Origin of the sequence: Nocardia sp. CNY236, assembly GCF_000482385.1 — a bacterium.
Taxonomy (GTDB): domain Bacteria; phylum Actinomycetota; class Actinomycetes; order Mycobacteriales; family Mycobacteriaceae; genus Nocardia.
This window is the reverse complement of sequence record NZ_AXVD01000027.1, coordinates 1-57408: the sequence shown is the minus strand read 5'-3', so window position 1 is coordinate 57408 and position 57408 is coordinate 1. Positions and strand designations below refer to the sequence as shown.

General features: G+C 65.4%; 59 protein-coding genes and 1 pseudogene (1 of these 60 only partly in view). 29 read left to right on the top strand and 31 right to left on the bottom strand.

The window, feature by feature from the left end; genetic code table 11:
- A protein-coding gene (urtA, locus tag K940_RS0115310) for an urea ABC transporter substrate-binding protein (protein ID WP_036528724.1) crosses the window boundary here: on the bottom strand, positions 1-854 show its 5' portion. 421 nt of this gene lie to the left of the window's left edge; 854 of the gene's 1275 nt are visible here — the first part of the coding sequence; its start codon is at positions 852-854; its stop codon lies off the left edge, out of view.
- Positions 855-1221: 367 nt separating this feature from the next.
- Between urtA and K940_RS0115305 the strand changes: the two genes are divergently transcribed.
- Positions 1222-3051, top strand: a complete 1830-nt coding sequence (locus K940_RS0115305; RefSeq protein ID WP_028478263.1) for an acyl-CoA dehydrogenase — start codon at positions 1222-1224, stop codon at positions 3049-3051.
- A gap of 49 nt (positions 3052-3100) precedes the next feature.
- Here the strand turns inward: K940_RS0115305 and ramB are convergent, their stop codons facing one another.
- Positions 3101-4507 (bottom strand): acetate metabolism transcriptional regulator RamB, encoded by a 1407-nt coding sequence (gene ramB / locus K940_RS0115300; protein WP_028478262.1) that lies wholly within the window; start codon positions 4505-4507, stop codon positions 3101-3103.
- 95 nt (positions 4508-4602) lie between these two features.
- Between ramB and K940_RS0115295 the strand changes: the two genes are divergently transcribed.
- Positions 4603-6114, top strand: a complete 1512-nt coding sequence (locus K940_RS0115295; RefSeq protein WP_028478261.1) for an ATP-dependent DNA ligase — start codon at positions 4603-4605, stop codon at positions 6112-6114.
- Positions 6115-6257: 143 nt separating this feature from the next.
- Entirely contained in the window at positions 6258-7526 is a 1269-nt protein-coding gene (locus K940_RS28480) for an inorganic phosphate transporter (protein WP_081706386.1), read from the top strand.
- A 37-nt stretch (positions 7527-7563) separates the two neighbouring features.
- On the opposite strand, the gene K940_RS0115280 is transcribed toward K940_RS28480, so the two are convergent.
- Genes K940_RS0115280 through K940_RS0115265 form a run of 4 tightly spaced genes read right to left on the bottom strand, consistent with a single transcriptional unit; the run spans position 7564 to position 11439 of the window.
- Positions 7564-8508 (bottom strand): hexose kinase, encoded by a 945-nt coding sequence (locus K940_RS0115280; RefSeq protein WP_231390394.1) that lies wholly within the window; start codon positions 8506-8508, stop codon positions 7564-7566.
- A complete protein-coding gene (locus K940_RS0115275) occupies positions 8502-9740 on the bottom strand; it encodes an N-acetylglucosamine-6-phosphate deacetylase (protein ID WP_231390393.1) in 1239 nt (412 codons plus the stop codon). Before K940_RS0115275 ends, K940_RS0115280 begins: the two co-directional genes overlap by 7 nt.
- 48 nt (positions 9741-9788) lie before the next feature.
- Positions 9789-10829, bottom strand: a complete 1041-nt coding sequence (locus tag K940_RS28475) for an XdhC family protein (RefSeq protein ID WP_036528723.1) — start codon at positions 10827-10829, stop codon at positions 9789-9791.
- A 13-nt stretch (positions 10830-10842) separates the two neighbouring features.
- Positions 10843-11439 (bottom strand): NTP transferase domain-containing protein, encoded by a 597-nt coding sequence (locus K940_RS0115265; protein ID WP_051407222.1) that lies wholly within the window; start codon positions 11437-11439, stop codon positions 10843-10845.
- A gap of 261 nt (positions 11440-11700) precedes the next feature.
- On the opposite strand from K940_RS0115265, the gene uraH reads away from it, so the two are divergent.
- From uraH to K940_RS0115200, 9 genes are all read left to right on the top strand, one after another.
- A complete protein-coding gene (uraH, locus tag K940_RS0115255; RefSeq protein ID WP_028478257.1) occupies positions 11701-12018 on the top strand; it encodes a hydroxyisourate hydrolase in 318 nt (105 codons plus the stop codon).
- A gap of 7 nt (positions 12019-12025) precedes the next feature.
- A complete protein-coding gene (pucL, locus tag K940_RS0115250; protein WP_028478256.1) occupies positions 12026-12931 on the top strand; it encodes a factor-independent urate hydroxylase in 906 nt (301 codons plus the stop codon).
- On the top strand, positions 12919-14280 hold the full coding sequence (locus K940_RS0115245; protein ID WP_028478255.1) for an 8-oxoguanine deaminase: 1362 nt from the start codon (positions 12919-12921) through the stop codon (positions 14278-14280). The genes pucL and K940_RS0115245 overlap by 13 nt, the downstream gene beginning before the upstream one ends.
- Positions 14281-14402: 122 nt before the next feature.
- A complete protein-coding gene (locus K940_RS0115235) occupies positions 14403-15245 on the top strand; it encodes a xanthine dehydrogenase family protein subunit M (RefSeq protein WP_028478254.1) in 843 nt (280 codons plus the stop codon).
- The gene (locus K940_RS0115230; protein WP_028478253.1) at positions 15245-18085 is read left to right on the top strand and encodes a molybdopterin cofactor-binding domain-containing protein; all 2841 of its coding nucleotides are present in this window, start codon (positions 15245-15247) and stop codon (positions 18083-18085) included. Before K940_RS0115235 ends, K940_RS0115230 begins: the two co-directional genes overlap by 1 nt.
- Positions 18086-18470: 385 nt before the next feature.
- Positions 18471-19757: an isocitrate lyase gene (gene aceA / locus K940_RS0115225; RefSeq protein WP_028478252.1), complete on the top strand. Its 1287-nt coding sequence runs from the start codon at positions 18471-18473 to the stop codon at positions 19755-19757.
- 259 nt (positions 19758-20016) lie between these two features.
- On the top strand, positions 20017-20886 hold the full coding sequence (locus K940_RS0115220; protein ID WP_028478251.1) for a 3-hydroxybutyryl-CoA dehydrogenase: 870 nt from the start codon (positions 20017-20019) through the stop codon (positions 20884-20886).
- 135 nt (positions 20887-21021) lie between these two features.
- Positions 21022-23328, top strand: a complete 2307-nt coding sequence (gene metE, locus K940_RS0115215) for a 5-methyltetrahydropteroyltriglutamate--homocysteine S-methyltransferase (protein WP_028478250.1) — start codon at positions 21022-21024, stop codon at positions 23326-23328.
- A gap of 521 nt (positions 23329-23849) precedes the next feature.
- The gene (locus tag K940_RS0115200; RefSeq protein WP_036528722.1) at positions 23850-24953 is read left to right on the top strand and encodes a winged helix DNA-binding domain-containing protein; all 1104 of its coding nucleotides are present in this window, start codon (positions 23850-23852) and stop codon (positions 24951-24953) included.
- 26 nt (positions 24954-24979) lie between these two features.
- Here the strand turns inward: K940_RS0115200 and K940_RS31680 are convergent.
- Positions 24980-25141, bottom strand: a pseudogene (locus K940_RS31680) (Hsp70 family protein); the annotation flags it as partial.
- A 164-nt stretch (positions 25142-25305) separates the two neighbouring features.
- Here K940_RS31680 and K940_RS0115195 point away from each other — a divergent pair.
- Positions 25306-25728, top strand: coding sequence for a VOC family protein (locus K940_RS0115195; protein WP_036528721.1), 423 nt, complete (start codon positions 25306-25308; stop codon positions 25726-25728).
- A gap of 575 nt (positions 25729-26303) precedes the next feature.
- Here K940_RS0115195 and K940_RS31670 read toward each other — a convergent pair.
- Positions 26304-26516, bottom strand: a complete 213-nt coding sequence (locus K940_RS31670; RefSeq protein WP_081706384.1) for a DUF397 domain-containing protein — start codon at positions 26514-26516, stop codon at positions 26304-26306.
- Positions 26506-27375: a helix-turn-helix transcriptional regulator gene (locus tag K940_RS0115185; RefSeq protein WP_231390392.1), complete on the bottom strand. Its 870-nt coding sequence runs from the start codon at positions 27373-27375 to the stop codon at positions 26506-26508. Before K940_RS0115185 ends, K940_RS31670 begins: the two co-directional genes overlap by 11 nt.
- A 751-nt stretch (positions 27376-28126) precedes the next feature.
- Between K940_RS0115185 and K940_RS0115175 the strand changes: the two genes are divergently transcribed.
- Entirely contained in the window at positions 28127-28384 is a 258-nt protein-coding gene (locus tag K940_RS0115175) for a hypothetical protein (RefSeq protein ID WP_028478244.1), read from the top strand.
- Between the two features lie 66 nt (positions 28385-28450).
- Complete coding sequence (locus tag K940_RS0115170; RefSeq protein WP_028478243.1) at positions 28451-28774, top strand: hypothetical protein; 324 nt, start codon at positions 28451-28453, stop codon at positions 28772-28774.
- A gap of 360 nt (positions 28775-29134) precedes the next feature.
- Here the strand turns inward: K940_RS0115170 and K940_RS0115165 are convergent, their stop codons facing one another.
- The gene (locus K940_RS0115165; protein WP_028478242.1) at positions 29135-29473 is read right to left on the bottom strand and encodes a hypothetical protein; all 339 of its coding nucleotides are present in this window, start codon (positions 29471-29473) and stop codon (positions 29135-29137) included.
- Between K940_RS0115165 and K940_RS0115160 the strand changes: the two genes are divergently transcribed.
- From K940_RS0115160 to K940_RS0115145, 4 genes are all read left to right on the top strand, one after another.
- Complete coding sequence (locus K940_RS0115160) at positions 29463-29645, top strand: hypothetical protein (RefSeq protein WP_155980888.1); 183 nt, start codon at positions 29463-29465, stop codon at positions 29643-29645. The genes K940_RS0115165 and K940_RS0115160 overlap by 11 nt on opposite strands.
- A 37-nt stretch (positions 29646-29682) precedes the next feature.
- Positions 29683-30018 (top strand): hypothetical protein, encoded by a 336-nt coding sequence (locus K940_RS33025; protein WP_196812212.1) that lies wholly within the window; start codon positions 29683-29685, stop codon positions 30016-30018.
- A 217-nt stretch (positions 30019-30235) separates the two neighbouring features.
- Complete coding sequence (locus K940_RS0115150; protein WP_196812211.1) at positions 30236-30910, top strand: helix-turn-helix domain-containing protein; 675 nt, start codon at positions 30236-30238, stop codon at positions 30908-30910.
- Between the two features lie 45 nt (positions 30911-30955).
- On the top strand, positions 30956-31315 hold the full coding sequence (locus tag K940_RS0115145) for a hypothetical protein (protein WP_196812210.1): 360 nt from the start codon (positions 30956-30958) through the stop codon (positions 31313-31315).
- 19 nt (positions 31316-31334) lie between these two features.
- Here K940_RS0115145 and K940_RS0115140 read toward each other — a convergent pair whose 3' ends face one another.
- The 6 genes from K940_RS0115140 to K940_RS28460 form a co-directional block, all read right to left on the bottom strand.
- On the bottom strand, positions 31335-32702 hold the full coding sequence (locus K940_RS0115140) for a cytochrome P450 (protein ID WP_051407221.1): 1368 nt from the start codon (positions 32700-32702) through the stop codon (positions 31335-31337).
- Between the two features lie 33 nt (positions 32703-32735).
- Positions 32736-33863: a DUF6545 domain-containing protein gene (locus K940_RS0115135; RefSeq protein ID WP_028478236.1), complete on the bottom strand. Its 1128-nt coding sequence runs from the start codon at positions 33861-33863 to the stop codon at positions 32736-32738.
- Positions 33860-34348, bottom strand: coding sequence for an ImmA/IrrE family metallo-endopeptidase (locus K940_RS0115130; RefSeq protein ID WP_036528749.1), 489 nt, complete (start codon positions 34346-34348; stop codon positions 33860-33862). Before K940_RS0115130 ends, K940_RS0115135 begins: the two co-directional genes overlap by 4 nt.
- Positions 34349-34386: 38 nt before the next feature.
- On the bottom strand, positions 34387-34998 hold the full coding sequence (locus K940_RS28465; protein WP_231390391.1) for a transposase: 612 nt from the start codon (positions 34996-34998) through the stop codon (positions 34387-34389).
- A gap of 54 nt (positions 34999-35052) precedes the next feature.
- Positions 35053-35223, bottom strand: coding sequence for a transposase (locus K940_RS31665; protein WP_081706381.1), 171 nt, complete (start codon positions 35221-35223; stop codon positions 35053-35055).
- Between the two features lie 403 nt (positions 35224-35626).
- A complete protein-coding gene (locus K940_RS28460) occupies positions 35627-36319 on the bottom strand; it encodes a class I SAM-dependent methyltransferase (RefSeq protein ID WP_051407220.1) in 693 nt (230 codons plus the stop codon).
- Positions 36320-36569: 250 nt separating this feature from the next.
- Here K940_RS28460 and K940_RS32345 point away from each other — a divergent pair, with 250 nt between their 5' ends.
- Together K940_RS32345 and K940_RS0115110 are read left to right on the top strand one after the other, a co-directional pair.
- Complete coding sequence (locus K940_RS32345) at positions 36570-36737, top strand: DUF6374 family protein (protein ID WP_155980886.1); 168 nt, start codon at positions 36570-36572, stop codon at positions 36735-36737.
- Positions 36738-36902: 165 nt separating this feature from the next.
- Entirely contained in the window at positions 36903-37265 is a 363-nt protein-coding gene (locus tag K940_RS0115110; protein WP_231390390.1) for a hypothetical protein, read from the top strand.
- Positions 37266-37267: 2 nt separating this feature from the next.
- Here K940_RS0115110 and K940_RS28455 read toward each other — a convergent pair whose 3' ends face one another.
- Complete coding sequence (locus K940_RS28455; RefSeq protein ID WP_051407226.1) at positions 37268-38377, bottom strand: AI-2E family transporter; 1110 nt, start codon at positions 38375-38377, stop codon at positions 37268-37270.
- Between the two features lie 73 nt (positions 38378-38450).
- Entirely contained in the window at positions 38451-39503 is a 1053-nt protein-coding gene (locus tag K940_RS0115100; RefSeq protein ID WP_028478233.1) for an NAD(P)-dependent alcohol dehydrogenase, read from the bottom strand.
- Positions 39504-39665: 162 nt separating this feature from the next.
- On the opposite strand from K940_RS0115100, the gene K940_RS0115095 reads away from it, so the two are divergent.
- Positions 39666-40784 carry a S1C family serine protease gene (locus K940_RS0115095; RefSeq protein WP_028478232.1) on the top strand — a complete coding sequence of 373 codons (1119 nt, stop codon included), beginning with the start codon at positions 39666-39668 and terminating at the stop codon, positions 40782-40784.
- 10 nt (positions 40785-40794) lie between these two features.
- On the opposite strand, the gene K940_RS0115090 is transcribed toward K940_RS0115095, so the two are convergent.
- The gene (locus K940_RS0115090; protein ID WP_028478231.1) at positions 40795-41361 is read right to left on the bottom strand and encodes a vitamin K epoxide reductase family protein; all 567 of its coding nucleotides are present in this window, start codon (positions 41359-41361) and stop codon (positions 40795-40797) included.
- Positions 41358-42122 carry a thioredoxin domain-containing protein gene (locus tag K940_RS0115085; RefSeq protein ID WP_028478230.1) on the bottom strand — a complete coding sequence of 255 codons (765 nt, stop codon included), beginning with the start codon at positions 42120-42122 and terminating at the stop codon, positions 41358-41360. The genes K940_RS0115090 and K940_RS0115085 overlap by 4 nt, the downstream gene beginning before the upstream one ends.
- Before the next feature lie 208 nt (positions 42123-42330).
- Here K940_RS0115085 and K940_RS0115080 point away from each other — a divergent pair, with 208 nt between their 5' ends.
- Both K940_RS0115080 and yidC read left to right on the top strand, forming a co-directional pair.
- Positions 42331-42651: a DUF6412 domain-containing protein gene (locus tag K940_RS0115080; RefSeq protein WP_051407219.1), complete on the top strand. Its 321-nt coding sequence runs from the start codon at positions 42331-42333 to the stop codon at positions 42649-42651.
- A gap of 123 nt (positions 42652-42774) precedes the next feature.
- Positions 42775-43722, top strand: a complete 948-nt coding sequence (gene yidC / locus K940_RS28450) for a membrane protein insertase YidC (protein ID WP_051407218.1) — start codon at positions 42775-42777, stop codon at positions 43720-43722.
- Positions 43723-44031: 309 nt separating this feature from the next.
- Here the strand turns inward: yidC and K940_RS0115070 are convergent, their stop codons facing one another.
- The gene (locus tag K940_RS0115070) at positions 44032-44502 is read right to left on the bottom strand and encodes a DIP1984 family protein (protein WP_028478228.1); all 471 of its coding nucleotides are present in this window, start codon (positions 44500-44502) and stop codon (positions 44032-44034) included.
- Positions 44503-44629: 127 nt separating this feature from the next.
- Entirely contained in the window at positions 44630-45229 is a 600-nt protein-coding gene (locus tag K940_RS28445; protein ID WP_051407217.1) for a DUF1697 domain-containing protein, read from the bottom strand.
- Positions 45230-45451: 222 nt separating this feature from the next.
- Between K940_RS28445 and K940_RS28440 the strand changes: the two genes are divergently transcribed.
- Both K940_RS28440 and K940_RS0115050 read left to right on the top strand, forming a co-directional pair.
- Complete coding sequence (locus tag K940_RS28440; protein ID WP_051407216.1) at positions 45452-46582, top strand: DNA cytosine methyltransferase; 1131 nt, start codon at positions 45452-45454, stop codon at positions 46580-46582.
- On the top strand, positions 46579-47901 hold the full coding sequence (locus K940_RS0115050) for a hypothetical protein (protein ID WP_196812209.1): 1323 nt from the start codon (positions 46579-46581) through the stop codon (positions 47899-47901). Before K940_RS28440 ends, K940_RS0115050 begins: the two co-directional genes overlap by 4 nt.
- Positions 47902-47964: 63 nt before the next feature.
- Here K940_RS0115050 and K940_RS31655 read toward each other — a convergent pair whose 3' ends face one another.
- Both K940_RS31655 and K940_RS0115040 read right to left on the bottom strand, forming a co-directional pair.
- On the bottom strand, positions 47965-48474 hold the full coding sequence (locus K940_RS31655; protein WP_081706379.1) for a very short patch repair endonuclease: 510 nt from the start codon (positions 48472-48474) through the stop codon (positions 47965-47967).
- Positions 48475-48672: 198 nt separating this feature from the next.
- A complete protein-coding gene (locus tag K940_RS0115040) occupies positions 48673-49425 on the bottom strand; it encodes a hypothetical protein (RefSeq protein ID WP_028478226.1) in 753 nt (250 codons plus the stop codon).
- 127 nt (positions 49426-49552) lie between these two features.
- Here K940_RS0115040 and K940_RS0115035 point away from each other — a divergent pair, with 127 nt between their 5' ends.
- Positions 49553-50104 (top strand): TetR family transcriptional regulator, encoded by a 552-nt coding sequence (locus K940_RS0115035; protein ID WP_028478225.1) that lies wholly within the window; start codon positions 49553-49555, stop codon positions 50102-50104.
- On the opposite strand, the gene K940_RS28435 is transcribed toward K940_RS0115035, so the two are convergent.
- Both K940_RS28435 and K940_RS28430 read right to left on the bottom strand, forming a co-directional pair.
- Entirely contained in the window at positions 50083-50682 is a 600-nt protein-coding gene (locus K940_RS28435; protein ID WP_231390388.1) for an NADAR family protein, read from the bottom strand. The two genes, K940_RS0115035 and K940_RS28435, sit on opposite strands and share 22 nt — an antisense overlap.
- A gap of 71 nt (positions 50683-50753) precedes the next feature.
- Complete coding sequence (locus tag K940_RS28430) at positions 50754-51914, bottom strand: PEP/pyruvate-binding domain-containing protein (protein ID WP_051407215.1); 1161 nt, start codon at positions 51912-51914, stop codon at positions 50754-50756.
- A gap of 118 nt (positions 51915-52032) precedes the next feature.
- On the opposite strand from K940_RS28430, the gene K940_RS0115020 reads away from it, so the two are divergent.
- Positions 52033-52677, top strand: a complete 645-nt coding sequence (locus K940_RS0115020) for a transcriptional regulator (protein WP_028478224.1) — start codon at positions 52033-52035, stop codon at positions 52675-52677.
- 8 nt (positions 52678-52685) lie between these two features.
- Positions 52686-53288, top strand: a complete 603-nt coding sequence (locus K940_RS0115015) for a histidine phosphatase family protein (protein ID WP_028478223.1) — start codon at positions 52686-52688, stop codon at positions 53286-53288.
- Positions 53289-53320: 32 nt separating this feature from the next.
- On the opposite strand, the gene K940_RS0115010 is transcribed toward K940_RS0115015, so the two are convergent.
- From K940_RS0115010 to K940_RS0114990, 5 genes are all read right to left on the bottom strand, one after another.
- Positions 53321-54169, bottom strand: a complete 849-nt coding sequence (locus K940_RS0115010) for a polyphosphate kinase 2 family protein (RefSeq protein ID WP_028478222.1) — start codon at positions 54167-54169, stop codon at positions 53321-53323.
- 35 nt (positions 54170-54204) lie between these two features.
- The gene (locus K940_RS0115005; RefSeq protein ID WP_231390387.1) at positions 54205-54921 is read right to left on the bottom strand and encodes an ESX secretion-associated protein EspG; all 717 of its coding nucleotides are present in this window, start codon (positions 54919-54921) and stop codon (positions 54205-54207) included.
- Positions 54922-54926: 5 nt separating this feature from the next.
- Positions 54927-55592 (bottom strand): hypothetical protein, encoded by a 666-nt coding sequence (locus K940_RS28425; RefSeq protein ID WP_051407214.1) that lies wholly within the window; start codon positions 55590-55592, stop codon positions 54927-54929.
- Positions 55593-55600: 8 nt separating this feature from the next.
- Entirely contained in the window at positions 55601-55990 is a 390-nt protein-coding gene (locus tag K940_RS0114995; protein WP_028478220.1) for a hypothetical protein, read from the bottom strand.
- A 175-nt stretch (positions 55991-56165) separates the two neighbouring features.
- On the bottom strand, positions 56166-57408 hold a 1243-nt coding region (locus tag K940_RS0114990; RefSeq protein ID WP_028478219.1), incomplete at its 5' end, for a trans-acting enoyl reductase family protein.

The window sequence follows — 57408 nt, the reverse complement described above, 5'->3', positions numbered from 1 at the left end:
TCTTCCTCGGCAATGGACACCGAGATCACGGGCATCTCGTCGGCTTTCAAACCGGCGTTGGCGTATTCGCGGAAGAACGCGACGTTGGAATCGCCGTTGAGCGTGTTGAACACCGCGTCCGCGTTCGCGGTCCGGATCTTGTTCACGATGGTGGAGAAGTCGGTCGAGCCGAGTGGCGTGTAGTCCTCACCCTTGATCTCGATACCATTGGCCGCAGCGTAGGCCTTGATCTCGCGATTGGCGGTCTGCGGGAAGACGTAGTCGCTACCGACCAGGTAGAGCGAGGTCGCACCTTGCTCCTTGAGGTAGTCCAGCGCCGGGATGATCTGTTGATTGGTGGTCGCGCCGGTGTAGAAGATGTTCTTGCTATCTTCCAGGCCCTCGTACTGCACCGGGTAGTAGAGCAGGGAGTTCAGGTTTTCGAACTTCGGCTTCATCGCTTTGCGACTCGAGGAGGTCCAGCCGCCGAAAACCGCTGCGACGCAGTCGGAGCTGATCAGTTTCTCCGCTTTCTCCGCGAAGGTCTTGGGGTCCGATGCGCCGTCTTCGAGTACCAGTTCGATCTGTTTGCCGAGCACTCCCCCCGCGGCGTTGATCTGGTCGACGGCCAACCTGGTCGAGTTGGCGACTGTGACCTCCGATATCGCCATCGTGCCGGACAGCGAGTGCAGCGAACCGACCTTGATCGTGTCCTGTGACGTGTCGACGCAGGACACGCTATCCGATCCGCTAGCCGACACATCGTCTCGAGCGCCGCACGCGGTCAGCAACAAGCCGGCGACCGCGACAGCGGTTGGTACCGCCAGTGTTTTGACCACGCGCCCAGCGCGCGGAATGGTACGGAAATCTGGCATGGGCGGACCCTCTCCTCATCAGGCGGTGCGGCGGCACTGGGTCGCGCCGCCGCGAACACCGCCGCTGCTGGGCCGGTCACAGCTGTAGACCGGGTTGTATACAGCGGCTGTATTCGTGATGCGAACGGTAACCAGCGGTTGTTGCGCCGGTATATCGGCTGATAACAACTCCGTTTCGACTGTTTCGTTTATGTGACGGTTTGTGGTTATCGCTCGGCGAATAGTTGTGAGGTTTGGGTGAACCCGCTGGTTGGAGAGGGTCCGGCTACGCTTGCGTAGCGTGTTGTGATGCGGCACTCTTCGGTTGGTACGGCTTTCGAACCGTCCGGTCTCGACCGGGCTGTGGAATCGAGTCGAGGAGGACCAGGTGGGCCACTACAAGGCGAACCTGCGGGATGTGGAATTCAACCTGTTCGATGTGCTCGTGCTGGACAAGCTCCTCGACACCGGAGCATATGGCGAGCTGGATTCCGAGACCGTCCGGCAGATCCTGTCGGAGGTGAAGCGACTGGCCGAAGGGCCGGTCGCCGAGTCCTTCGCGGCGGCCGATCGCGACCCGGTGGTGTATGACCCCCGAACGTTTTCGATCTGCGTCCCGCAGCCTCTGCGCGCGACGATCGCCGCCGTGCGAGACGCGGGTTGGAGTCGCCTCGGCATCCCCGAAGCCATGGGCGGCACCCCGGCGCCGGCCGCGCTGGTGTGGGCGATCGCCGAGATGATCACCTGCGCCAACCCTGCGGCATCGTTCTTCAATATGGGACCGTTCCTCTCGGCCGTGCTGTTCAACGTCGGCACTGCGCAGCAGCAGCACTGGGCGGCGCTCGGTTTCCAGAAGGGCTGGCAGGGAACCATGGTGCTGACCGAGCCGGACGCTGGTTCGGACGTCGGCGCCGGTCGCACCAAGGCGATCCAGCAGGAGGACGGCAGCTGGCACATCGAGGGTGTCAAACGCTTCATCTCCGGCGCCGAGGTCGGTGACACCGCCGAGAACGTCTTCCATCTGGTGTTGGCTCGCCCCGAGGGCGCCGGCCCGGGCACCAAGGGGCTGTCGCTGTTCTTCGTGCCCAAGTTCCACTTCGACCACCAGACGCTGGAGCTCGGTGACCGCAACGGTGTGTTCGTCACCAACGTCGAACACAAGATGGGTCTGAAATCCTCGCCCACCTGTGAGGTGGCCTTCGGCGGGCACGGCATCCCGGCCAAGGGATGGCTGGTCGGCGAGGTGCACAACGGTATCGCCCAGATGTTCGAAGTCCTCGAACACGCCCGCATGATGGTCGGCATCAAGTCGTCGGGGACTCTGTCGACCGGGTATCTGAATGCGCTGGAGTTCGCCAAGCAGCGGGTCCAAGGTGCGGATCTGACCCAGATGACCGACAAGTCCGCGCCGCGGGTGACGATCACTCATCATCCGGATGTGCGCCGGTCCTTGGCGATGCAGAAGGCCTACGCCGAAGGGCTGCGTGCGGTGTACCTCTACACCGCGGCGCACCAGAACGCAGATGTCGCCGAGCACGTCTCCGGTGCGGATGCCGAGCTCGCGGCGCGGGTCAACGATCTGCTGTTGCCGATCGTGAAAGGTGTGGGTTCGGAGCGGGCCTATCAGTACCTGACCGAATCGTTACAGACGTTGGGTGGTTCGGGGTTTTTGCAGGATTATCCGATCGAGCAGTACATCCGGGATGCCAAGATCGACTCGCTGTACGAGGGCACGACCGCGATCCAGGCGCAGGACTTCTTCTTCCGCAAGATCGCCCGTGATCGTGGCGTGGCATTCGATCACGTCACCGCGCAGATCGCCACGTTCCTGGAGGCCGAGTCGGGCCGGTTCGAGCGCGAGCGTGAGCTCTTGGCGACGGCCGCAGCGGATGTGCAGGCCATGGTGGGCGCGCTCACCGGATTTCTGTTGGCCGCGCAGCAGGAGCCGGCGCACCTGTACAAGGTGGGTCTCGGATCGGTGCGCTTGCTCCTCGCGTTCGGTGACCTGCTGATCGGGTGGCGGCTGCTGGTGCAGGCGGAGATCGCCGCTGCCGCGGCGGTCACCGTCACCGCGGCGGACGATCGCGCGTTCTACGCCGGAAAAGTAACCGTCGCCAGCTTCTTCGCCAAGAACGCACTACCGCATCTCACGGCGGAACGCGCCATCATCGCCGCTCTCGACGACGACATCATGACGGTGGACGAGACCGCGTTCTAGTCGGGCCAGGGCCGCACCGGACTTCTCTCCCGGGCACGTTCGAGCGGGACTACTTGAGTACATACGGCGAAACCGAACTGCGGTGCTCGCTGATGTCGAGCACCTTGCCCAGTGGGGGGAACGCGCGCTGCGGGCAGTTGGCGCGCTCACAGACCCGGCATCCCGCGCCGATCGGTGTCGGCTGTACCTCGTCCAGATCGATGCCATCGGCATAGATCACCCGGCCCGCATGCCGCAGTTCGCACCCCAGACCGATGGCAAAGGTCTTGCTCGGCTCCCCGTAGCGCGTGGCCCGGCGTTCCACCGTGCGTGCCACCCAGAGGTATTTGCGGCCGTCGGGCATCTGCGCGATCTGAGTCATGATCTTGCCGGGATAGGCGAAGGTCTCATAGACATTCCACAGCGGACAGGTTCCGCCGCTGGCGGAGAAGTGGAAACCGGTAGCGGACTGTCGCTTCGACATATTGCCGGCCCGGTCGACGCGCACGAACGAGAACGGAACCCCGCGCAGCCATGGTCGCTGCAGTGTGGACAGCCGATGGCAGATGGTCTCGTAGCTCTGGCCGAAGAAGGCCGACAGCCGTTCGATGTCGTAGCGAAAGTCCTCGGCGATTTCGTGGAAATGCGTGTACGGCAGGACAGTCGCCGCCGCGAAGTAGTTCGCCAAGCCGAGCATGGCCAGCTTACGGGTGTCGTCGGAGGCGAAATTACCTTCGTCGACCAGCTTTTCGAGCAGTTCGCCACATTCGAAGTAGGCCAGCTCGGCGGCGAGCTTGAAGCTGCGTTGTCCACCGGACAGATGTGGCGCGATTTCCAGGTTTCTGGTCCGCGGGTCGTAGCGGTGCAACACCCCTTCGCCGAGGTCGATGCGCTCGGTGATCCGTACGTCGTGACCGCGCAGCAGCTTGGCGATCTCGGTGTTCACGTCGCCGCCATGAAAGCGGATGCGCACCGTGAGGTCTTCGGCTGCCGCATCCAATGCGTGAATGTAGTTCTGGCGCTGATAGAAGTAGTCGCGCACTTCCTCGTGCGGCTTGCTGATCGTCGCGCTGCCCGCGCCGTCGGCGAAGCGGTCTTCGGTGGCGGCGGCGAGTTGGGCGGAGGTGTTTCGGTAGCGGTTGTGCATGTTGACCAGCGCGCGGGCCATGCTCGGATGTGCCGAGACCATGTCGGCGATCTCTCGGGGGTCGGCCTCGATACCCAACTCCTGATCCATCACGACCTCTTGCAGTTCCGCGATGAGCCGGGTGTCGTCTCGGGTCGAGAAGAACGTGGCGTCGACGCCGAATACGTCGCCGATCTTCGACAACACCGGCACGGTGAGCGGTCGCACGTCGTGTTCGATCTGGTTGAGGTAGCTCGGGGAGATGTCCAGCTTCTGCGCGAGCGAAACTTGGCTGAGCCCGCGTTCGGTCCGTAGCTGCCGCAACCGAGCGCCGACATAGGTTTTGGCCATGCGCCCAGCCTATGAGCGCTTTCACACCAGTGCCAACGCCCCGATCGGCAGTGCGTTTCCCGGTGATGTCATCGTCGGCGACTACCGTCGGAGCAGTGTTGTTCCGCGAGGTCGTCCAGGCATCGGAGAACGTTGGCGCGACCAGGTCGCGCAAGACGAAGATCGCGACCCTGGCGCAGGTGCTGACCTCGGCCGCCCCCGAGGAACGCGCGGCGGTTGTCGCCTGGGTCTCCGGTGAGCTGTTGCAAGGCCGGATCGGGACGGGTTGGCGCACCCTCACGGGCATCGATCGCGATGCTGCGCCAGCGGCCGAGGCCACGCTCACGGTTTCGCAGGTGCATGCCATGCTGGGCGACCTCGCCGAGACCACCGGTCCCGGCTCCACCGCACGCCGCAGGCGGCTGCTCGTGGCGTTGTGGTCGCGCGCGACGCGCGCCGAACAAAGTTTCCTGCTGCGACTACTCACCGGAGAGTTGCGCCACGGCGCGCTCACCGGCGTCGTAGCCGAAGCGGTGGCAGTCGCCGCCGACGTGTCGCCCCAGGCGGTGCGTCGGGCGTCCATGCTGGCGGGGCAACTACCGGTCGTCGCTGTCGCTGCGCTCACTGGCGGTGCTCGAGCACTGGCGGAGTTTCGGCTCGAGATCGGGCGTGCGATTCAACCTATGCTCGCCACGCCCGGCGCGAGTCTGGACGAGGCGCTGGAGGAATTCGCAGGAGAGGTGAGCGTCGAGCACAAACTGGACGGCGCCCGCATTCAGGTGCACCGAAACGGTGACCGAGTGCGGGTGTTCACCAGAACGCTGCGCGAAATCACAACCAGCGTGCCGGAATTGGTGGACCTGGTTGCGAGCCTGAACTGCACCAGTGTCGTACTGGACGGCGAGACGCTGGCCCTCACCGACTCCGGACGGCCACGACCGTTCCAAGAAACCATGAGCCGCTTTGCCGAAGCGAGTTCGCCGAGCGAACTGCTGCACCCCTATTTCTTCGACTGCCTGCACGTGGACGGTCGAGACCTGCTCGACGCTCCGTTGGTCGAGCGGCGCGCCGCGCTGACTGCGGTAGCGGGGTCGCAGGCCCTTCCCGCGCTGCTGCGCCCCGACGCCGCCGCGGCCGCGCAATACTTCGACGATGCGATCGCGGCGGGCCACGAGGGCGTCATGATCAAGTCGTTGACCGCGCCCTACGCCGCCGGCCGCCGCGGTCGCTCCTGGCAGAAGATCAAGCTCACCCATACCCTCGACCTGATCGTGCTCGGTGCGGAATGGGGATATGGCCGACGCACCGGCTACTTGTCGAATCTGCATCTGGGGGCGCGTGACCCGAACACCGGGGACCCGGTCATGGTGGGTAAGACGTTCAAGGGTCTCACCGATGCACTGTTGCGGTGGCAAACCGCCGAGTTTCCGCGCCACGAGCGATCCCGCGACCAGCACACGGTCTATCTGTGGCCGGCCTTGGTGGTCGAGATCGCGCTGGACGGGGTCCAGAGCAGCCCGCGCTACCCCGGTGCCGTCGCACTGCGGTTCGCTCGCGTCGTGCGGTATCGGCCGGACAAAGATCCTGCTCAGGCGGACACCATCGACGCCGTGCGCGCCCTGCTGTGACGGTGGTCTCGACCGGTTCGCGCCGGTCGCCGATGCGAGTTCGGCGCCTCGCCGAGGAAGGTCGAATCGGCTGGCAGATCCACCGCCGATGAGGTGCAGCAACCCCATAGCAATGGGAGTTGTCGATGCTTCACACTGAAGACGTGACTGCCGAATTCGTGGTTCTGTCGATCGTGATCGCCACGGCACTCGCCTTCGATTTCACCAATGGATTCCACGACACCGCCAATGCCATGGCGACCTCGATCGCCACCAGGGCGCTCGAGCCGCGCGCCGCCGTTGCGCTGTCGGCGGTGCTGAATCTGGTGGGCGCCTTCCTGTCGGTCGCGGTCGCGGCGACGGTGGCCAAGGGCATCGTCCGGCTCGAGGCGGCATCGGGCCACAATCTGCTCGTCATCGTCTTCGCCGGCCTGGTGGGCGGAATCCTGTGGAATCTGCTCACCTGGTTGCTCGGGTTGCCGTCGAGCTCCTCACACGCGCTGTTCGGCGGTCTGATCGGCGCGACGATCGCCGCGCTCGGCTGGGAGGGGGTGATCTGGGCGTCCGGTTCGGAGGGCGTTCTCGTCGACATCGTGCTCCCGGCTGCGTTGGCCCCATTCGTCGCCGGCACGGTCTCCGCGATCGGAACCTGGGCGGTGTACCGAATCACCAGGAACCTCGACCGAGACAAGGTGGTCCAGGGTTTCCGCTGGGGGCAGATCGGCTCCGCCTCGCTGGTCTCCCTGTCGCACGGCACCAACGACGCACAGAAAACTATGGGCGTCGTGTTCCTTGCTCTCGTGGCCCACGGCACGGTCGGCGCCGACGACGACATGCCGATGTGGGTGATCGCCGCCTGCGCCGTGGCCATTGCGGCGGGCACGTATGTCGGCGGCTGGCGAATCATCCGCACCTTGGGCAAAGGCCTGGTCGAGATCGATTCGCCGCAGGGATTCGCGGCCGAATCCGCATCGGCGGCGATCATTCTCACCTCCTCGCACTTCGGGCTGCCGGTGTCGACCACACACACCGTGACCGGCTCCATCCTCGGCGCGGGACTGGGCAAGGGCGCCGCGGTGGGGTGGGGTGTGATGCGACGGATGGCCCTCGGCTGGGTGCTGACGCTGCCCATGGCCGCAATCGTGGGAATGATCTGCTGGTTGCTCGCGCACACCCTCGGCGGGCTGCCCGGAATGCTCGTGGTGTTCGGTCTTCTGCTCGGCCTGACCCTGCTGATCTACCTGCGCTCCCGACGAGATCGCGTGCACCGAGGCAATGTCAACGCGCCGCTGACGCGGGGCTCGAGTGCCGGCGTTTCCCCCGGCGCGCCTGTTCGAAGCAGTCGGACGGATGCGGTGGAATCCGACCGGGTTGCCCCAGCGCAGGAGGAGCGAGCGTGCGCACTCGGCATCCACGTGTTCGGCCAGGAATGACCGCAGGCGCCCCTGGTTCGCCGCACCGCAGAGACCGTTACGGGGATTTCGACAGATCCAGCCGGGCGAGCCGAACGGTCGGGGCCAGTCGGGCGCGCAAGCCCCGGTCGATCTCGCCGGCCACCGGGACGACCACCGCCGCCGCGGCGGTGGCCACCGCGTCGCCGAGCACGGCAGGCCAGTCGGGACTCGATGTGGTCGACAGCGCGGCGATCACCGCGGCCACCGCCGCATCCTCGGCCCCGGTCGATGCACCGGCGACCGGCTCGGCCAGCGTGGCCGACCACATGCCCTCGGCGGTGACGACAGCCATCCCGTCCAGGCCTGGGGCAGTGATCACCGCGCGCACGCCGCGCTCGACCAGCGGCGCAGCGGCGGCTACGACCGCTTCGATCGTGTCGGGGCGAGCGCTGGTGAGACGCTGTAGCTCGGCCTGGCTCGGCATGAGGACGACATCGGGTACCCGAGCGGCCAGGCGCAGCGCCTCACCCTCGATGTCACAGATGGTCGGCACGTTGTCGCCGATTGCGGTACGCGCGATCTCGGCGGGCAGGGCGGGATCGATGCCGCCGGGCAGTGGACCGGAGATCACCAGCCCGGCGATATCGGGCAGTAGTCCCGCCACCCGGACGGCCAACTGCTCGCTGGCATGCGGGTCGGTGACTCGAGCGCCCGGTTCCTGCAGGGAGGTGGCAGTGCCATCCTCGCATTCGCTGACCACCACGGTGCGGCGCACCCACGGCAATGCGTGGACGAAGTCGACCGGCATCTCCAATTCGGCGGCAGCCGCGAACGCGTGGTCGGAGAAGCCGGTGGCACGGGCATACGTGCCGAGCTGATTGAGCACCCGGGTCACATTGACGCCCTTGCCGCCGATACGCTGCTCCACCGCGTACACGCGGTGAGCCCGTCCGCGTTCGAAGCGTTCGACGCGATAGGTCATGTCGTACGCGGGATTCATGGTCACGGTGAGGATCACCACAACCACTGTCCTCGTCTGAGTACCCGGCGCAACCGGAGATCGTCATCGGCTATCACCAGATCGGCGAACCCACCCGGTCGCAGGTCACCGACATCGGCGAGCCCGAGTGCTTCGGCCGGCGTCGCGGTGGCCGCGAGCACCGCCTCCCGCTCCGAGATACCGCATTCGCTCACCAGCCACCGCACGCACTGCAGCAGCGTGTACGTCCCGCCCGCGATGGTCCCGTCGGCGGTTCGCGCGACGCCGTCGCGCACCGTGACCGGCCGCGCGCCGAGCTGGTAGGTGCCGTCCTCGCGTCCTACCGCGGCGATCGCGTCACTGACCAGTGCTACCCGGCCCGGGGCGGTGGCGAACACCAGCGCGGCGAAGCCCGGGTCGATGTGGACGCCGTCACCGATCAGCTCCACGACCATCGCACCCGCCGCCGCTGCGACCAGGGCCGCCGCGACCGGACCCGGGGCCCGATGATGCAGCGGCGGCATGCCGTTCGCCAGATGGGTGACCAGGGTGCCGCGACCGTTGGGCGGCGCCGCATCGCGGAATCCGGAATAGTCGGCGTCGGTGTGTCCGAGCGCCACCACCACACCGTGGTCGGCCAGTCGCGCAGCGACGGCGCTCGCGCCGGGGCGTTCCGGCGCGAGCGTCATCACCCGCAGGTGTGCGCCGCCCGCGTCCAGTATGCGGTCGGTCGACGCACGATCGGGGTCGCACAGAAATCGGGGATCCTGCGCCCCGCACCGGGCCGCCGACAGAAACGGTCCTTCTGCGTGGATGCCACCCAGCACGCCCTCCTCGGCGAGTTCGCGCAGCACCGCGATCTGCGCCGCCATCGTGGCCACCGGTCCGGCGACCACACTCGCCACCACGGTGGTCGAGCCACTCGCATGGTGGGATTCGGCGGCGGTGCGCGCGTGCGCACCGTCCACGGTGTCGAATCGACAACCGAACCCGCCGTGATTGTGGATGTCCACCAGCCCCGGCAGGATCGTCCCGGAAAACGGCGGCGCCGCGAGTTCGGGATGGGCGGCGCGCCAGTGTACGAATGGTTGCACCGTTTCGATCCGGTGCCCGCGAATCGTGATCGCCGCGTCGTCCACAGCGGTGCTCGCGGCAATGACCTTTCCCCGGATCACTTGGTCGAGATGCCTGGTCATGGCGTCGTTGCCGGCCGAGCGGACTCGGCGCGCTCGAACGTCGGGGCGAGGATGGTCGCCGAGTGCCGGGGTGAGCACTGCCCGGTGGTCGTCGGGCCGGTGGAGCGTGCGCGATTCATCTCGCGGCTAGATCCCCAGCCGCAGCGCCGACTTCGACGGTGTAGTGCGCGGACGACGGTCGGTGGCGGTCGTGTGCGCGGTGGCCACGGCCAGGAGTTCGGCCGCGATCGCCACCGCCAGCTCCGGGGCGGTTCGTGCGCCGATGTCGAGCCCCGCCGGTGAACGCAGCCGAGCGAGTGTCTCGTCATTGAAACCGCCTGCGCGCAGGTCGGTGATGCGTCGGGTGTGCGTTCGGCGCGAGCCCATGGCCCCGAGATAGCCGAGTTCGGGCAATTGCAGCGCCACGGTCAGCAATGGAATCTCGAAGGCGGGATCCTGCGAGGCGATGACGATTGCGGTGCTGCGGTGGATTTCCCCGGCGGAAGACAGCGTATTGAGGTAGCGGTGCGGCCAATCGACCACGACCTCTGCGCCGGGAAACATCTCCGATGTGGCGAATGCCGGGCGCGAATCGCACACGGTCACCCGGTAGCCGAGCAAACCGGCCTGCTCGGAGAGTGCTGCGGCGAAGGAATTGGCGCCGAAGATGATCAGCCGCGGCGGCGGTGCGAACGAGGCGACGAATACATCCGAATCCGCGAGCGAGACCAATTCGGTGGCGTGCTTCTTGTTGGTGACCAGATGCTGGCCGATCAGATCGGTGTCGGGATTCCAAACCACGGTGAAGACCGTGACCCGGCGATGCGCGACGATCTCCGCGGCGACAGCCGGAAATTCTGGGAAGTGCGTGCGGGAGAAGGGTTCGGTGAACACATCCACCAGCGCCTCTGCGCCCGCCTCTGCGCCTTCTGCGTTCCCGCTCATGCCGGCCACGTCCAGGCGGTGGATGCGACGCCGGCCGGTGCGCGCGGCGCGCAGCGTCTCTTCGTAGGCGACCTCGCCGAGTTCCTCCGCGGCGAGCGATCCGGACACGCCGCCCTCTGCGTCGACCAGCAGCGTCGAGCCCACCGGCACGGATGCAGGTCCCTCGGTGCGCACCACGGTGGCCAGCCCACCGGCCCGGTTCGAATGCCACACCCGTAAGAGGTCGTCGATGATGTCGCGCATAAGCCAGCTCCGATCATCGTGCGGTTGTGGCCGGGAAGTCGCGATCGACACCTGTCGCCAAGTCGTCGCACGTGACGCACACCATATCGTCTCTTTCGAGCAAATAGGTGCGTGCGCCGGAATCTCCTGTCGCACTCTGGTATACCGCGCCCCAGTGCTCGCGGGCGAGCACGACCGGGTGTCCCGGCGCGCCCTGGAATACCGCGCGAGCGAGTCCACTCGACGCCGCGAGCGCGGTGGTGCGCACCCGGGTGACCACATCGGCGCCGACATCGGGGGTGTCCACCGGCATGATCGCGGCGTACTGCGCAGGGGTGCGCGCCACCGCGCCGAGTCCGGCCCGCAATGAGGCACTGAGACCGGTGGCCCAGTCGGGCGCCCACACGTGCCGAACGCCCGGTGGCAGAGCGACGATCTGCGGCGTCGGGCCGGTCGCACCCAGCACGACCATCACCGCAGCACATCCCCCGTCTTCGAGCGCACGCACCGTTGCTCGCAGCCAGGCGCCGTCGTCGGCGAGCACCTTGGGTCGCCCGTAGCGTGTCCCGGCGCCGGCAGCGAGCACAATGCCCGCGCACGATGCGCCGGCCCGGTCGGCGGGGGCGGCCATGATGCCACGGTAGTACCGGGTGCTTCGGTACCGGGTGCCCAGGGGCGCACGTCGTCACGCCCGCGGGATTCTCCGGCCGCCGATAGGTCACGGCGGCCGTGCCCGGTGACACAGGATGTTCGCCGTAATGGTGGCAACCTGCGCGAACCTGTTCGATCCTGGATTTATGACCGATCAGCTATCGAACGCCACGCCCATGGGTGCGCTGTCCGACGGCGGGATGATTCCCGTCCGCTCGTTCGGTCTGCCAGGGTGGCGGCGGTGAGCACACTCAGCACGCATGTGCTCGACGTGGTGCGAGGCATCCCCGCCGCGGGCATGCAGGTGACATTGTCTCGGCAGGCGGTGCGCCTCGGCGGGGGCGAAACCGATACCGACGGCCGGATCAGGGCCTTGGGCGACGAGCTCGCACCGGGAAGTTATCGCCTGGTGTTCGACACCGGCGGCTATTTCGCCCACACCGAGGTCGAAACCTTCTATCCCGAGGTCGTGATCGCCTTCGGCATCACCGATGAGCGGCATTACCACGTCCCGTTGGTGTTGTCGCCGTTCGCGTATTCGACGTATCGAGGGAGCTGATCCGAGAATGGAGCTGACCGGCCCGATCGTTTTGTCGGACCATCGCTACGGTAAGGCCGAGAATCGGATCGTCCGCATCTATCGGGAAACCACGCGGCACGAGATCCGGGATCTGAATGTCTCTACCGTGCTGCGGGGCGATTTCGACACCGCCTACACCGCCGGAGAACCGGGCAACGTGCTGCCCACCGACACCCAGAAGCAGACCGCCTATGCATTCGCGAAAACGCCGACGCTGCGCGCGATCGAAGATTACGCGCTCGCGTTGGCGGAGCATTTCGTGACCGAGATCGAGCCGGTGACCAGCGCGCGGGTCGAAGTCGACGAATACGGGTGGCGCCGCGTCCGGGTCGGCGGCGCGGAGCACGACCACACCTGGGTCCGTGGCGGGGCCGAGGTGCGCACGGCAGCGGCCACGGTGGCCGAGGTGGGCGCACAGCAACAGGCATGGGTCGTCGGCGGGGTGAAGGACCTGACCATCCTCAAGTCGACCGGCTCGGAGTTCACCGACTTCCTGATCGACGACTTCACCGTGCTCGCCCCGACGGACGATCGGATCTTGGCCACCTCGCTCGTGGCCCAGTGGCGCTTCGCGTCTTCTGTGGGCGTCGCGTGGGACGAGGTCTTCGCCGGGGTGCGCACCCGGTTGGTGGAGACCTTCGCGACCCTGCATTCGAAGGCGTTGCAGCAGACGCTGTTCGAAATGGGCAAAGCAGCACTGCAGGCATACCCTACGCTGGCCGAGATTCGTCTCACCGCGCCGAACAAGCACCATATCGACTACGACTTGGCTCGATTCGGCATCGAGAACCGCGGCGAGGTCTTGTATGCCGACGACCGCCCCTACGGCATGATCCACGCCACCGTGGCTCGCGCCGACGCCCCCGAGGCGGGTTTCGCATGGATCAGGTGACCGTCATTTCCGGCTGCGCCGTCGCGACCGTCGACGCCCGCGGGACCGAGTATCCGACCGGTTACGTCGTCGTCCGGGGCAACCGAATCGACGCTGTGGGCGCGGGCAAGCCGCCCGAATTCGATGGCGACCCCGTCCGCATCGATGGGCGCGGGTGCTTGTTGACTCCTGGTCTGGTGAACACCCACAACCATCTGTTCCAGTGGATAACCCGGGGCTTGGCGGTGGACAGCACCTTGTTCGAGTGGCTCACCCGGCTGTATCCGCTCTGGATGGGGCTCGACGAAGAGGCGGTGCGGATCGCGGCCACCGCCGCGCTCGCCACACTGGCGCGCACCGGATGCACCACCACCACAGATCACCACTACATGTTTCCCCCCGACGGCGGTGATCTGCTCGGGGCCGAGATCGCTGCAGCGGCCGAGGCGGGTCTGCGGTTCCACCCCTGCCGCGGCTCGATGGACCTGGCGGCCGCTGCAGGCGGGTTGCCGCCCGACCACGACGTCGAACGGTTGGACGCCATCCTCGCCGCGAGTGCCGACGCAGTGGCGCGCTGGCACGACCCGTCGTTCGACTCCATGGTGCGCATCGCGTTGGCTCCGTGCTCGCTGTTCTCCTCGACGCCGGACCTGTGGCGCGAGTCCGCGGCACTGGCGCGGGGAGTCGGTGTTCGATTGCACACCCATCTCGCCGAGACCATCGACGAACAGGATTACTGCCTGCGGGTATTCGGTTGTACGCCCGCCCAGCACCTGGAACGTCACGACTGGCTCGGTCCCGACGTCTGGTACGCCCACGCGATCCACCTCGACGACGACGCCATCGACGCCATGGCGCGAACCGACACCGGGGTAGCGCATTGCCCCACTTCGAACGCCAGGCTGGGCGCGGGTGTCGCGCGGGTCGCCGACCTGCTGCGCGCTGGGGTCCCGGTCGGTCTGGGCGTGGACGGAGCGGCGAGCAACGAAGCGGGATCGCTGATCGAGCAACCACGGGCGGCGCTGTTGGCGGCCCGCAGCCGGAACGGTCCGCACGCCATGACTCCGCGTGTCGCGCTGGAACTGGCCACCATCGGCGGCGCACGGGTGCTCGGTCGCGCAGCCGAGATCGGCACCCTCGAGGTGGGCAAACTGGCGGACCTGGCGTTGTGGCGGCTGGACACCGCTGCGCACGCCGGGATCGAGGACCCAGTGGTCGCCTTGGTGCTCGGCGCGCCGCCGCCATTGGCTGCGCTGCTGGTCAACGGCCGGGTAGTGGTGCGGGACGATGAGGTGCGCACGGTCGCCATGGACCGGGTGGCCGTCGAGGTGACGCGAGCCCAGGCCATGCTACGGGCGAAAGCGGAATGACGAAAGCGGGCGCATCGGCCCACGGTAGCTACGAAACCGCAATCATCAATCCGGCAACTGTCGCCGCCGAGCGCGCGATACTGATAGCCAGCGAGTGACTCGAGCTAGAGACGAGGTGACGCATGGACCTGCACACGATCACCGACGTCGTCGTCGCTCGCCAGCGCGCGGACCTGACGTCGCTCGGCTCGTCGACGGCGGTCCTCGCCGGCGGAACCTTCTTGTTCTCCGAGCCGCAGGATCAGCTGATCCGCTTGGTGGACATCACCGCGTTGGAGTGGCCGGCGTTCGAAATCGTGGACGACGGCCTGGAGATCGCGGCGACCTGCACGTTGGCCGAATTCGCGGGAGCGGCGCCGGGGCACGAGCTGGGGAAGCCCACGATGCGCGACCAGTGGCCGGCAACTGCGCTGTTCGCCCAGTCCTGCCGGGCGCTGCTGGCCTCCCACAAGATCTGGGATACCGCCACCGTCGGAGGCAACGTGTGTTTGGCGCTGCCGGTCGGCGCGGTACTCGGTGCGTTGGTCGCGCTCGACGGGGTAGCGCTGGTATGGGCAGCCGACGGCGCCGATCGGTGTGTTGCGCTGCGCGACTTCGTCGTCGGTCCCAGGCGCACAGTGCTGCGGCCCGACGAGATCGTGCGCTCCATTCGCGTGCCATGGTCGAGCATGACGGCGCACACCAGTTTCCGGAAGATCGGGCTGACTGCGCTGGGCCGATCCGGTGCGGTGGTGATGGGTCGGCGCGACCGAGACGATCGCACCGCGATCACCGTCACCGCCGCCACCACCACGCCGGTGGTGGTGGATTTCGACCTGCCGCCGAGCGAGCGCCGGATACGGCGCGCGCTCGATGAGCTCGATCCCGCCTGTTGGCTCGACGACCCTCATGGGTCGCCGCAATGGCGGCGCCACGTCGCCGGCGTACTCGCCGGTCAGGTGGCCGCAGAACTGCGAGGATCGTGATGCGGCTCGAGGTGGACGGTGCCCCGGTCACGATCGAGGCGCAGCCGGGACAATGCCTGCGCAGCGCGCTGCGGGCGAGCGGTCATCTGGCGGTGAAGACCGGATGTGACACCGGCGATTGCGGCGCCTGCACCGTCCTGGTCGACGGAACGGCGGTGCACTCGTGTGTATTTCCGGCATTCCGCGCTGCCGGACGTCGCGTCACCACGGCCTTCGGTATCGGGACCCCGCAGCGGCTGCATCCGGTGCAACGCAGCTTCGTCGACGCCGCCGGGTTCCAATGCGGCTTCTGCACCGCGGGCATGGTCGTCACCGCCGCCGCCCTCGGTGACGGCCTCGCCGACCGCAGTGGGGCCGGACCCGAACTCGCCGAATTGATGAAGGGGAACTTGTGCCGTTGCACCGGATATCGCGCGATCCGGTCGGCGCTGGGCGAACCGGAGGATCCGGTCTGCGCGCGACACGAGCCGACCTCGTCGGAGCCCGCCGGCTGCGCCGGCGCCGAGGTCGGCGACCTCGGCGGAGCCCGCATCGTCACCGGCACCGAGCCGTTCACCTTCGACCTTGCGCCCCACGAGATCGATGGTGCGTCTGCTGTCACGGCCGACGTCTCGGGCGGGCCGGGACCGTCGGACCTCGAATCCGAGCCACCGACCGCTGTGCTGCATATCGCGGTGTTGCGGAGTCCGCACCCGCACGCGCGCATCCGATCGATCCACACCGCGGCCGCCGAGGCATTGCCCGGAGTACACGCGGTGCTCACCCACGCCGATGCGCCGCAGGTGGCGTTCTCGACCGCCTGCCAAGAAATGCGGACCGACAGTCCGGACGATACCTATGTGCTCGACCGAACGGTCCGCTTCGTCGGGCAGCGGGTGGCCGCGGTCGTGGCCGAGAGTCCGGGGATCGCGCATGCCGCGCTGGGGCTGCTGGAGGTCGACTACGAGGTCCGGCCGGCGGTGTTCGAGCCGCACGAGGCGCTGCGTGCCGGCGCTGTGCTGTTGCACGGGGACAAGCCGGCCTCGGCGCGGATCGCTGATCCCGGCCGAAATCTCGTGGCCGAAGTGCACGGTGAGGTGGGCGATATGGCTTCGGGCTTGGCGGCTGCGGCGCACGTGGTGCGGGGAACATGGCAGTCGCCGCGCGTCCAGCATGTTCATCTGGAGCCGCATGGCGGTCTCGGGTGGCTGGATGCCGCCGGCAGACTCGTCATTCGGTGCAGCATCCAATCGCCGTACCTGGTGCGGGACGAACTGTGTCGGGTGTTCGGATTGCAGACCGCACAGGTGCGGGTGTTCGCGGCCAGGGTCGGCGGCGGGTTCGGCGGGAAGCAAGAGGTGCTGGCCGAGGATCTGATCGCATTGGCGGTCCTGCGGACCGGCAGGCCGGTGCGCTACGAGTTCACTCGGGCGGAGGAGTTCACCGCCGCCACCTGTCGTCACCCCATGCGCATCGCGGTGACGGTCGGCGCGGACGCGCGCGGAACACTGACCGCGCTGTCGGTCGATTCTCTCGTCGATGCCGGGGCCTACGGCAATCACAGTCCGGATGTCATGTTCCACAGCGTCACCGAGTCGGTCGGCCTCTACCGCTGCGCCAACAAGAAGATCGACGCACGCGCGGCGTATACCAACAACGTTCCTTCCGGAGCGTTCCGCGGCTACGGTCTCGGACAGCTGGACTGGGCGCTGGAGTCGGCATTGGACGACCTAGCGCACGAGCTCGGCATGGACCCCTTCGAATTCCGCCGCCGCAATGTGGTGGCGCCCGGCGATCCGATCGTCGGCTTTTCCGGGGTCCAAACCGACATGGTGTTCGGCAGCTATGGCTTGGACCAGTGTTTGGATCTCGCCGAGCGGGCATTGCTGCGCGGCAACGAGGTGGCGCCGCCCGATCCGTCCTGGCGCGTCGGTACCGGAATGGCTGCTGCGATGATCGCGACGCTTCCACCGCACGGGCACTACTCGTCCTCGACCGCGTCGCTGCTGCCCGATGGTCGTTACGAGATCCTGGTCGGCACGGTGGAAATGGGCAGCGGTGTAGCGACGGCGCATGCGCAGATCGCGGCCACCGCGCTGGCCACGGATATCTCTCGCATCGTCATCCGGAATGCCGATACCGACCTGGTCGACTACGACACCGGAACGTATGGTTCCACCGGTCTCGCGGTCGCCGGCAAAGCCGTCTATGCCGCCGCGTGCGCCTTGCGTGACGTGTTGGTGGCCAGGGCGGCCGAATTGTCGGGTATTCCGGAGCGCGACTGTGTGTTGGAATCCGCGGGTGTGCGCTGTGGTGACCGGTCGCTGGACGCAGCCGCGTTGTCGGCAGGCGGTGATCTCAGCGCACGCGTCGACCATGGCGAAAGCGTCAGGTCGGTGACCTTCAATGTGCAGGCATTCCGCGTCGCCGTGCATCCCGACACCGGCTCGATCCGCATTCTGCAGTCGGTCCATGCCGCCGACGCGGGTACGGTGCTCAATCCCGTGCAGTGCCGTGGACAGGTGGAAGGCGGCGTAGCCCTGGCGATCGGCTCGGCGTTGTACGAGGACATGGCCAGCGACCGGGGAGCGGTACGCGCGGGGACGTTGCGGGACTACCACGTGCCCCAGTTCATCGATATTCCTCGGACCGAGGTGTACTTCGCTCGCACGGCCGATGCGTTGGGACCGCTGGGTGCGAAATCGTTGGGCGAGTCGCCGTACAACCCGGTTGCTCCGGCGCTGGCCAATGCTATTCGAGCTGCGGTCGGCGTCCGTCTGGACCGACTGCCGATGACCGCCGACCGCGTGTGGGCCGCGCTGCGGGAGCATGGGGTGGCAACGACCGAAGCGGCGCACTAGTCCGATTCCATCTCCGCACCTCGAGTGTCCCGCGACACAGTCGAGTTGTGAAAGTACTCACACTGTGATGTCGGCGCGCGTGTCGCGGCGGGGTGGCCGGGCGATAGCTAGCAGTACGAGCGTTACGCTGAAATTGCACGTCAGGGCTACCGGCCGGTAGATCGCACTCTTGCAATTCTGAGGCAAATTTCGCAAACTTAGCAAAACGGCGAGAAAACCTAGCTGCGATTCACAGTAGTGACAGGTAGACGCCTATTTCTTCGTGTGCCATCGTGTTGAAGTACACCCCATGGGCCTAGCAAGACTGCAAAATGTCGCTCCAGCAGTTCGAGTAGTCGTTAGCTCGACCGGGCGACATGGACCGAAGAAAGAAGTGGAGTCACAGATGTCGACCACCGGCACCCCGAAGACCGCCGCGGAGATTCAGCACGATTGGGACACCAACCCGCGGTGGAAGGGCCTCACCCGTAACTACACCGCGGAGCAGGTGTCGAAGCTTCAGGGCACCGTCGTCGAGGAGGCCACGCTCGCTCGCCGCGGCTCGGAGATCCTGTGGGATCTGGTCAACAACGAGGATTACATCAACTCCCTCGGCGCCCTGACCGGCAATATGGCCGTGCAGCAGGTTCGCGCCGGCCTCAAGGCCATCTACCTGTCGGGCTGGCAGGTCGCCGGTGATGCGAACCTGTCCGGTCACACCTACCCCGACCAGTCGCTGTACCCGGCCAACTCGGTGCCGGCCGTGGTTCGTCGGATCAACAACGCGCTGCTGCGCGCCGACGAGATCGCCAAGGCCGAGGGCGACACCGCGGTCTCCAACTGGCTCGCGCCGATCGTCGCCGACGCCGAAGCCGGCTTCGGTGGCGCGCTGAACGCCTACGAGCTGCAGAAGGCCATGATCAACGCGGGCGCCGCCGGCGTGCACTGGGAAGACCAGCTCGCCTCCGAGAAGAAGTGTGGCCACCTGGGCGGCAAGGTGCTGATCCCGACCCAGCAGCACATCCGCACCCTGACCTCCGCGCGTCTGGCCGCCGACGTCGCCGACGTGCCGTCGGTGATCATCGCCCGCACCGATGCCGAGGCCGCCACCCTGATCACCTCCGACGTGGACGAGCGCGACCGTCAGTTCCTGGACGGCACCCGCACCGCCGAGGGCTTCTACGGCGTGCGCAACGGCATCGATCCGTGCATCGCCCGCGCCAAGGCCTACGCCCCGTACGCCGACCTGATCTGGATGGAGACCGGCACCCCGGACCTTGAGCTGGCCAAGAAGTTCTCCGAGGCCGTGCGCAGCGAATTCCCCGACCAGCTGCTGGCCTACAACTGCTCGCCGTCGTTCAACTGGAAAGCGCACCTGGACGACGCGACCATCGCGAAGTTCCAGAAGGAGCTGGGCGCGATGGGCTTCAAGTTCCAGTTCATCACCCTGGCCGGTTTCCACTCGCTCAACTACGGCATGTTCGACCTGGCCTACGGCTACGCCCGCGAGGGCATGACCGCCTACGTCGACCTGCAGGAGCGCGAGTTCGCTGCCGAGGAGCGCGGCTACACCGCCACCAAGCACCAGCGTGAGGTCGGCGCCGGCTACTTCGACCTGATCGCGACCACCGTCGATCCGAACACCTCGACTGCCGCGCTCAAGGGTTCCACCGAAGAGGGCCAGTTCCACTGAGCAACGCCTGAGGTTTTCACATCGGTCTCACGCCGCCGGCGATTGGCGGCCGCCCTCGGTGGTAACCGAGGGGAGTGAGGTTCTCGACGTGAAAGCCGACATTCCTCTACTCCGGTAGGGGTGTACTGCCCTCCCCGCCGAACAGCCCCGGCGGGGAGGGCATCCCTATACCTTGGACCCTCGAAGGGCGCGCTCGTACCGGAGCGGCGCCGTTCGGAAACAGCCACCCCACAGCCAGACAACCCAGCAGGAGCGGGACGTGAGCAGCGAAAAGATCCAACGCGTCGGTGTCATCGGCGCCGGCCAGATGGGCGCCGGAATCGCGGAGGTGTGCGCCAGGGCGCACGTCGACGTGTTGGTGTACGAGCAGACCCGGGAACTGGCCGCGGCGGGTCGCGCCCGCATCCTGCGGTCGCTCGATCGGGGCGTGAGCAGCGGCAAGATCACCGAGCGCGAACGCGAACAGGCTGCCTGGCGGCTGCGGTTCACCTCCGACATCGGCGACTTCGCCGACCGCCAGCTGGTGGTCGAGGCGGTACTCGAAGACGAGAAGGTGAAGACGAGCATCTTCACCGAACTCGACAAGGTGGTCACCGACCCGAATGCCGTGCTGGCGTCGAACACCTCGTCCATTCCGATCATGAAGATCGCCGTCGCCACGGCCAACCCCGAGCGCGTGGTCGGCATGCACTTCTTCAACCCGGTTCCGGTGTTGCCGCTTGTCGAATTGGTCACCACGCTCAAGACCAGCGAATCGGTTGCCGCACGGGCGGATGCCTTCGCCAGCGAGGTGCTCGGCAAGCAGGTCGTGCGCTCGGCCGATCGCTCCGGTTTCGTGGTCAATGCCCTGCTGGTGCCATATCTGTTGTCGGCCATTCGCATGGTCGAATCCGGTTTCGCCACCAAGGAAGATGTCGACAAGGCGATGGTGCTCGGCTGTGCCCACCCGATGGGCCCGCTGGCGCTCACCGACCTGGTCGGCCTCGACACCGTGAAGTCCATCGCCGACTCGATGTACAGCGAGTTCAAAGAGCCGTTGTATTCGGCTCCGCCGCTGCTCATGCGGATGGTGGAGGCCGGTTTGTTGGGCAAGAAGACCGGGGCTGGTTTCTACCAGTACCGGTCGTGATGCGCACCACTCACAGCGCCCACCGCGTTTCGGGCGCACGACCTGGCCGAAGACCGCCATCGGCTTAAGCTGCAAGGGCGCCGACCGGTTCGCGGTGGGCGCCCTTGCAGGTGATCGAAAGGGAGTATCCCGCTCATGGTGAACGTGACCGACGGCTACGGGTCGAGCATCCTCGGCTATCCCAGAATCGGGCCGCACCGCGAGCTCAAGCGGGCGCTGGAAGGATATTGGCGCGGCACGCTCGGCCGCGACGAGTTGGAAGCGGTCGGCCGCGACATCCAGGACGCGCAGTTCAGTGAACTGGCCGCCACCGGCCTGACCCAGGTGCCCGGCAACACCTTCTCCTTCTACGATCACGTGCTGGACAACGCGCTGCTGTTCGGCGCGGTGCCGAAACGGTTTGCGCCGTTCCAGGAGGGCATGCACCCCCTGGACTTCTACTTCCTGATGGCACGCGGCCGCCCGGATCTCCCTCCGCTGGAGCTGGTCCGGTTCTTCGGCACCAACTATCACTACCGCCAGCCCGAGTTGTCCGCCGACACCGAGTTCGCCCTGCGACCAGACGCGCTGCTCGACGAATTCGACCGTGCGAAGGAGCAGGGCATCGAGCTGCGGCCGGTGGTCCTCGGTCCGGTGTCGCTGCTGCTGTTGTCCAAGGCCGGGCACGTTCCCGGCGAGTCCGGCGGCTTCGACACGCTCAGCTTGCTGGAAGCGTTGCTGCCGGTCTACGAGGAGCTGTTCGAGATCCTCGCCAAGCGCGGCGCCACCTGCGTGCAGCTGGACGAACCGGCATTCACCAGTGAGCGCACCCCGGCCGAGCTGGCCGCGTTCGAGGCCGCCTACCAGCGGCTGGGCACCGCGCCGCTGCGCCCGCGGATGTTGGTCACCGGTCAGTACGGCGATTTCGGTGAGGCGTTGACCATCTTGGCCGACACTGCCGTCGAGGCGATCGGCCTGGATCTGGCCAGCCACCGAATCCGACCGGAGGACCTGGCGAAGATCCCGGGCATTCGGCGCAAGCGGCTGTACGCGGGCGTGATCAGCGGTCGCAATGTGTGGCGCGCGGACCGTTACGTGACGTTGGAGTACCTGCACGAGCTGGCTCAGGTGTGCCCGGATCTGGTGGTCTCCACGGGGACGACGCTGCTGCACGTGCCCTACGACGTCCTCGCCGAATACGACATCGAGGGCCATGTCGCCGACCGGCTCGCTTTCGCCAAACAAAAGGTGGGCGAGGTGGTTTCGCTGGCGAAGGCGCTCACCGAGGGGCCGTCGGAGAAATGGCGCAAACGGCCGACCGAGGTGCACTTCAAGCAGAAGCATGCGGTGCGGCAGCGGGTCTACGCCGTCACCCCGGATATGCGCGCACGCGAGTCCTACGAGGTGCGCCGGGAAGCGCAGCAGCGCAGGCTGAATCTTCCTCCCGTCCCGGCGACCACGCTGGGGTCCTTCCCGCAGACCACACCCATCCGGCGCGCGCGCCACGACCTCGGTGAAGGGCGACTGTCCTACGACGAGTACCGCAAGCGGATCGAGGCCGAGATCGAGTCGACGATCCGGCTGCAGGAAGACATCGGTCTGGATGTGTTGGTGCACGGCGAACACGAGCGCAACGACATGATCCAGTACTTCGCGGAGTTGCTCGACGGTTTCGCGACCACCCATTTCGGCTGGGTGCAGGTGTACGGGTCGCGCTGTGTGCGACCGCCGATCCTGTACGGCGACGTCTCACGCCCGGCGCCGATGTCGGTGGAATGGATCAGCTACGCCCAGTCGCTCACCGACAAGCCGGTCAAAGGCATGGTGAGCGGACCGGTCACCATGGTCGCGCGGTCGTTCGTCCGCCAGGACCAGCCACTGCACGAAACCGCCGACCAGGTGGCGTTGGCCATCCGCGACGAGGTGGTGGATCTGGAGAAGGCGGGTATCGCGATCATCCAGGTCGACGAGCCCGCGATCCGGGAGATGCTGCCGCTGCGACCGGAGGGCAGGGCGGAATACCTGCGGTGGGCGGTCGGTGCATTCCGGTTGGCGACCTCGGGTGTGCGAGCCGAGACGCAGATCCACACGCATATCGGCTATTCCGGCCGCGCCGAAGTGGTCGAGGCGATCGAGGAACTCGACGCGGATGTCACTGCGATCGTGGCCACCCGCTCCATCGAGTGGGTGCTGCGCGCGTTGAACGAGGACGGCGCTTCCGGGTATGGGCTCAGTCATGGCGTCGGCCCCGGGGTGTACGAGAGCCGTTCCGCACGCATCCCCGATATCGACGAGTTGGACGAATTGTTGACCGCGGCAGCGGAAGCGGTGACTCCACAGCGGTTGTGGGCGAATCCGGATGGTGGTTTGAAGACCCGGCACTATTGGCAACTCGAGCCGTCGCTGCGCAATATGGTGGCCGCGGCCCGGCGTATCCGTAGGCGACTCGAAGCCGGCGGGTGAGGTAGCACCGACGTGTTATCCGCTGCGGCGCCTGGTCGAACTGTAGGGTTCGGCCATGGAAATCGACAGCGGCTGGCCGGATTCGCCGAGCTCCGAAAACATGCTGGTGCTGTATTTTCGACAGTCAGGCGCACATGGATGTAGTGGCTCGAAGCCTACGTGAATTCGGTGTCGAGCCCGTGCCTGCAGAAAATCCGTTCTGGGCGGACAATGGCGGTGTGCTCTTCCCCGACCCGGACTGGTGGCGGGTCGCACTGATGCCACGCCCGGTCTACTGACAACCAGTTGTTCGCAGGTCATCTCACCGATCTATCACTTGTCGGTGATGTGGGAAGTCGTGTCCCCGGATACCGTCATGTCTCCTCGCTGGTTGCATCCAACCGTTCGGCCACCACGCGCGGCAGCAGACGCCGTGACCAGGTATACCCGGAGCTCACGGCAACCACGTCGCGCCGGCAGCCGGTGGCTGCTGTGGCCGCATTACATGTGCAGTAGGTTGCAGTTGTGTTGGGATCAGGCATATGACTCGGGCACCTTTGACAGCCGACCGCGCGCAGGTCATCGCGTATCGGATCCTCGCGCAGCAGATGGACCGGCCAGTGGTCGAGCCTTCCCGGTTGGCCGTGCTGGAACTCGGTGTCCAGGACACCCCGTACGGCACGGCACGGCAGGCGCTTGCCGTCCGGGCGGGTCGGGTGGTCGACGACGAGTCGCTGCGGCTGGCGTGGTCACTGCGCGGAGCGCCGCACCTGCACCGTGCCGCCGACCTGCCGGCGCTGGCGGAGGCGCTCTGGCCGCTGAGCGAGGCCGACGCCACGATCCGGATCAGCAACCCGCAGATCAAGGCGGGGGCGAAGCTCGGTATCGCGGCCTTCACCCAGACCGCGGCGGCCTTTCGCAAGGTGGTCACCGGTCCTATGCGCAAGGGCGAGGTCAGCGCTGCGGTCAGCGCCCGGATCGACCAGTCCCTCACCTACGACTGCCGCTCCTGCCAGGCGCGCCACGTCTCCGGCGGGCTCTTCCAGCAGGCGGGACTCGCCGGCGGTGTCGGTGTGCGGGTGGACGGTTCAGCCACCGTGATCGAACCGCTGAATCCGCCGGTCCCCCCCGCGAGCGTGGCCGTAGGAACGTCACGGCTCATCGCCGACTATCTGCGACTGCTCGGCCCGGCCGGACCAGCGGAGGTGGCGAAGTTCCTCGGCACCACGCAGAAGCACCTGCGCCCGATCTGGCCCGACGATCTGGTCGAGGTGCACGTCGACGGAGAACGGACCTGGCTCACCTCGGATCGGGTGGACCAGTTCCAGAACGCGGCGATGCCGGATCTGACCCGGCTCCTGCCACCGTCCGACCCGTACCTGCAGGCCCGAGATCGGGCCCTGATCGTGCCGGACAAGGCTCGTCAGGCACAGGTCTGGAAGATTCTCGGAAGCCCCGGGGCGGTCCTGTCCGGAGGTGAGGTCGTCGGGGTGTGGCGGGCGCGGATGGCGGGTAAGCGCCTCGCTGTCACGGTCACGGAGTTCGAGCGGCTGCCGGCCACCGCGAAGGCCGAGATGACGGCCGAGGCAGAGCTTCTGCGTGCTGTGCGTGGTGCTGCCGACGTCGAGGTACGGGTCGAATCCTGAGTGGTCCGCTCCGGATCGAGTCCTGCCCGCCGGGCCTTGTCCTCGGCGGCGTGCGCCTCGGCATCCTTGACCATCCGGTCGATCTCCTCCTTGGACAGACCGGAGCCGTCCTGGATCTTGATCGTGTTCTCCTTGCCGGTGCCCTTGTCCTTCGCGGTCACGTGCACGATGCCGTTGGCAGCGATATCGACACTTCGAACTCCGATAGCAGTGGTTTCACGATGTCCCACAACGCATCCGGCACCAATCTTCGAGCAGGCCTGTCGACCACGGATCACACTATGCCCGACAACGAATTACACCCACGACGTGTTTTCCGCTGCGGCGCCTGGTCGAACTGTAGGGTTCGGCCATGGAAATCGACAGCGGCTGGCCGGATTCGCTTCGAGTCGCGCAGGTTCGGATTGCTCGTCCGACCGACCGGCTCGATGCAGTGGTGCGGTTCTATGTCGATGGTCTGGGGCTTCGCGAGCTGGACAGATTCGTAGACCATGCCGGGTATGACGGCGTCATGGTCGGCTTGCCCGGGACTGGATACCACCTGGAATTCACCACCCACGTGGACGGCAGCCCAGGAGATGCGCCGAGCTCCGAAAACGTGCTGGTGCTGTATTTCGACAGTCAGGCGAGCATGGATGTAGTGGCTCGACGCCTGCGTGAATTCGGTGTCGAGCCCGTGCCTGCAGAAAATCCGTTCTGGGCGGACAATGGCGGTGTGCTCTTCCCCGACCCGGATGGTTGGCGGGTCGCACTGATGCCACGCCCGGTCTACTGACAACCAGTTTTTCGCAGGTCATCTCACCGATCAACACTTGTCGGCACCGACTGCGTACATGGCTACGATGACCTCCAATATTACTTTCTCCGATTCAACGGTCCGAAGGTATTTCAAATCGGTACGTCATGGTGACCACCGATCCGGCGACGTCGGTGATGATGCGGACCGCGCCGGCGCCGGAGGAGCCATGGAGTGAACCGCGGGTGTTGGTGGAGAATCCGTCTGGTAACACGAACCCGGATGCCAATACTCGAATCGTGCTCTGCAGCAAATTTGCTGATATACAGTTCTTTTCGAGTGCATTCACGGCAGGTGGTGGATCACGATTCTCGGGTTCGGGTCGTGCTCTGTAGCGGTGGGTCTTGCGGTCGCGGTCGATGCTCCAGGATTCGGGCGGATACATCTGTCGATCGACGGCTCGTGCCCGTACGGCGATGGACCCGCACGGCGATGGATAAGCCAGGAACACTTCGATCCGGCGGCTCTCGGTGCACGGGCTGGGCCGGAGTACTGGCGTTGTACCCCGGCCGAGCGGACAGGTATTGACGGGCCGTTTTCCGGTGCGCCATCGGCTAGCTTTCGGGGCTGTTGAACTCGCCGTCAGTTATGCCAGCGGTGAATGCGTCCCACTCACCGGGGCTGAACACGAGCGTTGGCCCGCTCGGATTTTTGGAGTCACGTACGCCGACCATGCCCCTATCAAGATGCGCCACCTCTACACACTCCCGACCGGCTTGGCTACGGCTGCTTTTGAACCATTTCGCCCCGGATAGGTCACCGTTCACGGTCGTACTCCCTTGCTATCGTTCGCAGCAGGCTCCTGCTCAGGTCCGCATCCAGGGCGGCATTCCTGATGCTCTTGCATCGCTGCATGTAAAAGTCCACGTCAGCGGAATTTTCAAGATACAGAGTACCCACCGCACCCTCGAGGTAGATCACTGGTGGCTCGGACTGGCCAGCCGAGGAAGTGGCCTCACCAAACTCCAGAATTACGAACGGCGGCATGGCTATTCCATCCGGAAACCCGGCGGCGAAAGGGAGTACGCGAAGTGTAACGTTGTCACGGGTGGACATGTCCGCCATGTGGCGGAGTTGCGTAGTCATGACCTTGCGATCACCACAGACACGTCGTAGTGCAGCCTCACCGATGGTCACGTCGAAGGCTACTGGACGCCGATTGCGAGTGAGGATGTGTTGCCGCTGCGCTTTGATCTGGACTCGTTGCTCCCACTGCTCTGGCGTCTCCTGTGGCCACGCCAACGATACGAGCGCTCGGTCGTACTCGGCAGTCTGGAGTAGCCCAGGAATCAAGTCTGGCTGGTAAGAGGTCAGTTCTACCGCTGCCGACTCGAGGCCTACATACACGTCGAAGTTCTTGGGGATGAGTTCTCCGTATTGGTGCCACCAGTTCTTTACGTTTGCCTGTTTCGAGAGCCCGACGAGGGCGGTCGTCAGGTCTTCTGGCATCCCATACAGGTCGCAGGCTGCTCGGATGTCACGTGATCGAATCCGAGAGTTCATTCCCTTCTCGAGTCGCTGGAGGCTGCTTGTCCCAATCTCCAAGAGTTCGGCGGCCCGTACTTGCGTGAGCCCAGCGCGGGTACGCCACTCCGTGAGATGTCGGCCTAGCTGCCGGCGCGGCACTGTAGATCCTGTCTCCACAAGTCTCCCCTGTTTCCAACCCCGTTACGGGTGAACAAAATTACCCGTCTCGGGTACATCATGACACTGAACACGGGTTGAACGCTGGTATTTCGTGGACGTTTGTTGATTGCCGTCATTTCAACGCACCCGAGTCGGCGTCACCGCTTTCATGGTGGTGCGTCCGGCCGGCAAGTGCGGAACCCATAACCGCTCCACGAGGAGCGCTACCGTTCCCGGTGCGTAGGTCAAGGGAGTGCTGGGGCCGGGCGTACTACCAGTCATTCAACACAAGCAGAGGTGAAACCCTTGGTACACAAATGTTTTGGTACGCAGGCTCGGGCGTGCTGTGGTTCGGCGTTTGACGTGCCTGAAGTCAGCGAGTTATGGACCATCGCCGTACCCGTCGTCATCGCACGGCGGGTCAAGGCTCGGATGCTCGACCGTGGCGTGTTCGGACAGACGTACTCGCCGCCACGCTCGAGTGCAGACACCACGCGCACATGGGTATTCGTCGTGCGGCCCGCGATATTGACGAATGGGTTGATCGCGCAGGTGCGGCGCTTGGGAGTGCGCATCAGCCGCCACGCATCGAACACGCGCGTGCGCCACACCAAGTTGAACGCCCGACCTCGCCCATCCGCACGCGAGCTATTGGATGTGATTTGCGATGTCACTGTCCCGGCTATCCACGGAGGGCAGACACGTGCATGCGCATGAAACGACTGGACCCGACTCGTCACGTGACTTCGGGATGAGCGCCGCTGATCTCGCTTCTGTGGCTGGGGCGCTCCGGGCAACCTCGGACGACTACACGCAGGCGCCGGCCGACGAGCCCGTGGCGTGGATGCGGCGCAGTGACGGCACATGGTGTCCGGTGTATGCCGACGGGTGGGTGGGTCCAGGGTTCTCCTGGGCGCAAATGCTCGCTGCACGTGGTGAAGACCTCGGTGATGTGCTCGTGTCGCTGGTCGAGGCCGGGTTGCTCGGTCAGCGCGATCGGAAGAGTTGATATGGCCGTCGATATCGCCGAAAGATCGGTGCTCGGCGCTCTGTACGTGCAACGTGAGACGCGACGATGATCAAACCTACGGCTATCGGCTATCTACGCCGCGATATCTCCGGAATCAGCCAACCCTGGCACGAAATTCAGATCCGCAGTCTTGCGAAACGACTCGGCTACAACCTGGCCAAGACGATCGTGTTCACCGCCAACACCGGTGCGCCGATCCCGCTGCTGATCGATGCGGTCGAGGCAGCTGGTGCGGAGGCAGTGTTCGTGCCCAACCTCTGGCACTTCGACTCGCACTTACCGGCCGAACTCGTGAAGTCCGCTGACGTGATCACCCTGACTCCACCGCGCCTCTATCAACGGAAGCCACCGAACCTGTCCGGAGCGTGAGACGTTCATCGCCAACTGCAAAAGCCTTTCGGGCTTCACGGGCCACGGGCGGGATCAGGCCCTGCTTTGTCAGAGCCATTGTTCGGGAACACCTTTGCTCACCTCCTATGCGAGCTGCGTTGTGTAAGGTGTGCGGGATACAGGAGGCAGAAACCGGGGCTGCGAAAGCTGCCACCGGTTTCTGCCTCGGAATCGGTCCGCCCATTCCCCTCCAGCGGGCGGACCGACGTCACCACGCCGAAGGTGTCGGCGTATCAGTTGGGTTGAGCTGCAACGTCCACGGTGTATGCGATGCGGAGGGTGCAGCCGGACCCGTGGTCGCACTGCGCCGCCCGCCACGGCACACCAGGCGTTCGCCGCTCACGCCCGCGCCCGGTTCTGCGCGGCGTGAATGCCCGCCAGGAACTCGGTCTTGCCGACGCCGGACCCGGCGATCACCTGCATACGTTGCTGACCGACCGTGGCCGGGACTAGCAGCAGATCGCAGTTCGGCGCGGTGAGCTGGGCCGACCGGCGGCGGTCGGTCATGGAATCGTCGGGCATGAGGATGCCGATGCCGTAGCGAACGTCCTGGTCTACCTCGACGGGGATCGGCGCGGTCATCACGCGGGCCGCATCGACCACCGACAGACCTACGGTGTCCTCGTCCAACGACACTTCGACCGATCGCGCTACCTGTTCGTCGTCGGTGGTGGTCATCGCGGGTGCGGCCTTCGAGCAGTTCGCGGCGCAGCAGGCGGCGGCCTATGAGGAACCGCCCGGCGATCCGGTGGTGCCCGCGGCCAGCGACGCGACCAGCCAGGGCCACAGCTGGCCCCGATCCGGCCCCATCGGACACTCGGATCATGGCGGCGACCACCAGCGCGAATGATAGCGCGGCCCCGGCCATCAGCGGCCAGCGTTCCGGGGTGAGCCACAGCCAGAACCGTTGGTGTTTGGACGCGGCATATCCGCGGTTGCCGATGCCGAACCCGATTCCCAGCGGAACCAGACCCGGCGCGGCGACAACGCCGAAGACCAGGCCGATGGCGGCTATGGCGATGGCGGCCGACGGTTCGCTGCCTCTGTTGCCGGCCTGGTTGGCCCCGGGGGCGGCGGTGAGTGGGTTGGTCACGCTGAGCCTTCCTTCGGTTTCCTGTGCGTTCTCCGGGCGGTGGTGCCGCCGCGGCGACACCTCTGCAATGGCGTTGGAAACGGAAGGTGCCCCCTGGGCTGTCACACTGGGACGGCGCGACAGCCTGTAGCTACAACCGCCGATTGTACTCAGTTAACCGCTTACTTTCAACAGTATCGATGCTTACTTTAGTTATCAAAGATAGTTATTGTCTGATCGGATCCGAGTCGATGGCGTTGGAAACTAAAGGTTGCGTTGCCGGTAACTGCTTGATGCAATCGGGTAGTATCGGCGAAAATGTGGACGTAGCAGCCTTGCTGCGCGCGTTTCTACGTAGAGTCGAGGCGATGACTACACAACACCCCGAGTATTTGGGCCAGGTAGCGCTTGCACGGCGTGAGGCCCTGGGTCTGACCAAGCAGGCGGTTCACGCAACCGTCGGGCTGAACCCGTTGACGATCAGCAAGATCGAGAACGGCGAGGCCGGGCGCATCCGCAAGGACACGCTGACCAGGTTGGACAAGGTGTTGAAGTGGAGGGACCGCTCGGCCGAGTTCGCGTTCACGATGCGGCGGCCGCCGGTGGAGATCGACGCGGATTCCCTGGAGGAACCCATACCGAGCGTGCTCTACATCCCGTTTCCGCCCGAGCTGATCCAGACCACCGTGAAGATGGCCGAGCAGGTGGCCGACACCGCCGGCAGTGATGAGCGGTTGGCCTCGATCGTGAACAGCATGGACATTGTTGCCGACCGCATCCTGCGCGCCTGGACCATCGCTGATGTAGAACGGCAGCGGTTCGAGGGCACGCTGAGTTCAGCGACGATAGAGATGCTGCTTGGTCACTACATGCGCCGGACTCCGCAGGCCCCCACTGGCCAGGATCAGGACGAACTCATGTATCTGCGTTGGCTGCTGGGCCGCCTCCCGGATAACGTGCCCGCCGAGCAGGAAGAACGTTTTGTGCAGCGGTGGGCGCGGGTGCAGCAGATATTTGCCGCGCCCCGCAGGATCAACGAATGAGGAACAACCTGAATGTCAGTCCCGTTGTCCAACAAAATCGAACATATGATCGAGTATGCGCATCGCTGGAATGAACCCGCGCTGAGTAATGAACAGATAGCCACCGAACTCACGAAACAGCTGGGCCGCACCATCGAGCCCGCGTACATCGAGAACCTGCGCAACGGGACCACCGTTGTGATTCCCCGCGACATCGCCGAAACGCTGTGCGCGTTGTGCGGTGTGACAGATGTGGCCTACCTGCTGCCTCACGGCGACGAAGATGTCGACCTCGATCTGCGGGTGCAGCTGTGGACCTTGGCGCGTGACCGCGGAGTTCAGCACGTCGCGGCGCGTGCCATAACACGCGACAAGCTCGGGGAGCTGATCGCCGACCTACAGGCGCTACCTGCCCGCACCCGGTAATCAGCCCCCGGGCCGCGGCTCACTTGATCCTGCGGAACTCGACTTCCAGGTTGGACGGCCGCAGCGTCAAATTCTCTTCTACGTCCAGTTCGCTCCTGCCGTCCAAGTCGAAGTCACGCACCAACGAGGCGATGATCAACTTGGCCTCGTGCAGTGCGAATGCTTGACCGATGCAGGAACGCGGACCCGTGCCGAAGGGCCGGTAGGTCCACGGCTTGGGTCGGAATCCGTTCTCGAGCCACCGATCCGGCCGGAATTCCTCGGCGTCAGGGCCCCATACGCTCGTATCGCGGTGTACCGCCAACAGCAGCACAAACACCCACTCACCTGCGGAGATGTCGTATCCGCCGAGCGTGGTGTCTTCGCGTGCGGCCCGGAAGAATCCGGGTGCGGTGGGCCACAGTCGCAGTGTTTCGGAGATCACCGCATCGGTGACCTTCAGCTTGGCCACATCCTCGTATGCGATCCGGCCATCGGTGGTCACCGCAGTGGCCTCGGCTCGAACACGGGCCGCGAGTTCGGGGTTCCGTGCCAGGAAGTATGTAGCGAACGCGAGTAGGTTGCCGGTGGTTTCGTGCCCCGCGACGAACATTGTCAGCACTTGGTCGGCAATGTTGTCATCCGGCAACGGCAACCCGTTCTCAGGGTGCAACATTCGATCGAGCAGGTCGGGGCACCGCTGGCCGGTGCCCCGGCGGGTCTCGATGACCTCGATCACCGTTTGTTTCATGAGTGCGATGTCCTCGGCGTGTTGGCGGGCCCGTTTGCCGCCGATCAGCTTGCCTACCATCGGAATCGCCGACTCCTGGACGTGGGAGAACACTCGGGTCAGCGCGGCGGCGAACGGGGCTCGGCCCGCCGCGCGAGCGTCGAACGCGCCGACCGAGTACCCGAAGCCGGCCCGGCCGATGATCTCGAGGGCGGTGTCGCCCATCATCGCTGCGGTGTCGGTGACGTTCCTGGCATCGCCGAGCCACTGCGCGGTCAGGTCCGCCACGCTCAGCATCGTGTCGTGATAGTCCGCCATCGCGCCGGGGACGAACCCATGAATGAGCACCTCGTGTCCGCGTTTCCACTCCGGAGAATCGTTGGCGGCGGTGAACAGGCCGTCACCGGCGATCTCGCGTAGCTTTTCATACGGGCGGCCGAAATGCCGTTGCCAGACCTTCTCGTCGATGATCTCCCGCATGAGGTCCGCCGAGCCCGCGAATGTCAAATGCACCCCGCCGACGAACGTGCGACGGTACAGCGGGCCGAGCCGCGAAAACTGCCACAACGTCTTCTGGTTCGGGCGTTTGCGGTCTATGCCGAGCACATCACCCAGAATCGGAATACGGTTGGGTGGGTGCGGGATGCTCCGCGCAGCGAGTTTCGTCGTTGTTGTCATGCGGCTGCCTTTCCGACGTTCGTATCAGGGCTTCTACAGTGGGCTGACCTGAGTCGATCGGGTCCGAGCCCACTCACGGGCAATTTCCAGCACAAACTTTTCGTCTCCCACCCAGAGCGGGGCGGCCGCGGCCTGGTCGCCCTGCTCGGCGGCGTCGGCGGTATACGCTGCGCGCAAGGCTTGGCAAACCTGCGGTGGGGTGGGATCGGGATCGAGACATGTCAGCCACGGAGCCACGGAAATCATCGTGTCCTCGATCTCGATGCGCATCCGGTGTTCAGTGACCTGCGGCAATGTATTCCGCGCGCGAACGTTCAAGCGCATCTCCGGCCGTGCGGCCATCATGTCTTCCCACATCGGCCCGAGCACTCGAATGTTCCGCGACGCTGAATCTTTACCTAGCCGTATCGCCAGCGATGTAGCGATGGACGGCATACCCAGGAGCATCAGCAGCGCAACCGGGAGCAGGAACAACAAGTCGTTGTGTTCGGCGCGTTCGGCGCCGACCTGGCCCGGCACTCCCGCGCTGATCATCCACCCTGTCACGGTCCGAGTCAGACCGTCGATCCACGATAGTGCGACGCATACCGCGATGGTCGCTCCGAGCGCAGCGCGAGCACGGTTCTGCTGCCAATTCCATATCAAACTCAGTGCAGTGATCAGAGGCAGGATCTCGGCCACCATGGTGGGCAGGGAGTAGACCGTCATGTAGACCCCTGGTCGCCAGCCCGACAATTCCTCGATCGCCACATTCACCGCTCGCGCCGGTGTGGAGATCCACGCCAGGGCCCCGGCGAGTACCGCAACGCTCACCGAGATCAGCGGCACCACACAGCCTCGAACCGGTCGACGCGCCCGCCACAGCAAGCCAATCCACAAGATCGCGCCTGCTCCAACGAGCGCGGCCGTATGCGCTGCAAGCCGCACATCCGCCAGTGATATCCACCGAGTCAGTACCTCTTGCACGGCTCGGTCTCGCAGAAGCGCGATGCACCAGAAGGACCCGATCAGCACCACCGCCGCCCAATCCAGGCGCGCCCGCTCGACCAGCACGGACATCCGTAGCACCACCACGACCGCGATCCATGTCAGCAGGGCTGCGGCGACCGGCTCGGATAGCGACGAGCTTGCCTCGGCCACCAGCAGGGGGCTGGGGCTCATCGCCACATCAGTTCGACCAGCGATGCCGCCCTGTGTCCCGCGCCATCGATGTCATCTGGTCGGCCCCGGCTCAGCCCGGCCAAGTGCGTACCGAGCCATTCCGCTTCCCATTCCGCAGTCGAGTCGAAGTGCTGGCGGTGCAGTACTTCGCGTACTCGTTGCGGGTCCAGGCCCTCGACCAGCAGGGAATCCGTGACTTCGAACTTGTCGTCGCCACGGTGATCGAGCAGTACATGACCGATCTCATGCATAATCTCCTGGCGCTGTCCTCGAGGCGACCGTGCTGGGTCGTACTTGACAACAAGTTCGTTCTGAGTGACCCAGAGTGCACCACAGCGTGACACCGACGGCACATGCACCCGCCACGGGTCCAACACGATCCGCTTGCCGAGCCGATCGGACAGATACACCGTGAACTCGCCTACAGTCCATGGTGGCGTCAGAGAAATCCCATCCAAGATCCCCTGTAGTCGGTTCTCCTCCATCACCACGCGACCTGACCTCCAGGCTCTCTACGCGACCTTCAGTACCGGCTAGTTTCTACGTGCCGACTGCGTACAACACGGCCACGCTGCCACGTATATACCACCGACTTTCTACCAGCAATCACCTCACAATACCTGGGTGAAATAAGCAGGGTAACTACAGGTTCTCCCATAAGATTCGCCATTCGACTAGCCGTGTCTCCGCGCCGCCCCCGGCCCGCATTTCGTTTCCCGAAGGTCCGTTCGACCACCCAGCGGCGGGGCCGGACTTCGAAACCGGTCGCGGTGTCGCTGCGTTTCTCGATCTGGACTGTCTTGGTGAGAACAGTTTTCGCCCAAGTGACCATTCGTCCGGTGTAGCCGCCGTCGGCGAACACATACGTGATGGTGGCGAAGGGGACCGCCATTGCGGCCAGCAGCCGGTGTGCGGCGTCACGGTCCTGGATCGAGGCCGCGGTGACCACAACGGCCAGCAGCAGGCCGTTGGTGTCGGTGGCGATGTGGCGTTTGCGGCCCTTGATCTTCTTGCCCGCGTCGTATCCGACCGTGCCCGCGGCGATGGTGTCAGCGCTGCGGACGGTTTGCGAGTCGATCACCGCCGCCGTCGGCTGCGCATCACGCCCGGCGCGGGTCCGGGCACGATCACGCACTGTGTCGTGGATGCGTTGCCACGCACTGGCTTTGGTCCACCGCCGGTAGATGTCCTAGACGGTTTTCGCGGGAGGGAAATCGTGCGGCATGTGCGCCCAAGCGATCCCGCCTCGTGAGAGGTAGAAGATCGCATCACAGACCAGCCGCCGCGGCCACTTCTCCCGCCGACCACCCTTGCCGCCGGAATCCCGAATGGTGGCAGCAGCGGCTCCAGGATCGCCCACTGTGAGTCGGGATCGTCGCTGGTAGTGGCTGCCTCGGGCTCGGCGTTGGTGCCGGCGTCGCCATAATGACCATCACCGCACGCTCACGATGCTCGATCGGATAACGCTTGGGCATGCCCACATCCTCCACAGAGACGGAAGCGGCAGGAAGGAGTTGGTGGTGGCGGTCGGCTTCGGTGATCCAGCCGCGGCGTTGGGCGTCGTCGGCAAGTTTGCGGGCGTCGGTGCGTTGAGCGGCGAGGATCGGCAGGTAGGGGGCATCGGTGCGGAAGTTCGGGCATGTCGTGCAAGTAAATTGGACAATAGCGGCACTCGTAGTTGCAGACGCTGGACATGATCCACTCGACGACGACGCGACCGGTGTCGGCGTTGTCGGCCGGGGTGATCCGGAGCGGGATACGGGTCATGACCCTCCGTTTGGGCGGGTGGCGATGATCAACTCGGTGGTGAGGTGTTCGGTGAGCACGGTGTCGGGTCCGAACTTTTCGACGAGTGCGGCTCGCAGGTCCCGGGCGAACGCCGCGCGGGCGGACTCGTCGCTGAATTGGCCTGGTGCGCTGTAGGAGAAGGAGAACTGGAGCTCGATCACGGAGTCGATGTCGCGGTGCAGATCCCAGTGCCAGGTTGTGATGTCGATGTCGATGTTGGAGAACGGTGAGGTGGCCAGGACTTCGGTGTGGGTGATGCGCGGATGGGTGTAGGTGCTGGTACCGGCGCGGCGCTGCGGGCCGAGGTGGGCGGTGCGGACTTCGGTGACGATGTCGTGCCAGGGCGGTGCGGTGGCGGTGGCCGGGGGTCCGCCACTGGCCAGCACAACCGCACCGGTTGGGATGAGGCGATGGTCGAGGTCGGCCAGCAGTGCGGTGCGGTCGGTCCAGTGGAAGCTGGCGCCCATGGTGACCAGATCGAGGGCGGGCAGATCGAGGGCGCCTAGGTGGTAGGAGTCGCCTTCGCGCCAGCTGATGTTGTCGACCTCGGCTGTGGTGGCGAGCTTCGCTCCTTCGTCGAGCATGTGGGGATCGGGGTCGACAGCGTGCACGTGGGCGACCAGCGGTGCCAGGCGCAGCGCGATCTGGCCGGTGCCGCGGCGCCACACTCCAGCCCCGGCTCTCTATTCCGAGATCTACGCGGGGGCAGGCAAAGCTGGTCCGGCTCGACGTACCGGACTTTGGCGCGCTCGAGGTCTGGGGTGCCGCATCGAAAAGAATGGAGACACTGGTGGAAAGGTTCTTGCATGGACGATGAAGCCCGAAGGAGGCACGCGGCCGGATAGAAGTGGTAGACCGGCAGTAGTAGCAACTTGACAGTTATCGAACTTGTGTTCGAATTCGGGTATCGTCTCGGGCATGCCCGAGTTCCAGCGCCGAGAATTCGCACTCCTCTGGCTCGACCAAGTGAAACAGCAGCTCGTGGATGCGGCCGCGTTCAGCAAATGCCTCAGCCCCGAACAGTTGGAGAACGCCGCCGGAAAGATCAGCGAAGCCCGGCGAATCCTTGCCGAACTCGCGAACTGAACAGCGTGCCGGCGCTCGGTTCAACTCCGGAAAACGCCACGTACAGATTCGCACACCCACCAGTGCAAGGGTATTCGCCATGTTGTCAACCGGCCCCGGGTGTTCGGGCCGCTGTGACCCCGCCTCGCGGCCGGTTGGAGCGATAGCGCACAGTGAGATTCGGCAGTGATCGACGAATCTGATGACGAACTGGTGAGTATGACTGCGAAACCGACCGCGTTGGGCTACCTGCGCCGCGATGTCTCCGGCGTGACCCAGACCTGGCACGAGACCCAGATCCGTAGTCTGGCGAGCCGGCTGGGGTATGAGTTGGCCAAAACCGTGGTGTTCGGGGCCAACACCAGCGAGCCGCTCGCTCGCCTGGTCGACGCGGTGCGCAAGATCGACGCCGATGCGGTGATCGTGCCCGATCTCCACCACATCGGCCCGGACGTGCCCACCGAACTCGTGGGTGTCTGCGAAGTGATCACCGTGCACCCACACCACACCTACCCCCGCAACCCCATACCGAACCCCTTCGACGCGTAAGGCTATGAGGCCGGCTGCTCGTCGTCGGTTTCCACGTCGTAGCGGCGGATGAAGGCGCTGGAGAACGCTTGTACCGTCGCGGTCACCGGGATGGCGAGCAGGGCGCCGGTTGCGCCGAGCAGCGCTGCGCCTGCCAACACTGCGCCGAAGGCGACCGCTGGGTGCATGTCCAAGGTGGTCGCGGTGATGCGTGGTTGCAGCACGTAGTTTTCGAACTGTTGATACAGCACGATGAAGCCCAGAATCCATAGGGCCGTGGTCGGACCGTGCACCAGCGCGACGATCACCGGTAGCGCGCCGGCCAGGTAGGTGCCGACCGTGGGGATGAACTGCGATACCACCCCCACCCACAACGCGAGGGCGAACGCCGACGGCAGATCCAGGATGCGCAGCATGACATAGTGCGCCAGGGTCGAGACGAGCGCGAGCAGTCCGCGCGAATAGATGTATCCGCCGGTCTTTTCCACCGCGATATCCCAGGCGCGCAGCACATGTCGTTGCTGCCGGGGCGGCAGCAACGAGCACACGGCGTGGCGGAAGCGTGGCCCATCGGCGGCGAAATAGAAGGTGAACAACAAGATTCCGAGGCCCTGGAAGATTGCGCCGACCGCGGCGGTACCGATGCCCCACACATTGCCCGCCAACCCGGAGAGGTAGCCCTCCAGCGTCGCACTCCAGTCGGTGGCGTATTTCTGGATGTCGGTGCCGGACAGCTCGGTGTCGAACGTGCGGTTGATCCACTCCACCACGTGGTCGGCGTACTCCGGCGTGTTCTGCACCAGGTTGCCGACCTCGTCGACCAGCAGTGCGCCCAACGTCCACCCGAACGCGGCGACCACGGCCACCAAGCCGAGGAACACCAATCCGGTTGCCGGACCTCGGCGGATCCGATGCCGGGCCAGCCAGTTCACCGCCGGCTCGATGGCGAAGGCGAGGAACAGCGAGACCAGCAGAATCGTCAGCAAGCCCCGCATGCGCTGGAGTATCCAAAAGGCCGCAAACAGTCCGGCGATCGTCGCCGCGGCGAGGAGGAACGCGCGTGGCAGCCACGACGGCATGCCCGTGACGCCGTTGGCGGGGTGCGCGGCTTCGTCGTTGTCCTTCACAGACACCACGCCAACGTACTCACACAGCGAGCCGATCGCTGTCCGGAAGCGCCGGGCAATGCCCGTGGCGCGTGGTAGGTCACATGGTCGAGACGTCGATGACGAAGCGGTAGCGGACGTCGCTGGCCACGACCCGACCATAGGCGTCGTCGATCGCGTCGGCGGAAATCAGCTCGATCTCGGGCCCGATCTTGTGTTCGGCGCAGAAATCCAGCATCTCCTGGGTTTCGGCGATGCCGCCGATCGCCGACCCTGCCAGCGAGTGCCGACCCCCGGTCAGGCTGAACGGTGAGACGGTCAGCGGCTTCTCGGGGAGACCGAGGATCACCAGCGAGCCGTTCATTTTCAGCAGGCGCAGGTAGTAGTCCAACGGAAGATTCGCCGAGACCGTATTGAGCATCAGGTCGAATCGGCCGCGCAGCTCGCGGAAGGTTTCCCGATCGCTGGTGGCGTAGTAGCCGCTCGCGCCGAACGCCTTTCCGTCGTCCTGCTTGCTCAACGAGCGGCTGAGCACGGTGACGTCGGCGCCCATCGCGGCGGCGATCTTGACTCCGACATGTCCGAGCCCACCCATGCCGATGATCGCGACCTGCTTGCCCGGCCCGGCGCCCCAGAACCGCAGCGGCGAATACAGCGTGATTCCCGCGCACAGCAGCGGGGCGGCGGCATCCAGCCCCATCTCGTCGGGAATCCGGACCACGAAATTCTCGGTCACCACCACGTGGGTGGAGTAGCCGCCGAGGGTGTTCCCACCCGGCTGCACACTGGAGTCGACGGCGCCGTTGTAGGTCATCGTCGCGCCCTTGGTGCAGTGTTGTTCCTCGCCGGCGCGGCAGGGCGGGCATTCGCCACAGGAATCGACCATGCACCCGACCCCGACACGATCGCCGACCCGATGTTTCGTCACCGCGGTCCCGACCGCGGCGACCACGCCGGTGATCTCGTGTCCGGGCACGCAGGGGTAGCGCGACCCGCCCCACTCGTTGCGTGCGGTGTGGATATCGGAGTGACAAATGCCCACGTAGGCAATATCGATCAGGACATCGTGAGGCGCCACGTCTCGACGCTCGATCGTGATCTTTTCGAACGAGCCGTCGGGGCTGGACACGCCATAAGCGGCAGCAGTGCTCATGTATGTATGCCTACTCGTCTATCGGTGTGATTGACAACCACAACACGGAAACAGCCTTGTTGGCGGCTCCATCGTTCCGAGACCTTCGTCCGTGGTCTGTGCGGACGGGCCGTCGGTGGCGACAATGGAGAAAACCGGTGCTTCGGCCGAAGCGGAGGAGCCATGGACAGACAGTGGCAGCGGACCACGCCGAACGGAACGCGTGGCGGCCGGGCGCTCGTCATGGTCGCGGCGCTTCTGCTCACGATGGTCGCCCTCATCGGCCACGGCGGCGAAGTGCCCGATCGAGTCGGTTCGCCTGCGGTCGGATCCTCGACGCCGGTCGAACTGGCCGCCCCCGAGACGATGGACTTGAACTGCGTCACCACGGTCGTGGAGCAGGCGCTGGTCAATATTCACGCTGTCGCCGAACCGTTCGGGGCGGGAGCTGCGGGGTCCGGCATCGTGCTCACCGCCGACGGTCAGGTGCTCACCAGCCACCACGTGGTCAAAGGCGCCGACAGGGTGACGGTCACCGACGTCGGTACCGGCGAGACCTACGACGCGGTGGTGCTCGGCTACGATTCCGACGCCGACATCGCGCTGCTCGACCTCCCTGCTGCGACGCGGCTGCCGGTCGCGACCATCGGCAGTTCGGCCGGGCTGCACCTGAGCGAGGAGGTCCTGGCCATCGGCAACGCCGGCGGTACCGGCGGCACGCCCACAGCGGTCCACGGCCCGCTCACCGCCCTCGACAGCACCATCGTCGCAGTCAACAGCTCTGATCTGTCGCGCAAATCGCTGCGCGGCATGTTGGAAGTCGAAGCAGCGATCACGTCGGGACAATCCGGCGGGGCGCTGGTGGATCGCAGTGCCTCCGTGGTCGGAGTCATCGCAGCGGCGTCGGGCGACCCGGAGCAGGTGCGGCTGCATCCGCCGAACGGCTACGCGGTGCCGATCGACTCGGCGATGCACGTCGTCGAACAGATCCGGGCGGGCAGGCCGACCGACACCGTGCATATCGGCCCCACCGCCACCCTCGGGGTGCTCGTCTCCGACGCGCTGCCCGCCGGCACCGGCGCCCGGGTCGACGTCGCCGTCTACGACATGCCGGCGCAGAACGCCGGTATGGGTGCGGGCGATGTGATCGTCTCGGTCGACGACCATCCGGTGACCAGCGCTCGGGCCGTGCGTGCGGAGCTGAACGTACGCAAACCGAACGACACCATCAGGTTGGGGCTCGAGGGCGCGGGCGGCCAGCGCACCGTGTCGGTGGTGCTGATCTCCGGTCCGCCGAAGTGACCCGGCCCGATCACACCAGCGACAGCCAGTAGTCCTGGAAGCGCAGGAACACCAGCAGCAGGACAACCGCGAAGAACAACACCACGATGGTCCATCGCCATTCGGCCAGGACGCCGAGCGGGCCGGGCCTGCGCCCCCACAGTTGATCGGTGGTCACCGCGAGCAGCGGTGTGACCACAGCCCAGACCACCATGCAGTAGGGGCACAGCGCGTTGATCCGGTACAGCGATTCGAAGATCAGCCAGCAGATGAACCCCACGCCCAGCGCAGTGCCCAGCCACAACCCTCCCCAGATCCAGCTCGGAAATCCCACTCCGGCCACCGACAGGATGCCGAGGGTGACCACGACCGAGAACCCGACGACGCCGATCAGCGGGTTGGGAAATCCGAAGACGGCGGCCTGATCGGTCACCATCACCGATCCACAGGACAGGATCGGGTTGAAGCTGCACGACGGGGTGTAGCCGGGGTCGGTGAACAGCTTGAACCGCTCCACTGTCAACGCCCCCGCGGCCAGCCAGCCGAGAACTCCACCGAGCAGCAGGATCCACGCGGCGCGTGGTCCCGCGGTGATCACGACGCCGCCGCGGCGCTGATCACCGGCTCGAGGCTGCGAGGAACCATGATTTCCAGATCGACTTTCTTACCGTCGACCAAGACCGTCGGGGTGGACAGGCCGATGGAATTCGCCACGTCCGCGGTGCGCGCCTTGATGTACTTGTCGTAGGTCCGATCGGAGATGCATTGGGCGACCGCGTCCTTGGCGTAGCCGACGCTTTCGGCGATCTCGATCAGCTGGTCGTCGGACTGGCCCGCGGTGCCCTCCAGCGGTTGCTGCTCGAACATCGTCGTCAGCCACTGCTGATACTTGGAGGGGTCGGCCTCGGCGACGCAGTAGGACGCGTTGCCGGCGCGCGAGGAGTACTCGTTGCCGGACTGGGGGTCGAGGAACGTGATCGTGTTGTATTCCACGACCGCAGTGCCGTCGTTCACGGCGTCTATGAGAACTTGGCCGTTGGACTGCTCGAAGAGCTTGCAGGCGGGGCATTGGAGGTCTTCGATGACCCGTACGGTGACCTTCGCGTCGGGCTTGCCGATTCGGATCGCACCGTTTTCGGCGAGGGAAGCGGAGATGCCGTCGAAGGTTGCGGCGATCGTGGGGGTAGGGCCGGGAGCGTCCCGCCGGGCCTTCTTCACTGCGACGCTCACGCCGATGGCCGCGATCAAACCGACGAGCACGGCGGCGACCCCGACCTGTATCAAGATCTTGCGGGTGCGCTCGGCGCGTTGCGTCGACAACAACGGATTCGACTTCTTCCCACCCTGGTTTCTGCTCACCGCGCGTTCACGCCTTTCGCTCGCCGGACGGTTGCCTGCCGCCACATGGTAGATCCGAACCTTCATGCGCATGCGGCGGGCACAGCCGACATCATCGCTTGTCGACCTGAGAGATTCCGAAGTCGCCGCCGCACCGGCCGTACACGGCGGCTGTGCGTGGGTGTCGTCGTAGCTTCCCTTGCGCGCACGTCTCGGTATGCTTCCTGCTGTGGCACCGGTCCGGTCGGTTCTGTCCAGAGGGGCGAGTCTCGCTCAGCTGGCGTGGATAGCTGTACTGACCCTGGTTGTCACGGTGTCTGCGCCTGTCGACGGCCCCACCATGGTTGTCGGCGCGGCAATCGCATTGGTGCTGTTGCTGGCCATCGCCGGGCACAGTGCCCGGTCGCGCGCAGGCCTGCCCGCGGATGGCGCGGCCGGCCCTCGACGCGAAGAGAAGCTTCTCCGTGGCGCTTTCCGTCGACAGAGCGCCCCCGACACCCCTGGACGGCCACGTCCACGAGCACCCGGACGGGTCGCGACAGCCGCGTAGCGCATCGAACGCTACGCGGGCCTAGGTCTCGCCCTGTCCATTCCGGCGCTGTCCCGTGATGACCGGCGTCGGCAATTCCCGCACGAGCCTCGCGCGAGCGCTCGTGCAGCAACGAGGTGCTCGATGCTCGACTTCGTCTATTATCCTGTCTCTGCCATTCTCTGGTTCTGGCACAAAGCCTTCGGCGCGATTCTCGGCCCTGACAACGGATTTGCGTGGGTCCTTGCCGTGGTCTTCTTGGTGTTCACTCTTCGGCTCGTGCTGCTGCGCCCTGCGATCGCACAGATTCGAACTGCTCGGAAGATGCAGCAACTCGGGCCTGAGATCCGAGCGTTGCAGAAGAAGTATTCCGACGACCGCCAGCGCCAAGCGTTCGAGATGCGGAAGCTGCAGCGAGAACACGGCTTCAATCCCGTGATGGGATGCCTACCCGCGCTGGTGCAGGCGCCGGTCTTCCTCGGCCTCTACCATGTGCTGCGCTCGTTCGATCGCACGGGAACGGGGTGGGGGCAACTGGGGATGACCCCGGAGGCCAATGCCGCGACGGCGAACTATGTCTTCGGTGCCGCCGATGTTCGGTCGTTCCTCGCCGGACGCCTGTTCGGCGCGCCGATCTCGACCGCGATAACCACCCCCGACACCGTGCTGAACTCGTTCGCGCCCTACGGCGGCGTACCGACTACTGCCGCTATCGCTGCGGTCGCCATCCCGCTCATGCTGCTCGCCGCCCTCGCCACACATTTCAATGCACGCGCGTCACTGGCGCGACCGGATTCAAGGGCTGTCGCGGGCGCGCACGAGGCGATCACGCGAAAACTGCTGCTCTGGGTTTTTCCGGCGGGCGTGCTCGTCGGCGGGTCGTTCCTGATGATCGCGATCTTGCTGTACTGGGTCGGCAACAATGTATGGACCTATGCCCAGCAGCATCTCGTCCTCGCCCGGATCGGTGATGAGCACACCGTCGAGCCCAGGCCGGCGACCGGGCACAGTACGGCCCCGAAACCTGGAGCCCGCCCGACCAATTCGAAGAAGTCCTCGAGAACGAAACGGCGGCGTGGCAGAGCCGGCTGACCATATGGCAAGCGAGGTCCGACCAGCTCAGCCGTAGTGGGGACCGAACCGTCTTGGGCGGACTTCCGGCAGCGACCGTCTCTTTGTGGAGGTGGAGTGCCCCTTACCCGCCCTCATCGTCACAGATCTGCACATGGTGGTGTGCTGTGTGCCGTGCCCGATCACCTGTGCGTCATGCTGGGCTGCGGTGTGAGAAAGGGAATCGAACCCTTCGCACTGCCCATCGTGCGCCAAGGGCAGACCGATTACCCGTCGGCCCAGCGGGTTTGTGCACGCCTCCGCGACAACTACCTGCTCCACCTCGGTTTGTCAGTCCAGCAGCTCGACCTCCCAGTTGGAGCGCTGGATCCGCACGTCGAGTTCGCGCAGCTCCCTGGCAAGCTCGTCAGCCTGCCCACGCAATTCGGCGACAGGCAAAGCCGACAGCATCTTCAGCTCGGACCGCAGCTGGCGCACGTACCCGGACTTGCTCTGACCTGTCGCAGCGTCTGCCGCGGCAGTGACCACGGAATGCCGAAGGCGCAACGCATCCCGGCGGGCCAACGCGTCGGTGAGTGTGCCCTCCGATCCGATCTGTGCGGCGGCGTTGGTGCGATTGATTCGCCGGATCAGCGTTTCGTATTCACCGAGCACCTCGCCAACCTCGGCAAGCAGCGCCGCAGCGTCTTCGGCAGGCTCCTCACCTTCTTGAAAGCGGGCGCTGCTCACAATGCGAGCGCGCAGCTGTTCGACACGACGGGCCGAGTCCGCGCGCAACGACAACGCCTCCGCCAGCTTCAAGTCCTCTACCTCCGATTCGACTACGAAGGCCCCTAGTCTGGGTGATGCCTCGGGAACGATCAAGCGAAAGTGAGAAGTCCCATCAGGCTGTCCACCCAGGTCGGGCAGGATGGGGACCACCTCTGGTCTAGGTAAGCGCAGTCCCATCGGGAGTAGTCGATGGCGCTGTCCTCGAGCCGTGCACCCGGTCCAGCAAGGCCCGAAGTTTCATGGTCGTGTTCCAACTGCGGATCGTCATGGACCTGTATTCCGGTGTGCCAGCGATCTGGCCGAGTCGACTCTTCGTGCGCTGCGAGCTGAGTCGCTGTGCGTAGATCACCCCGTCGCCCGGCCACACCCTGTCGACGCCGTCGCGCGGACTGAATACGGACGTCGCTTGGACAGAGTCGATGCCCATCAGGAAGATCGCGTCGCTATGGTAGGTCTCTGGATGCTCGCCGAAGCCTGTCGGCTTGTTGTCGACCACGGAGTGGAACTGGTTGCGGCTCAACACCCGGACCTTGATGAGGGCGTCGTGGAGGTCGAAGCTCTCGGGCAGGGCCGCTTCGATCCTCCCCGCGATGTCGTCGGGGTTCAGGTCCGATCTCAAAACCACGTTGCCGCTGGCGATCAGCGTCGAGACGTCGGTGAATCCGAGTCCCTCCAGGCATCTGATCAGATCCGCCATCAGCACCTTGTTCTTGCCGCCCACATTGATGCCGCGCAGCAATACCGCGTAGGTGTTCATATCGCTTCCTCGAATACGGCGTGACGTTGTGTCCGGGCACGACATGCAAGGATTCCAGGTGCCTCAGGATATGTTGCGCGAGTCACGCCAGGCGGTAGAGGGTGGGTTGGGCGGAGATGTCGTTGGCGGCGAAGTTGGCCAGCACGAACCGACGGAACGACGGCCGGACGATCATCATCGGAATCGAAGGAACTGAGACGGGGTGTCTGGGCATGAGTAGCTATGCGCCGTGTGTCGGTGCAGCGCGTCATGCTTCAAGGACGGTTGGCTCGGGTGTGGAAGGATCTGGTGGTGCTCGTGACTGATTTGCCGACCCTGGACCTCTTCGCTGGCGCTGGGGGGCTTAGTCAAGGTTTGGCGGCGGCTGGTCTCGATATTGTCGGCGCATCAGAGATGGACCTGGACGCGCTGGCCACGTACACCGCGGCTCATGCCCGTTTCTCGCCCGACAAGCCGTTTCAGGTGTTCGAGGGCGATATTGCAACACATTCGTTCCGCAGCCTGCGGGGGAATGTCGCAGTCGTCGCTGGTGGTCCACCATGTCAGCCGTATTCAATGGGTGGCCACCGACGTGGTGTTCTCGATGAGCGTGACGGCATCCCGCAGTTCGTGCGTGCTGTGGCAGAGGTCGCGCCGGAAGCGTTCCTGATGGAGAACGTGCCGGGATTGGCCAAAAGTGCCCAGCTGGCTGTTTTGGAACAAGTGATCGAACAGTTCCGGAAACTGAAATTTTACGTGCACTGGCGCATACTGCACGCGGCGGACTTCGGTGTCTCCCAACGCCGTCAACGGTTGCTCATCGTTGGCACAAGGAAGCCGGGTTTCACATGGCCGACGCCCACCCACGGCCCAACCACGGCACAGCCATGGGTCACTGCAAAGGAGTTGCTTGACCCCGCATGCTCGGTGGGCGAGCCAAACAGGGCGATTGTCACCTACGCCAAGAGTCCGGATTTGCGCCCGTCGCCCTGGGACGGCCATCTTTGGAACGGTGGTGGTCGGCCCATCAACCCGGATGGTCTGGTGCCAACACTCTTGGCATCGATGGGTGGCAACAAGACACCCTGGCTGGACGGCGGCGGTGTGGTACCGACGTATCATGCGCACCTCCTGGCAGGTGGAGTTCCCCGCAGCGGCATCGTCCCTGGTGCAAGGCGGATCACACGCCAGGAGGCTGCGTTGGTGCAGGGCTTCCCCCTGGACATGCCATGGAAGGGACGCAGCTCGTCCCAGTACCGGCAGATAGGAAATGCTGTCCCGGTGCAATTGGCGCGCGCGGTCGGGTCCGCGGTTGTCAGCACTCTCATCGAGTCTGTTCAAACGGCCGAGGATCGAAGGATGGCTGTCGGGTGACAGACCACGGTACATCTCACTCGGTTGACGCCAAATCGGCGCGTTTCTCGTCCGGCTCTGTCCGCACCCGACAAGTGAAGAAAGACCTCGAGAGCATCTTCAGAGCGCGGGCTGACAAGGACGCCCGCGAACCCCTAGCGATCGATGACGAGACACGGAAAGTTCTCGATGCGGTAGTGTCGCCGCTCCGATGCAACCCGCCAGAAGCCAGCCAAGCGGCGGAAGCCGCGCTCACCATCGCCCAGTTCTCTCTCACAGAGGGGAGAGTGCTGAACGTTGTCGACAATCTCGGTGGTGACTTGACCGAGACAGGTCGCCTCCACGGAGACCGCGCAGTCAGCGACCATCTATGTAAGAAAATTCTTCAGCCGCGACAGATCCCGGCCACACAGGGACCACTACAATCCTCGAGTTTTCGCAGCGGCTATCAGTCCAGACAGGTCCGGAGCGCTGCACTGAAAGATTTCGTCGAATGGCAGTCTCAGAAGGGCAGGACTCTCGATCAGGTTCGGACGTTTGTCATCGGCGTTGTCGACACCATGCTCGACCAGGCTCTCAAGATGCCTCCGTGGGTGGAAATTGCCGCGTCGCGGCTGACATTCGCCAACTTTTTGCGTTTGCGGGAGCGCCTACTGGCACAAGGCAGTGCAGGTGCTTTCGAGCAGTATCTCCTCGCCGGACTGATGGAGGCTGAACTCGCGCAAAGCACGTCCGGGTGCCGAGTAGATACGAAGAACGTAGGAGCGAACGACACGGCGACCAATACCCCCGGGGACATCGTTATACGAGAACGGCAGGCAGCCCGCATTGCATTCGAGGTGACGGCCGCTACGTGGGAGTCCAAGGTCGGACAACTCGATGCCGCCGCACGACAGGGTTTGAGCGAAGCAACGATCGTCGCCCGGGGGGTGGCTGGGGGTCCCAGTGCTGAGCAGATTGCCGCCGAGATCGAACCAGTAGCAATGCGCCTTGGAATCGACCCCGCGGTGGTCGATCTCTACGCATACATAGACATATTGGCGTCCCGAGTGTCTCCGCACGCGCGAGCCGAGGCGTTGACATTCGTCTACCGGTGTTTAGTGCGTTGGCATTCCAGAGAACCGAATCTCGCGCAACGGCTGATTGACGTCCTCCAGGGGCTCAATCTGGTCGCTGGCCGCTACGTCGCGTCCTCGGCATCTGCCGAGGACGCTGAAATCGGCGCGTCTATCCTGCGGGTACGGCACCAACTGTCTGAGGACGGTCTCAAAGACCACCCGGGAATCCCGACTGCTCTGAGGTGCTTGGCTGACGACCTGGAGCGAGGCACCGGGAGTTGACACTGCACGACGAACGTGCCGCGCTCGGTCAGAACCGGACATGGTTTTCACGCAACCGAAAGCTCACGATCGGCCTCCTGACGTCGTTCTACGGGAGAGAGAACTCGGCTGCGTACGCCTGTTTTCGCTGTGTTGGTCTCGTGTCCTGCTTCTGACTACGGTGATCACCATTTCGGCAACCTCCGTCGGGTCGGCGTGCTCCCACGCGCGAAGCGCGAGCCAACCGGCGGCGTGAAGCTGCCGGTCGGTGTCGCGATCTCGTGCTCGATTTCTATCGATCTTTTCTAGCCAGTAAGTCCCGTTCACAGTGGTTGTGCGCTGGCCGTGGGTCGGGCACCCGTGCCAATAGCAGCCGTCGATGAACAGCGCAACGCGGGCTGACCCAAAGACAACATCAGCACGCCGACGCAGGTTCTCGAGAGGGGCTGTGTCGACGCGATACCGCAGACCCGCACGATGCAGCAGACGGCGCACTGCCAACTCTGGCTCAGTGTCGCGGCTTTGTTGGCGTTGCATTCGTGAGCGCACCGACGGGGTGCTTGCCCACGACGTAGCCTCCGTAGGTCGGGGCATCCGCACTGCGGTCTTTGGTCGGCCGTCTCTGCGCGAGGCCATACTTTAATTGTGGTCTGTTCTGCGTGGGGGTCCAGTGCCGGTGGCAGGCGCGGGGAGTGAACAGCGGTCTTCGTATCGCTTCCTCGAATACGGCGTGACGTCGTGTCCGGGCACGACATGCAAGGATCTCGGGCGCCTCAGGATATGTTGCGCGAGTCACGCCAGGCGGTAGAGGGTGGGTTGGGCGGAGATGTCGTTGGCGGCGAAGTTGGCCAGCACGAACCGACGGAACGACGGTCGGACGATCATCTGCGGTGCGACGTCGCGCAGCCGGTCCCACCGGCAGTGGTTGATGATGCCGTAGTCGTGTCGTTCCCCGTCGAGTGGCTGCATGACGCGGGAGTTGTCCAACGCGGTATTGACCGCCCACCAGCCTGCTGTGTACTCCCATACCGGCATGAGTTGTGTTTCGTCGCGGCCGTAGAAGAAGTTGAACAAGAACACGCCCTGCCGAGACGCGTCGACGTCGCCCATGCTGCGGGGGTTGTCGGCGGCCACCTCGAAGGTGCGCCGTGCCGTGGCTGCCATCAGTTCGGACAGCCGACCGTAGTGGCGGTTCGACCGCACTGTGTCGATGGTTGCGGGGTGGGTGACTTCGATGAGGATCACCAGGTCGTAGCGTGCCGGCCACAGGCGATCGGCAGCGACCGCGTTGCGCAACAGACGACGATTCTCTCCGAGTACCAAGTGGGTGAAGCCCCGGAACACCGTGGCGCGCACGACCTCCGGAAGTCGTTCGAGCTCTGCGGCCACCGACTTGCTCTCGCGGATGAGAAGCGCTTTGACGCGACTGTCGGGCAGAACCATCGGTCGGCGATCGACCTCCACCGCGAGCAGGAGATATCCGGTGGTACTGGGCGTAACCAGCGGAGCTGTAGTCGGGCTGAGGTCTTCGTTCACGATCCGCATGGTCTGTGCTCCTCGCTCCAGGTAATGCCAACACCCGTTGGCAAACAAGTGTTGGCATAAGCATGGATTCATAATCTGCGAAAGTCAACGGTTGTTGGCCAACGTTTGTTGACCTAGAGTGGTGCGCGTGAGGAGGTCTTCGACGCACACCAAGGCGGCGATCTTGGACGCTGCGCGGCAACGGTTCGCCGCCGACGGGTACGACCGGACGACGATCCGCGCGATAGCCGACGCTGCCGGCATCGATCCGTCCATGGTCATGCGCTACTTCGGCAGCAAGCAGCACCTGTTCGCCTGCGCGGCGGATATGGACCTCCAACTGCCCGACTTGGTGGCCTTGCCGCCCGACCGGGTGGGATGGGCTCTGGCTGCACATATCGTCGACCGGTGGGAGGTCGACGACGCCCTGCAGATTCTGCTGCGTACCGCGATGACGACCGACGAGAGCGCCGAGCGGATGCGCGGAATCTTCGCCGCGCAGCTCGTGCCGATGATCACCGAGCTCACCGGCGACCCCGGCCAGGCGCCGGCACGGGCAGGCCTGGCTGCCTCTCAGGCGCTCGGTTTGGCCCTGTGCCGCTATGTGCTGCGCTTCCCCCCGCTGGTCGACCTTTCCCGAGATGCCATCGTCGAATGGCTCGGTCCTACGCTGCAGCGCTACCTGGTCGGCTCTCCATGAGCGCTCGAACGGGCGCGCAGCCGTGAGCGGGCCTCCATCAAGGCGAAGCCGAGCAGGTTGAGACCTCGCCAGTGCTCAGGGTCGGTGGCATGTGCGTCCGCCGCGGCAAGGCCGATACCCCAGACCCGGTCTGCCGGGCTGGCCTCGACCAGAACACGACCGTTCGTGCCGAGTAGATACGCCAGCAGTTGCGGGTGCTGTTTGAACTTGGCCGTACTGCCCTCGATGACCACATCGAAACGTTCTGCGAGCCACAGCTGTTCATCGAAGCCACGCACCAGCCGCCCCAACTTCTTCGCTTCCGCGGGATGGCTCGCTGCCAGTATTCGTTCCCGCGTGTGTTCGTCGCCGAACATCCGGGCCTTGCCGGCCATCATCCAGTGCTCGGCCGAGTTGTACGTCGTTCCATCCACGACGAACGGTGCAGGCCACCATTGACTCAGGCAGCTCGCGCCAACGCCACCGTTCTTCGGCGGCCGATGCCCCCAGAACATGAGCCACTGAGGATCAGCGCCGGCAGCGATCGCCGCGACGAGCTCCTCCCGGCTACGACAGTCCATCAACTGAACCGGATTCACCCGAGCATCATCACACCTGCCACCATCGGTCGGCCACCCAATAACCTGTCGACCGGACCCGTCTGACCAATTCAGATCCGGGGCGGGCCGACAGCCCTCGGATCGAAACCGAGAAGTGTGACCTTGCCGGTGCTCCCGTCCACCCGCACCGGCGCACTGTCGTACAGAGCTGTCGTCGCGTCCGGGATGGCCAGGACGGCCGGGAGACCCTGCTCACGGGCGACGATCGCAGCGTGCGAAAGCAGGCCGCCGATTTCGGTAACGACCGCGGCGACGACACCGAACAGCGGGGTCCATGCCGGATCCGTGGTGCGGCACACGAGCACGTCACCCGGCCGGACACGAGCGAAATCGACGGGACCGTGCACGATGCGTGCCGGTCCTGTGGCGAGACCTGGACTTCCGGGTGTACCCGTGAGTGCTTCGCTGTCTTCGTCGACGGCTGCGGGCGCGATGGGCAATGCGCTGGTCACCGGGCGCGACTGGAGGATCCAGATCCGGGAGCCGACGATCGCCCATTCGATGTCCTGAGGTCCGTCCAGCAGGTCGGCTATCTGGCGCGCGAGCTGCGCGAGTCGGATGACCTCGTGGTCGGTGAGGCAGAAGCGATCCCGGTCGGCCTGTTCCACCTCGCGGGTGACCGTGCGGTCGATCCGGATCTTCTTCGTGCCGAGCGCACGATGGGCGACGGCGCCACCGGAAACCACCCAGGAGTCCGGGGTGACGTGGCCGCTGACGACGCTCTCGCCCAACCCCCAGGACGCCTCCAGCCGGATGTCGTCACCGGTGAACATCACCCCGGCGACGTCCGCGTCCACCAGGCGCTGCACCAACACGGCGATCGCCGGTGACCGCGTATCTCTTTGTCGGCGTCGGTATTCCACCGCGCGCTCCGACCACACCGACGCCCAACACGTGCGTACGGCGTCAGCCACCTGATCGGACCCGCGCACGCCCAGGACAGTGTCGTGCTGCCCCGCGGCGGTGGCGCGGGCGGTGTCCTCACTGGTCGCCGACGAACGCACAGCGAGACAACCGTTGCCGACTCTCGGCAGTGTCTGAGCGATCTCATCGATCAGCTCGGCGGAGAGGCCGCCGTCGGCTTGCTCGTAGGCGGCGGTTGGCACCACGAAACCGGGTGGCACCGGAAAACCTGCTCGGAGAAGCCGGGCGAGTACGGCGGCTTTGCCGCCGGACGTCGTGGGTTCGGCGTCGGCCAGGTCGATCAGCAACAGCCCTCCCCTCAGCTTCGGGGAGTCTACATTGACCGGACCGAGGATATCGACCTCGCTCGCGTGGATTGCCCGTGCCGCGTTGACATTCTGTGCGCGAGCCCGGAGGCTCAGGGCTATGTCGTATGCCTCATCGCCGGAACTGTCTGTGCTGCATGCCGTGCGAGTGACCGGAGTGGCCGACGACCTGGCGGTCTCCCACCGCACCGGCATCGACCGGGCCACCGCGTCCGAGCTCCTGCAGGACTTCGAAGCCTACGGGTGGGTGACGCACGTCGAGTTCGGCGACGTTGGCGGGTGGACACTCACCGAGCGAGGCCGCGACGAGGATTCCCGGAAGCTGAGTGAGGAGCTCGACCGGGCCGATGCACGGGCCGCTGTAGAGCAGGCGCACAAGGAGTTCGGGACCCTCAACGGGCGGTTGGTCCGGACCTGCACCGACTGGCAGTTGCGGCCCACCCAGGGCAACCGGCTGGCGTCCAACGACCACAGCGACCCGCAATGGGACGGCCGGGTGTTGCGCGAGCTCATGGTGGTCGGCGGGAAGTTGACCCAGCTGGTCGATGAACTCGCCGGCGTGCTGGCTCGGTTCGGAGGCTACGCCGATCGGTTCGACGCCGCACTGACCCGCGCCAGTGCCGGGGATGCGCGGTGGGTGGCCGGGATCGGCATCCCGTCGTGCCACGTCGTGTGGATGGAGTTGCACGAGGACCTACTGGCGACACTCGGCCTTCCGCGTGGCTACGAGTCGGAAAGCCGATAGGTTCCCCCGTGGCGACCCGATACCTCTACCTAGCGCGACACGGAGCGGCGGACGCTCTCGGCGAACTCACCGACGCGGGATATCAACAGGCCGACCTGCTCGGCAGGCGGCTCGCTCCGTTGCCGATCGCAGCAGTGTGGCATTCGATGCTGCCGCGCGCCGCCGCGAGCGCGCGAGAGGTCGCCAAACACCTGCCGGAGGTGCCGGTCGCCGCAGCGGCCGAACTCATCGACCATATTCCGGATGTGCCGGACGCGGACGAGATGCCTCGCGCCTGGGCCGGCTTCTTCGACGGCTTCGACGAGGCCGAAGCCGCGGCGGGCAAGCGGACCGCGGAGGCCATGGTGGCGCGGTTCACCAAGGCTCCGGAGCGCAGCGAGTCCGACTCGCACGAGGTGTTGGTCACGCACGCGTACCCGATCGCGTGGCTGGTGCGCCACGCGCTGGACGCCCCGCCCACCCGGTGGCTCGGCTTGGACAGCGCGAACACGGGACTCACCGTGATCGAATACCGGGCAGGTCTGTCACCCACCCTGGTGATGTTCAACGACCAGAGCCACCTACCGGGTGACTTGCGGTGGACCGGATTCCGGGCGACAGTGCGACCGTGAACGCACCGCTGCGAGTGCGAGCGGGACTCGCGCTATGCCCGTGTGAGACGCTGCTTCTGCATCTCGACATCGAAATTGGCCGGGGGCCAATCGAGTTCCAATCGTTCGAGCGCCGCGATGAGTAGCTCGGTGACCGCGAGCCGGGAGAACCATTTGTGGTCTGCGGGTATGACATACCATGGCGCGTGTTCGGTGGAGGTGCGATCCAGCATCGCCTGGTACGCCTCCTGATAGGCGGGCCAGTGCGCGCGTTCGGTGATGTCGGCCGGGTTGAATTTCCAATACTTGTCGTGACGTTCCAGTCGTTCGGCCAGCCGCCGTTTCTGTTCGTCGAGTGAGACGAACATGGCCACTTTCACCAGCGAGGTGCCTTCATCGACGAGTTCGCGTTCGAATACGTTGATCTCGTCGTAGCGCAGCGTCCATTCCTCGGGTGGCACCAGGTTGTGCACCCGTACGACCAAGACGTCTTCGTAGTGTGAACGATCGAAAACACCCAGCTGGCCCGAACGTGGCAGCGCTTTGCGGATGCGCCACAGATAGTGGTGGCGCAACTCCTCTGTGGTCGGCGCGCCGAACGCCGTATGGTCGACACCCTGGGGATCGACCGAGCCGATCACGTGCCGGACGATGCCCCCCTTTCCCGCGGTATCCATACCTTGAAGCACCAGCAGCACGCTGCGCCGGTCGCCGGATCGGCCGTTCGCGTACAGCTTCTCCTGCAGGTCGGACAACACCGGACTGCGTTCGGCGAGCAAGTCCACCGCCGCCTTCTTGTCGCCGCGGAACCCCGGAAGTCCGGAGGTGTCCAGCTCTGCGACCCGCAGTCCCGTGGCCAACAAAGCCTCGCTCGGTGGCACTGCCCATTGCTTCGTCGCCATGACACCCAGCTAACCACGGTGACCGTCGGGCGCCGTCACACCTGCGCCAGACGTGAGAGCGCAGCAGCGAAATCCCGGTCGGACACGGGAGCGAGGACCAGGTCGTGCGCTGTGGTGAGCAGGTAGCGCCCGTCACCGGAGACGTCCAGCCAGGTGCGGTGTCGGGTGGGCGGGGACATGGGGTTGTCCGGCTCGACCGTGACGGTGACGAAGCCGCGGCCGTCGACCGGCTTGCGCAGAGTCTGCCGGAATCGGGCCGCGCCACGATGCCCGTTGGTGACGAATGGTTCGGTGCGGTCCGGACTGAGCACCGCGTCCTGCGGCTCACGCATCGGGGCGAGCTTGCCCGGCCTCGCGGAACCGATGATCCGCACCAGACGGTCTCCGACCGCACGAGCGTGACACATCAACACCGTCATCGTGTTCGGTGTGGCGACCAAGATACCCGCGTGGTTGTGCACCACCGCGGCAAAGGCGAGGATTCGTTCGTACTCCGTGGGGTCCTCTATCCGTGACAGCGTCGTACGCTCGCCCGACACGGTGATGGTGGTTGCGTCACCGCGTGCACAGAGCATCAAAGCGGCCGTCAAGTCGGGGTCGGCGCGGTGAGCGAAGCGCTGTGGCAAGCACAGAGCACGATGCTGCGATTCGGTGTGAACTGTAGCCGGCGGAACCATATTGACCGGGTAGGGCCGGCGATCCAGGCCCGTCTCATTCGTCCAGACATGCGTGAACTCGTCCGAGGTGAGCACCCATTTCACCGCGCGCTGCCTCCAGGGACCGAGTCGGGACCCGCCGAATCGCCGTCGCCCGCCGCCGGACCTTCGCGCAGCCGAGGGAATGAGGGGACGTGGTCGCCGGTCGCCGGCATCGTCGGGTTGTAGACGTAGGTCATGGCGTCCCGGGCGTCGGCTTCGCTGTCTGCTGCGGCGCAATCGTGTTCCATCCTGCGTTTTCCGCCGTAGACCGCTTCTGCGGCCGGGTCGTCCAGTGGGCGATACTGCTGGGGTGGGGCGATCGCATTGCGGGTCGTCTGTGCGGCATCGCTGTTCAATTCCATCAGCCGCGCGACCGCGCGGCAGACATCGTGTGCGTCCTCTCCCGCGCGGACGAACTGTCGGGTCGCCTCCACGGCGGCGTCGGCAGCGCGTCCCGACCAGCGTGCGAACTCGCGGTTGGCGACGTCGGAGAAGGCTTGAAATGCGGCGGCCACCATAGTCGCATTGGCCTGCCATGCCGCGGCCGTCCGGCCGAGCGTCGATGGGTCGAGCGCCTCGTGCACCGAGTTCCAAATCTGTTGGTGGGTGTAGGCGCCGAACACCTCCCGATCCGGTGCGTAGCTGGGATCGGTTGTTCCGCTGACGTATCCGGCCAATTCCCGCCGAATTCCGTCGGCGGACGCCCGTGCCGCGGAGTCTGCCATGATCGTCCCTAAGGCTCCAAGTGTTCGGTGATCAGCCTGAGTGCAGCGCGATGTGCGGCTTCGGCATCGGTCAGCCGATCTGCCGCCGCCAAATACGCGGCCTTGAGCAGCAGCGCCGTCTCCTGAAATGCTGCCAGGGTATCCAGGTATTGCTTACCTTTGTCGGCGAACCCGCGAGCCAGTCCGTGCCCGGTCGGCAGGTCCGGGAAGCCGGTCACATCGGTGACGAGATGTCCGTCGGCCATCGCGTGTCGTAACTCGTCGACCAGTCGGTCGCAGGCGGAGGCGAGATTCTCCGCGACCACGGTGTCCAGCTCGAACTGTTCACCCCCGCGGTCGCCGGTGGCCGACGCATACAGTCTGCGAGCTGTTCTCTGTCCGGTGTCGGGTACTACCATCCGGAAGCCCCCCTTCCGCTGGGTCCATCCGTGCCGCGCTGTACTGGACTCGCACTTTACCGCTCGGTATGCGGCTGTGGACCCGCTCGGCGCCGAATCTCCGGGGTTCGGGGTCACGTGGCGTGCACCGAAGGTGCGTGGCGCCGAGCGGAGATGGTCGAGGGCCGTGGCGTTTTCAGGCGCGGTCGACGGTGATGGTCATACCGGCCGCGCGGAGCCGCTCGGTGAGTGCATCGCCCATTGCGGCGGCGGGAGTCAGGATTCCGGCGAGCTCGGATTGCCGGTCACCGTCGAAGGCCAGGCACAGGCCGCTTTCGCCGAGGAGGGTTGCGGTGGATTGATATCCGGGATCGCCTGAGCCGGAGAAGGTTGCCACGTACTTCGCACCCGAAGTGGTGTGGGCGTAGGTCTTCATACTGAACCAGCCTTTGGCGCGAGATTCCGCGCTCGGGCCGGTACCGGGCTTGGGCACAATCAGATCCAGCAGCTTGCGGCCGCCCGACGACCGTGACAACAGCGTCCCGGCCACCATGGCTGCCTCGACTCCGGCCATTCCCGCGGCCAGGAGCGGGGCCGCGAGTGACGTGCCGGCGTTCATCGCTTCGCGGTAGCGAAAGTTCTTGCCGTACGGCCAGCCCAGCAGTCCATTGGTGCGGCGCACGAGCCTGGTGTTCGCTCCCGCCATGATGAATGTGCCCACCCAGCCTTTCAAGCTGGGGTCGATGGTGCGTGCCCGCGCCAGCACACGGTCGGATTGGCGCCCGAGGTCGGGTTCCTGGGACTTGTCCGGGCTGAGTGAATACGGGTGCGTCATCACCGGAATCTTTGTGGAGTCGGCGTTGATCGCCTCCATCGTGGCGCGCGCGGAGTCGACGGTGCCGCCGCTGAATCCGCCCTTGGCGCTGGCCACCAGTGTCGTGTCGGTGAGTTCGCCGGTGTTGTCGTCGATCGTGCGGCGATAGAGCCGATACACGCTCAGATCCGACGGAATGGAGTCGAAGCCACAGGAGTTGACGATCTTGGCGCCGGTGGCGGCGGCTTGCTCGTGGTAGGCGTCGATGGCGTCGCGGATGAACAGCGCTTCACCGGTCAGATCGGCGTAGTGGGTTCCGGTGGCGGCGCAGGCGCCCAGCAGTGGCATGCCGTAGCGCAGGTAGGGTCCGACGGTGGTGACGACCACGGTGGTGCGTGCGGTCATGGTCTCGAGTGCGGCGCGGTCGGTGGCGTCGACCACGATCAGTTCCCAGCCTGCGGCTGTGGGGCCGAGGTCGTCGCGGACGGTGGTCAGTTTGTCCAACGATCGTCCTGCCAGGGCGATGCGCGCGGATTCCGGTGCGGCGCCGGCGAGGTATTGCGCGGTCAGTGTGCCGACGAAGCCGGTCGCACCGAATAGGACCAGGTCGAACTCCCGAGCGCCG

Bases quoted from the DNA above. Each gene is read 5' to 3' on its own strand.
- ramB (WP_028478262.1), bottom strand. From the start codon at position 4,507: ATGGCCAAAACCTATGTCGGCGCTCGGTTGCGGCAGCTACGGACCGAA.
- K940_RS28475 (WP_036528723.1), bottom strand. From the start codon at position 10,829: ATGCGCGACATCATCGACGACCTCTTACGGGTGTGGCATTCGAACCGG.
- K940_RS0115265 (WP_051407222.1), bottom strand. From the start codon at position 11,439: ATGGCCGCCCCCGCCGACCGGGCCGGCGCATCGTGCGCGGGCATTGTG.
- pucL (WP_028478256.1), top strand. From the start codon at position 12,026: ATGGAGCTGACCGGCCCGATCGTTTTGTCGGACCATCGCTACGGTAAG.
- K940_RS0115245 (WP_028478255.1), top strand. From the start codon at position 12,919: ATGGATCAGGTGACCGTCATTTCCGGCTGCGCCGTCGCGACCGTCGAC.
- K940_RS0115235 (WP_028478254.1), top strand. From the start codon at position 14,403: ATGGACCTGCACACGATCACCGACGTCGTCGTCGCTCGCCAGCGCGCG.
- K940_RS0115230 (WP_028478253.1), top strand. From the start codon at position 15,245: ATGCGGCTCGAGGTGGACGGTGCCCCGGTCACGATCGAGGCGCAGCCG.
- aceA (WP_028478252.1), top strand. From the start codon at position 18,471: ATGTCGACCACCGGCACCCCGAAGACCGCCGCGGAGATTCAGCACGAT.
- metE (WP_028478250.1), top strand. From the start codon at position 21,022: ATGGTGAACGTGACCGACGGCTACGGGTCGAGCATCCTCGGCTATCCC.
- K940_RS0115200 (WP_036528722.1), top strand. From the start codon at position 23,850: ATGACTCGGGCACCTTTGACAGCCGACCGCGCGCAGGTCATCGCGTAT.
- K940_RS0115195 (WP_036528721.1), top strand. From the start codon at position 25,306: ATGGAAATCGACAGCGGCTGGCCGGATTCGCTTCGAGTCGCGCAGGTT.
- K940_RS0115175 (WP_028478244.1), top strand. From the start codon at position 28,127: ATGAGCGCCGCTGATCTCGCTTCTGTGGCTGGGGCGCTCCGGGCAACC.
- K940_RS0115170 (WP_028478243.1), top strand. From the start codon at position 28,451: ATGATCAAACCTACGGCTATCGGCTATCTACGCCGCGATATCTCCGGA.
- K940_RS0115165 (WP_028478242.1), bottom strand. From the start codon at position 29,473: ATGACCACCACCGACGACGAACAGGTAGCGCGATCGGTCGAAGTGTCG.
- K940_RS0115150 (WP_196812211.1), top strand. From the start codon at position 30,236: ATGACTACACAACACCCCGAGTATTTGGGCCAGGTAGCGCTTGCACGG.
- K940_RS0115145 (WP_196812210.1), top strand. From the start codon at position 30,956: ATGATCGAGTATGCGCATCGCTGGAATGAACCCGCGCTGAGTAATGAA.
- K940_RS0115140 (WP_051407221.1), bottom strand. From the start codon at position 32,702: ATGACAACAACGACGAAACTCGCTGCGCGGAGCATCCCGCACCCACCC.
- K940_RS0115135 (WP_028478236.1), bottom strand. From the start codon at position 33,863: ATGAGCCCCAGCCCCCTGCTGGTGGCCGAGGCAAGCTCGTCGCTATCC.
- K940_RS0115130 (WP_036528749.1), bottom strand. From the start codon at position 34,348: ATGGAGGAGAACCGACTACAGGGGATCTTGGATGGGATTTCTCTGACG.
- K940_RS32345 (WP_155980886.1), top strand. From the start codon at position 36,570: ATGCCCGAGTTCCAGCGCCGAGAATTCGCACTCCTCTGGCTCGACCAA.
- K940_RS0115100 (WP_028478233.1), bottom strand. From the start codon at position 39,503: ATGAGCACTGCTGCCGCTTATGGCGTGTCCAGCCCCGACGGCTCGTTC.
- K940_RS0115095 (WP_028478232.1), top strand. From the start codon at position 39,666: ATGGACAGACAGTGGCAGCGGACCACGCCGAACGGAACGCGTGGCGGC.
- yidC (WP_051407218.1), top strand. From the start codon at position 42,775: ATGCTCGACTTCGTCTATTATCCTGTCTCTGCCATTCTCTGGTTCTGG.
- K940_RS28445 (WP_051407217.1), bottom strand. From the start codon at position 45,229: ATGAACACCTACGCGGTATTGCTGCGCGGCATCAATGTGGGCGGCAAG.
- K940_RS28440 (WP_051407216.1), top strand. From the start codon at position 45,452: ATGCGCCGTGTGTCGGTGCAGCGCGTCATGCTTCAAGGACGGTTGGCT.
- K940_RS31655 (WP_081706379.1), bottom strand. From the start codon at position 48,474: ATGCCCCGACCTACGGAGGCTACGTCGTGGGCAAGCACCCCGTCGGTG.
- K940_RS0115040 (WP_028478226.1), bottom strand. From the start codon at position 49,425: ATGCGGATCGTGAACGAAGACCTCAGCCCGACTACAGCTCCGCTGGTT.
- K940_RS0115020 (WP_028478224.1), top strand. From the start codon at position 52,033: ATGTCGTATGCCTCATCGCCGGAACTGTCTGTGCTGCATGCCGTGCGA.
- K940_RS0115010 (WP_028478222.1), bottom strand. From the start codon at position 54,169: ATGGCGACGAAGCAATGGGCAGTGCCACCGAGCGAGGCTTTGTTGGCC.
- K940_RS28425 (WP_051407214.1), bottom strand. From the start codon at position 55,592: ATGGCAGACTCCGCGGCACGGGCGTCCGCCGACGGAATTCGGCGGGAA.
- K940_RS0114995 (WP_028478220.1), bottom strand. From the start codon at position 55,990: ATGGTAGTACCCGACACCGGACAGAGAACAGCTCGCAGACTGTATGCG.